The sequence below is a fragment of the Nitrospinota bacterium genome (assembly GCA_029881495.1).
Taxonomy (GTDB): domain Bacteria; phylum Nitrospinota_A; class UBA7883; order JACRGQ01; family JACRGQ01; genus JAOUMJ01.
Genome location: JAOUMJ010000001.1, coordinates 115,344 through 173,014, shown reverse-complemented (window position 1 = coordinate 173,014; position 57,671 = coordinate 115,344). Strand labels below are relative to the sequence as shown.

Below are 57,671 nucleotides of genomic sequence, written 5' to 3'. Positions count from 1 at the left end.
CAAGCGTAAGCACTTTGCCGATGATCATGTTGTAAACGAACTTGACCCCCATATCCTCAAGGAACTGGATATCGCTGTCGATGGTCTCAAGCGGAAGCCTGAACCTGGGGATACCGTAAACCAGAACGCCGCCCGCCCTGTGGAAAGCTTCGAAAACGACAACATTGTGGCCGCGTCTCCTCAACTCGTAGGCCGCTGTCAGCCCTGCTGGGCCGGAGCCAACGACCGCTACGTTCTTGCCGGTGTCCGGCGCTATGTCGGGGAGAACCCTCAGGTTGTGGTCCCTTTCGTAATCAGCAACAAACCTCTCAAGTGAACCTATTTCAACCGGAGCGTTTTTCTTTCCAACTATGCAGTCGAGCTGGCACTGTTTGTCCTGGGGACATACGCGTCCGCATATCGAAGGGAGGAAGTTTGTCTCCCTTATCTTCTTTACAGCCCCTGCATAGTCACCGTCCTCAATAAGCTGTATGAAGGCGGGGATGTCTATCCCTACCGGACAGCCTGGAATGCATCCTGGATTCTTGCACTGAATGCACCTGAGCGCTTCCTGCTTTGCCATCTCCGCCGTATAGCCAATCGGAACCTCGTCAAAGTTCTTGACTCTTTCTTCACCCGGATGAAGCGGCATCTCCTGCTTCGGTAGCGCCATTCTCTCTTTATTGCTTAATCCTGCCATCGCCCTCTCCTTTATTTGGAACAGGCCGCAAGGGCCTCTTTCTCTTTTTCAACAAACATTTTTTGACGCTTTATCAGCTCATCAAAATCAACCTTGTGCCCGTCAAAATCGGGACCGTGGAAACAGGCAAATTTCGTTTCACCGCCAACCGATACCCGGCAGGCTCCGCACATTCCGGTTCCGTCAACCATTATCGCGTTGAGGGAAACCCAAGTCTCTATTCCAAGCGGTTTGGTCATATTCGATACCGCGATCATCATCGGCACCGGCCCGACAGCCAATACCGAACTTACTTTTTCCCTGTCGACTATCTTCTGGAGCGCGTGGGTAACGAAACCTTCGATCCCCACCGAGCCGTCGTTGGTAGTAACCATTACCTCGTCACAAACTTCGCTCAACTCATCAACCATGATAAGCAGATCCTTGTTCCTGGCCCCGACAATGCCGATAACCTTGTTTCCCAACTCCTTCAGGTCCCTGGCGGTCGGAAGGATCGCCCCGGTGCCGTAACCGCCTCCGATTACCACGCAAGTACCATCATATTTAGATACATGGGAGCGCATCCCGAGCGGGCCGACTATGTCGATAAGACGGTCCCCCACCTTCATGTCGTTGATTATTCCGGAAGTTAAACCGGCTGACATCACTATAATGTTGATCGTCCCCTTCTCCCTATCCCAGCCACAAATCGAAAGCGGTATCCTCTCGCCTGCCTCGTTCGGTCTAACGATGATGAACTGCCCAGCCAGCATCTTGCGGGCTATAAAAGGGGCCTCCAGCTCGTACCAAAATGTATTGGTGCAAAGCTCCTTTTTTTTCAATATCTTGAAAGATTGCGCATACTTGCTATTGTTACTCAATTAAGAGCCCTCCTAACTATTCAAATATTTTTCCACATTCCTATGCATGGCGACTCTATCCCCCCCAAAGAAAAACGCCACTTCCAGCTGTCTGCTCCTGGAAAAAGGAAACGCTAGTATAGTCGATTTCATGGGAATGTATCAAGAAACGTGGCATGAAAATTAAACTGGGCAAAAAAGTGGATCATTTGCACATACCCCTGATTTAACAGCGAATAGAGGTTTCCGCAGAAAATCGGCAGTCCATGCCGGGATTGACACCATAAAATCATAGTGTTAACTTATGGAAGCCGTGAATGACGTTAAGTTTTCCGCGATTATATAGATTTAATAGTTGCCTCAATTTGCCGGATTTTAAATCCGCATGGAAATATTTGTATCTGTATAGTTACAGGATAAATTACCTGTTTCACGAGATATAATGAACTGACAATTTCATCGAAAGTAGAGGTCAAAATGCCGATTTATGAATTTAACTGCTCCGACTGTGATGCCAAATTTGAAGAGATGAGACTTTCCAGTGGCTCCTTTAAGGGGGTTGAGTGCCCCAAATGTGGGTCGAAAAAGGTAAAAAAAGCGTTCTCAACCTTTGCCCCTTCAATTGCCGGCAGTTCCTCCTCATCCGCCAAGGGGGGAGCATGTAACCTTGAATCAGGCGGCAGTCCATGCTCTTCCGGCATGTGCGGCTTTAACTGATCCCGCACGGAAAGGGACCAGTGAGGGGGACAAAACGATTCCGGACATCGGTCCGCCAAATGACGCTCCTCCTCCTTATAACAACGGGATGTAAAACGGCGGGAACTGACCTCACACTTCATGACGCCTCTGAAGGCTCGAAAGCCCATATTAAACGGATAGCATACGCCTCAACGGACAAAGGAACGGTAGTCAAGGTCTACAGCAACATCCCCCTGGAATACAGCACATATTCCCTTTCAGAGCCGACCAGGGTAGCGGTGGAAATACCAAACGTGGTGCTCGACTTCGAACCCCGTAAAACCGAAATAAACGATAAAACCGTATCCCATGTATCTGTTGTTGCGTTCCCCGAAATCGACTCTGTTCGGCTTGAATTGCAACTTTACCGGGAAACCCCTTTCAGTGTCGCCCTTAAGAAAGGGAGACTTGAAATACTCGTCTCCGACGATAGCTCCCTTTTTACGGCTCCAATGGAATACCGCGGCACAGATAAGAATGGATCAGACAAAATAAATCCCGCCATTGGCGCCGATTACGAAAACAGAACGAGACAGGAGCTTCTGGAAGAGATCAATATACTTAAAGCCAAAATCGCCGAAGAGAGGGAGAACAATATCAAGCTGGAGCTTGAGAACAGCCTTATGAGAAAACAGGCAAACGAAGCCCAAAAGCAGTTCGATGAGACGATGAGCCTTGCCGAAACGCTCCAGGCAAGGGTTGTTTTCATGGAAAAGCAGTTAAGCAACATTCAGACAAGACTTATCGGAGATAATGCCGGCGCCTCTGAAGGGGGGTTGTCCAAAGGCCCCATAGCCGCGCCGGATGACCCGGAGACAGCAATAAAAAAAATGATCGAGGCATGGATCAAAGCATGGAACATGGAAGATATTAAGAACTACTCGGAGCACTATTCTTCCGATTTCAAGTTCGGATATATGGATAAAAAGGAGTGGGTGGCCGATAAAGCCTTCAAGTTCAAAAGGCCTGGCGTACCCGAGATCGATTTTGAAGCGCTGGAGATATCGATCATCTCCAGCCGGGCGGCAAGGGCAACGTTCCACCAGCTGTACCGGTCAAACAGTTTCAACAGCCGGGGGGTTAAAACCCTCTCTTTGACAAAAGAATCCGGGAAGTGGAAAATATTAGATGAGAATTGGAGCAGGATCGATAATTAAAGGAGAGAGGGAAAACTTGGAGCACCGGAATGTTTGATAACCTGAAAAGGGATATCTTTGTACTCAGGACCAATGTAAGGGTCGCGTACACCAACTTTGCGTTAAAGCAGTCCTTCCGAACACGTCCTGTAATACCGAAAAAAGTGGTTACAGGCACCCTTTCGCTGTTGATTGTCGTTACACTGACCTTCTTTACATGGAGCAATCGCACATTGATTGGGAACTCCGCCGTATTTGTATGGGACACGGCAAAATCAACCGCTGTATTTACATTGGACACGGCAAAGACCACTGCCGTATTTGTATCGAACTCGGCGAAGTCAACTGCCGCCTATGTATCCGAAAAAAGCGCCCTCATATACGATACCGTAAAAAATACAGCTCAAAGCTCATACGAAACTACCGCCAACTTTGTAACAACCACAGATCTGTTCATCGGCGAATCGATGGCGTCGATCCAAGAATCGTTTGAATCAAAAAAACCCGTCGTCATTGAGAAACAGGAGACCGTTGCCAAGCCGGAGCCTGAAAAGGAACTGGAAAAACTGGCAATCGCTCCCGAGCCGCCGGCCGCTCCGCTACTGGAGAAGTACGCTGTTGCCGTAGATAAAAAGAACAGAAAACTCCACATCCTACGGGAGTTCCAGGAACATTTTGAGGTGGTGAACAGTTTTGATGTCTCCCTTGGCAAAAATACCGGCAGGAAAGAGACGCAGGGCGACTTAAAAACCCCTGTGGGCCTTTATCATGTGACGGAAATAATCACGAAAGACCTTGATAAGATTTACGGACCTCGAGCCTTCGTACTGAACTACCCTAACATGTACGACAGGAAGAAGGGGCGCACAGGAGGCGGTATATGGCTCCACGGCACTGGAATAGGCGAGCGTACACCAGATACAAGAGGGTGCGTGGAATTGACCGACAAAAACATAGTTGACCTTGATCAGTGGGTTTTTAAAGATACTACCGTAGCTATATTCCCGGAAGATATGGGCGTTCCATTTGAAAACGGAAGGTTGCAGAAACACTATCTGACGGAGACATTCTTCTACGAGGGGGATATGCCCGCATTCAAGCCTGTTGCATCCAAGACCGCCCCAAGTACCAGCCAGGTCAATTGAGCTTTTAAGCCTCTTTCTGTATTGGCTTTTGAGCCTTCACTAAACTATAATTTCCAGAAATTGATGGAAAATGAAATAATCAGGGCCGAGATTGCCGTTATCGGCGCAGGTCCCGGAGGCGGCATAGTCGCCGAAAAGACCGCCGGCAAAGGCCTGAAAACTTTCCTTATAGACAAGGGGAGTCTCGGAGGCTCCTGCCTGAACCGGGGCTGCGTTCCGTCGAAATCTTGGCTTGCCGCAGAACATCTTTACAGGCAGAAAGAATTCGCAAAAAAGATCGGCATAAACCTCACCGCTCCTGATTTCAGCGGCATCAAGGCGCACCATGAAGAAGTGGTTTCAGTAATGCAAAAAGGGCTGAACTCAACATACCAAAAAATGGGCATAACGATGCTTGCCGGAAACGCTGTTTTTACTTCAGAGAAAACCTTATCAATTAATAACGGGCAAACGATTCTTGAATTTGAAAACGCGGTTATCGCCACAGGGAGCAGACCGATAAATCCTTTCGGCAATGGAGACGGGATTTACACTTCCGATACCATCTTCACAATTGAAAAACTGCCGGAATCGATTGCCATCATCGGCGGCGGAGCCATTGGGATGGAGATGGCGACCTTCTTTTCCGGAGTCGGTACAAATGTCACGGTAATCGAAGCGCTTGAGGACATCCTGCCAACTGTTGACGGCGAAATAAGGGCGGTTGTCAAAAGGGAGCTTAAGAAAAAAGGGGTGACATTCTTAACTGCCACAAAAGCTTCTAAAGTTTCCCGCCACAGAGATTCCATGCGCATTGATCTGGAAAACGGTGAAACTGTCAATTCCGAAATTCTTCTGGTCGCAATTGGGAGAATACCGGAATCGGGGAGCCTTGGGCTTGAGAATACAGAAGTCTCCACAGACAAGGATGGGTATATCATTACCGACCAGGCAATGCGCACATCCCAAAAAGGGATCTACGCAATCGGCGATGTGGCAGGAAAAACCAACCTGGCATACATCGCCCATCACGAGGGGATTGTCGCCGCCCGCGACATACTCGGTAGCAGGGGGCTGGCAATAATGGACGCTAGACCGGTCAGGATAGATCACTTCACCCTTCCGATAATAATCTTTACGAATCCCGAAGTTGGATTTGTCGGGAAAACCGAAGAGGATTTAAAGAGGGAAGGAAATCCCTACAACAGAGGAGTTCATTTCATCCGCGCTCTTGCCCGAGCCCACGCTTCTGGGGAAATTGCCGGACTGGTAAAAATATTGACCGATGATTCGGGGAGAATAGTAGGAATTCATATGGCCGGCCCTGGTGCGACTGAGATCGTTCACACTGCCGCAGTGGCGATCAAAGCTGAAATGACGGCTGAGGCGATGGCAAACACGATTTTCGGACATCCGACGATAGCAGAGGCGATCCCACTTGCGGCGGCATCCCTTCTCGAAGCGAAAAAATAGAGGGCCGGTTCATCCCGGCAAACTGACAGCCGATAATCGGCCATTGAGGGGGAACAGATGATCCCCCATTTTCTTATCCCTGATCCAGACCGCGCCTTTTCTTTGTCTGTTCGGCATAGTGGCGCTGGTAGACGATGTCCCACTCTTCGGTACCTTCGCGGATATCCCTGCCGTATGATCCGATGGCTTTCCTTACCGCCTGATCGATCTCTTCCTCTACATTCAGCTCGTCGGTGAGGACCTTCACAATGCCGAGCCTCATATCGTTCTCATCTACAAAATATTCGATCCTTTCGTCCTTGAGCAGGGTCTGCAGAATCACCTTGGACAACTGGTTTATTTTTTCTCTTGTCAGATTCACAGTATCAATCCTCTCTCGCGCGCAAGCTTGTTTTTCACCATCTGAAATACCTTGCGGTAATTAATGTTGTTTTCGTCTATCTGGTTCTCCTGCTCGCGGAGAATCTCCTTCACCTCTTCGTTGAGCTTGTCCTCAACCATCAGATCGTTCACGATTGATGACTCGACTATCGAAACGGCGCTGTCAAAATCGCAATCGTATTCGATTATCTCCTTTTCCTCAAGATGCTCAATAATCTTCTTTGAAAGATAATGAACCACTTCCTTACGCAATTTCATCTCATTTCTCTCCTAATAACGAACCAAATCCCTGCCGGGATTCATTGATAAAAAATTATCAAGTTGCTCTTCATCCAGTCCAAACGACTTTATTTGCCTCTTTGAATTCTCGGTTCCGTGAAAGTCGCTGCCGCCGCAAATCCCAAGCGAGTACTTCGCCGCGATATCGAGACAGAACCGGACATTTTCCGCCGAATGCGAAGGGTGGTATACCTCAATACCGTTCAGCCCCTCTTCAACAAGCCTTGGTATATACATATGGGCGCTTCCGACGCAGGGGTGAGCAAGAAAAGCCAATCCGCCGCTGTTGTGGATCAGTTTTATAGCCTCGCCCGATGTAAAAAAATCAACAGCCTCGTAATAACTGCCGGATTCGCCAAGATAACGGGAGAAGCACTCATCAAGACTCATCGCGAAACCTTTTTTCAGAAAGAATCTGGCGAGATTCAAGCGGTTATATGAGCCGCTACCTATCTCAGCGATCACTTCATCCTTGTCGATATCAAAATCCGAATTCGCACTCAGCCTTTCAATAATGCTTAAAAGCCTTGATTTACGCTTTATAGCAATTTTATCAAGAACTTCCAGCAATTCCTTGTTGGCTGAATCGATAAAATATCCCAATATGTGTAATTCAGTCCCTTCAATGGTGGATGTCAATTCAATGCCGGGAATAAACTCTCCATTTGTGAACCTGTCGAAAGCCGAATGGCCCGCAACTGAATCGTGATCGGTCAAAGAAAATACCTTAACAGCCTTGTTTTCAACCAGTTCAGATATTTCCTCAGGTGTATTCAACCCATCGGAACAATTTGAGTGCAAATGCAAATCTGCAACGATTTTTGCCATACACCCTCCTGTCCAAGTTAAATTTTAAAAGGACTATACTACACCATTTCATGCCATTTATGGCAATTGAAATTTGAAAGAGATTGTTTTTTATGCCTAAACTCGCAAATTCAACTCTCCCTGCCTCATATGACGCTTTTTCTGGACTATCTATACGAATATACAAATCGAAAAAGTCACACATCCTATTCTGCAACTCCCGATCCCCCCTTTATTTCCAATAAATTATTTCATTTTCCGACTACGGCATGTTAAAAATGCAGAGGGGGAAATCTGAAAATATCCTGGATCGGCTTCACCAAATCTTCGGGAGGAAATTGATAGGTGGCGGTTTGGAAAAAAAAGAAACTGGGTGACATTCTCATGGAAACCGGCGCAATCTCACCCGAACAGAGGCACGCGATCCTTGAACGGCTGGAAAATTCAGGCGAAAGATTCGGTGAAGCGGTAATTTCCCTTGGCATCCTGACCGAAGAGGAGATCATCTCCACCCTGGCAAAACAGCTGGAAATTCGAGTGATCGACCTTGAAGGGGTTGAACCTGATAAAAAACTGTTAGACCTTCTGCCTGAAAGCCTTGCACGGAGGCACTCCGTTGTTCCTGTGAAGATGAATGGGAATTCCATTATCATCGCGATGTCGGATCCTTTAAATATCCCGGCGATCGACGAACTCTCCGCTAAACTCAATTCAAAAGTTTCCGTCTCCATTTCGCCCAAGAGCCAGATAGAAAGATTCATAACAAAAAATTACGGCATTTCCGGCACGGTCATGGATGCGATGCACTCGGTTGATCCTCTCCTGCCTGGCGAAATATCCCCGATATCGCAGGGAGAAACCTCCCAAAATAATGCTGCAGGAATGGCTCCGGTAGCCGCCCTGCTGGATGCCATTATCCGCCAAGCTGTCGATGAAAGGGCAAGCGATATCCATCTTGAGCCTGATGAAAATTCACTGAATATCCGAAACAGGATCGACGGTGTCCTTTTTCCAACAGGGGAGATCCCTAAAAAACTCCAATCTCTCCTGATAAGCCGGGTAAAGGTCGTGTCACGCCTTGATATTTCAGAATCGCGAATGCCTCAGGACGGCAGATTCATGGCTACTATTAATGGGAAAGATGTTGAATTCCGCGTTTCAACATTCCCGACAATATACGGTGAGAATGTGGTTATCCGAATTTTGCGCAAGGATGCAACACTGACCACGTTGATACAAACCGGGCTTACCGGTTCATCCCTTGAGAAAACATTAAAACTTACAGGGACACCGCACGGGATGGTAATAGTTACCGGGCCGACAGGTTCCGGCAAGACAACAACCTTGTACGCCATTCTGAATGAACTAAACGACATTAGCAGGAATATCGTCACTATCGAGGATCCTGTGGAGTACCGGCTCCCCGGCGTGCGCCAATCCCAGATCAATATCAAAGCAGGGCTTGATTTCGCCAACTCTCTCCGCTCAATACTTCGCCAGGACCCTGATATGATAATGGTCGGGGAAATACGAGATAGAAGCACGGCCGAGATCGCCGTTCAGGCGGCAATGACTGGTCATATGGTACTCACCACGCTCCACACGAACGATGCGGCAAGCGCGGTAGTGCGGCTGATCGACCTCGGCATTGAACCGTATCTGATCTCCTCCTCACTTGCCGGGGTAATTGGCCAGCGCCTTGTAAGGAAAATTTGCGAGAAATGTAAGATTAAAAAATCCTGCAAAAACGGTGAGGAGGCTTCGCCTGAGAATGAAAGCGCTCCCTCCTTTTATGGTCGCGGTTGCTTGGTTTGCAATAAAAGCGGATTCGCAGGGAGGACCGGGATATTCGAAATTCTGATGATGGACGATGGCTTGAGCGAAATCGTATCCCGGTGCGTTGGCGTGGCTGAGATAAGAAAATTCCTCTTCAATAACCAGCGGATGGAAACGATGAAAATGGACGGGATGCAGAAGGTAAACCGTGGCATTACGACTGAAGATGAGATCCTGCGGGTAACTTCCGATATCCAATGCGCAATTCGATAACCGCGCACTGTTTATGCGGAGGTAAACTCGTGTAGAATGCCCCGTAAATAGATTTTTCATCATGAAAGGATTTTTAGTAATGCCCCAGGACAAAGTTTTTTATGCCGGCGAGGCTGACAAGTGGTTCGAAAGGAACAAAAAGAGTCTTGCCGAGAAGGGGAAAGGGGCCGTAGACTTTCCGATCGAGATGATAAAAACTCACGGGTTAAAACCTGAGAACGTGCTGGAGATTGGATGCAGTAACGGGTGGAGACTTGGCAGAATACACGATGAGGTCGGCTCTCGCTGTGTCGGCATCGAACCTTCTGAAGCAGCTATTACCGATGGGAAAAAGAGCTTCCCCGCGGTGGAATTCAGAAGAGGCGTTATCTCGGAGCTACCCGTTAAGGAAGATGAAACCTTCGACCTTGTGATAGTGAATTATGTGCTTCACTGGGTATCAAGAGAATTCCTCATGAAAGCGCTTTACGAAATAGACAGGACAGTGAAAGATGGCGGTCGCCTGATAATCGGTGATTTCCTGCCAGACAGTTCCGTAAAAACTCCCTACCACCATCTGCCGAAAGAAAAAGTTTATACGTTTAAACTCGATTACCCCTCGATCTTTATTTCGACGGGCATGTACGAAGAAGTCGACAAGGTGATATATGCTCACGGAGAGGAATGCGGCCTGGGGATGGAAATCCCTTCCAATGTTCGCAGCAGCTGTTGCATGTTAAAAAAGTCACTCGGAGAGTTTTACAAGGAAATCGGCTTGAACTTTTGAAGATTGCCGGAATGAATAATGCCTGGGGAATTTTGTTATGCCATTGTTTACCTATAGAGCGAGATCCAGAGCTGGCGGCACGCTCATGAAGGGGGACATAAGCGCGACAAACATAAATTCCGCCGCCGACAAGTTGTTAAGGGAAGGTTTTATACCTTCCAGGATTGAAGCCAGAAAGAGATACCTTTTCGATTTTTTTGCCAAAAACTTCAAAAGTTTCGGGAGCCTTAGCCCGGAAAAACTGATCATTTTCACTACTCAGCTGGCGTCGCTTCTAAAAGCAGGCATACCGATAGTGCAGACCATTGATATCCTTTCCGAACAGGAGGACCACAGCTATTTCAGGCAGGTTCTATCCGATATCAAATCAAAAATTGAAGATGGAGCATCGCTTAACGAATCAATGCGGGAATACCCGCTGATCTTTCCTGAAACATATACCAGCATGGTTATTGCCGGCGAAATTTCCGGAACACTCGACCAGACGCTCGAAAGGCTTGTAAAACTTCTTGAACGCGAACTTGAAACGGCAAACAGAATACGCGAGGCGCTTAGATATCCCAAGATCGTAGCTGTTTCGATAATAACCGCAATTATTACGCTCATGACATTCGTAGTGCCAAAATTCTCGGCTATTTTTACCAATGCAAAAATAGAACTCCCCCTGGCAACAAAGACGCTCATAACTCTATACGACTTTTTTCACGGGAACTGGCTGGTGATTTTCGGCGCATCCGCCCTATCAATCATTATTTTCTATTGGTTGATCAAGAACGGACCCTGGAAGGGGAAATGGCACTACTTTATTTTAAAAGCGCCCGTTACCGGAGCGGTAATTACACGGATAAAGTTCGCCCAGTTCTGCGGCATTCTTTCATGCCTGGTGAAATCCGGAATACCGATACTGAAGGCTATCGACCTTTCATCAAACGCTACCGCGAATAAATATCTTGAAACCGTTTTCGTAGAGGTCGGCACATCGGTTCAGGAAGGGACGGGGATGGCCGAACCGTTGAGAAAAAGAGGGGGGCTGGTACCTCACGCGGTTATTCAGATGATCTCCGCTGGGGAGGCATCCGGAAAACTCGATGAGATGCTTGAACGGATCGCGGGCTTCTTCAACAAGGAAGCCGAAAGGGAAATCAAGAACCTCTCCGCATATATTGAGCCGGTAATGGTTTTTATTCTAGGGTCGATCATACTTTTTATCGCGCTCTCGATATTTCTCCCGATATGGGATCTGACAAAAATCGTACACCCCTGAGCACGGAAGGCCGTTTTGACTCAGTTTTTAAATAGGTAATAGATTGTCTTGTTAAGTTCGAGATAGATCAGCTTGGCGCTTTGCCTGTCTTTCCACCAGTCTTCAATTTTCACGATGGAATCAGCGGATGGATGCACATACATCCGCATCCCTTTCCCCTCTATCTGTTTTTCATAAACCATCCCCGCCCTGGAGGTATGGTAAGGGGAGGTGACAAGGATAAACGATTTAATTCCGTTCTCCTCCATAAGGCGCACGTTAACCATTGCCTCGCCGACGGTGCTGTGCTCCGCAAGCTTTTCCTCCGACCAGATCAAATCGGCTTCGGGGATCCCCCCCTCTTTAAGCTGTCTCATATAAAGCTCCGCCCATGTTATCTTCCAGTAAAGCTGCCCCCCCCAGAAAACTATCTTCTTCCCCATTCCGCTTTTGTATAGTTCAATCGCCGACATCATCCTCTCCCCCTGACCATCGCCGGCAAGGACTACGATCGCTTCTGCCGACTCTATTGCATCCGAGCGGACCAGCGATGAAGAAATGTAATTAAGTATCCGAGCGTGAAATATCAGCGAGAGCAAAAAGACGGCAAAAAACGCAACAAGTGAATTTCTGAAAATATTTCTTCGCCCCGTACCCATTCTCCCCCCTGTTTCCGCAATTGACACAAAATCTGTATGCATCGCCAAGACTTGCGTATATTATCATAATCATTTACAGGGAAATTTTTTTATGCCGATAGTTGAAGCAATAGGACTCAAGAGAACATTCAGCGGCCTTCAGGCTGTAAACGGCATTGACTTCGCCATTGCGTCGGGCGAATGCTACGGTTTCCTCGGCCCAAACGGAGCAGGCAAGACCACTACCGTCCGGATGATACAGGGGATGATTCCGCACAGCGGCGGAAAATTGCATGTCCTTGGAAGGGACATCGGAAAATACGCGGGGGTCGTGAAGGAGAGAATCGGCATTGTTTCGCAGGACGACAACCTGGACAGGGATCTGACAGTGATACAGAATCTGGTTACCTATGCGCGCTACTTCAACATCCCCCGGCACGACGCCATAGCCCGCGCCAGGGAGCTTCTCGCTTTTCTCCAGCTTGAAGAGAAGACAAATGTAAAAATCCCCGCCCTCTCCGGCGGAATGCAGAGAAGGCTGGCCATCGCAAGGGCGCTGATAAACCAGCCCCGCCTGCTGATCCTCGACGAGCCGACCACCGGCCTCGACCCGCAGGCAAGACTGCTGATATGGCAGAGGCTCTCCTCTTTAAAAAAAGACGGCCTGACAATAATCTTGACCACCCATTACATGGAAGAGGCGGAGCGACTGACTGACAGGATAGCTATCATGGATCATGGCACGATCCTGATGGAAGGGGTCCCTGCAGAACTTATAAAAAACGAGATAGGAAAAGACGTCATAGAAGTTACCGCTGAAACAGGGGACATGGAAAAGATTGTTTACCTCCTGAACCAGCTGGAAACTCATCATGAACAGCATGGAGAAACGGTATACGTCTACCCCGAAAACGCTTCTGACATCCTCTCGCGTATCATGGATCAGAGCCACAACAAGATACTGCACAGGCACGCGACATTGGAAGATCTCTTTCTGAGGCTTGCAGGAAGGAGCCTCCGCGAATGAGATTTCCAAACATGCGCCGCTCGCACCGGGTTTGGCAGAGAAACCTCGACGTTTTTAAAAGCCATTACCTTGCGACAATCGTCGGCAACATCGGCGAACCGATCCTCTATCTGTTCGGCATCGGGATAGGGCTTGGGGCCTTCGTAAGGGAGATTGACGGTCATCCGTACATAGAATTCTTCGCCCCAGGAATGCTCGCCGCAAGCGCCATGACAGCCGCGGCGTTCGAATGCACCTTCGGCTCATATACACGAATGACGGAACAGAAGGTTTATGAAGGGATACTCGCCACTCCTATCGAGATAGAGGATATCGTAATAGGAGAGATACTCTGGGGAGCGACAAAATCGTTTTTTTCCACCTTCGCCATGTTACTGGTGATGATGGCCGCCTCCATTTTTACCTCCTACGCGCAGATACCGATGATCCTGCTCAACATGTTTGTCCTTGGAGTTGCCTTTAGCGCATTGGCTCTCGCTGTTTCAGCAGTTGCGTGGAGTTACGAATTCTTTAATTTCTTTTTCACCCTCTTTCTCACGCCGCTTCTCCTTTTTTCCGGGATCTATTTCCCCACCAGCATGCTCCCTGAATGGTTTTCAGGGATATTCCTCATCTTTCCAACCCCTCATTCGGTGGAGATAAACCGGTTTCTCTTCTACGGCGGAGACGGTCCGCACCTGATCCTCTCGGCGTTTTATCTCGCTTTTTTTATACCTGTCGGCACCGGCATAGCCATCAGCCTCACCAGGCGCAGATTGATCCCCCGGCACTAGGGACAAGCCGACACTCCAAAGAAAGAACCCATTTTTTAAATTAGGTTTTAACCTTTTTAAAATTAATATAAAATCAGGATTCAAAAAAACAGACAACCGATTGAGAGGGAAATCAAAATGGACGTGGTGATACTGTTTGGCAGCGATTCCGACAGAGAGACGATGCAAAAGAGCGCCGACACTCTGGACCTTTTTGGGATTTCATATGAAATGCACGTTACCTCGGCGCACCGTTCGCCGGAGAGGACCAAACGGCTTATTTCTGAATCGGAAAAAGCCGGGGCAAAGATATTCATCGCGGCGGCCGGTTTGGCCGCGCACCTGGCGGGTGTAGTCGCCTCGCATACCGCAAAACCTGTTATCGGCGTCCCTATGGAAGGTGGACCGCTAAAAGGGCTGGACGCGCTTCTGGCAACTGTGCAAATGCCGAAAGGGGTTCCCGTCGCTACCATGGCAATAGGCTCTCATGGCGCGGTAAACGCCGGATTGACCGCGGTCAGGATACTTTCCCTTTCGGATAAAACAGTTGCAAAAAAATTGGATGACTACATAAAAAAGATGGCTGACGAAGTCGGGCGATAGGAAAGATCAGCGAGATCTGTTCAGTTGCGCTATCGGCTAGTACTTCCTGATGGACTGGAGCAGGGCCATTTTGTTTCCGAGAAGCCGTTTATCCCCTTCTTGCTGAAATCTGGCTTCCAGCATGGCTCTGTCGAAGCACAGCCGTGAAGGAAAATCGCAAGGAATAAAAGCGCCAGCGGCGCGCCGAAACCGGGCCTTCGGATGCTCGACCCATCCAGCCGATTTGCAAACATTCTATTTGGAACCTTGAGAAAACGACTCCCCATACTTTTTCTTGTAGTACGCAAGTCTTTCCTCTTGGTTCATCCCTTTTTTTACAGCACTTTTTTCGGGGATATGTTCACTTTTCCTTCCTCCCTCGGGATGTTTCCTCTGGAACGGTTTCTTCGCCCCCCCCTCTTTTGCCGTGCCATACTCCCTTTGGGGCGTTTTTCTGCCGCCGCCAGCGGAGCTGGATCTACCCCTTGGCGCGCCATGATATCCACCTTCAGACTTTCCGCCGAAACCCCCTCTTCTTCCAGGAGTCTTCGCGCGATAGTTGCCGAGCTTATCATCAACAAGTTCAAAATCTACATGCCCTATCTCTATTTTCTGTTCGATATATTTTTCAATCCCCTCCAGATGCTCAACAAGGTCCTCGCACGCGAGCGTATATGCTATCCCCTCCGCGCCTGCTCTCGCCGTTCTCCCTATCCTGTGTACATAGCTGGCCGCTTCCGACGGAAGGTCGAAGTTTATTACATGCGTTATCCCGTCAACATGAAGCCCGCGCGCCGCAACATCGGTAGCTACGAGTATATTGATCTTATTTTCCTTGAATTTTTCGACAAGCCTCAGCCTTTTCTGCTGAGCAACATCACCGGTCAGAGCTTCCGCTATATGCCCGTTTGAATTCAGTCTGCGCGAAACATCCTCGGCGGTACGCTTCATGTTCGTGAAGATCAGAAGCTTTTCCATCTGCTCTTTCTCTATCAAGGTGAGGAGAAGCCTCATTTTGTCTTCACGCCCGATATGAAAAAGGAGCTGTTTAACCTTGTCGACGGTGATTTGATCGGGCTCTACTTCGACTTCAACGGCATCTTTCATGAACTGTCCCGCGAGCCTCCTGATACGCGCATCAAGCGTGGCCGACAGGATCATCGCCTGCTTTTTCCCTATCTCGGGAGATTTTTTTACGATCCATCTGACATCCGGCATGAATCCCATGTCAAACATCCTGTCAGCCTCATCAACTACAAGGATGGAGGTCCTGGAAACATCGACCGTCCTGCTTTTAATGAAATCTATCAGTCTGCCAGGGGTGGCAACGGCGATCTCCGGATTTTTAAGGAGATCTTTTTGCTGTTTGTCATACCCTACCCCCCCGTACATGGATACCGTTTTGAAAGGGAGATGTTTACACAGAGCTATCGCCTGAGTCTCCACCTGGACGGCAAGCTCCCTGGTCGGCACAAGTATGAGGGCCCTTATTGCGTTGCCTTCATCTTTTGTCGGTCCCATCTCAATCAGCCTTTGAATTATCGTTATCAGGAACACGCCGGTTTTGCCTGTTCCGGTCTGAGCCTGAATACAAATATCCCTTCCCAAAAGGCTTTCGGGAAGCCCCTGTTCCTGTACAGGGGTGCATTTCTGATACCCCATTTCGGCAATCCCCTTCAGAAGCGAGGGATCAAGATTCAGCGAATCAAATTTCATATATCATTATCCGTTCATGTGAAATAGTTTTAGTTTGAAAGAAAACGTCAATAGGTTTGGAACATTTCCCCTGATGAATACAGGGAGTCAAAAAAGAATCCATACAGAGCTCCATCCAACCCTGAAGAAATCGGCCGGTTGGAAAAAACAGAGGAATCCGTCACATCAGGAGTTACCAAAATCTGCTAATGCATCCTCCTCGGTTGGAAATACATTTACTTTCTCGTTCAATTTCGTGAAATTGAACAGTTCTTCAAGATCATCCCCAAGATTGGAGACCTTCAGGGTTCCTTTAACCTCCCCCATCTTCCGTATTATCATGATCAGGCGCCCCAGCCCGGAGCTATTGATGAAGTTCACCCCTTCAAAGTTAAGCAGAAGTTTCCTGCACCCGTCTGAAATCACGCCGTCAACCGTATTGGAAAACGTTTCCAGATCCTCCATGGACTTTATATTTCCGTCCAACTCGAAAACTGTTACACCCTTTATCTCTTTGCTTGTAAGTTTCACTCTATCCTCTCACAAATGAAAATAAACCTTCTTGCAAAACAGCAATTCACAATATTAGCCGCTACCGTTTTTATTATAATCTACAACGAGCATTGTAACATCATCCGACAGTGTTGCACCACCGGTATGGGTTTCCAGCGTTTTAAGTATCTCTCCAATAATATCAGACGAACGCAAATTATACTTTCCGCTGACCAAACTGTTTACCCGCTCCAATCCGAACTCTTCGCCTTTGGCGCTGGCCGCCTCGATAAGACCATCTGTGTATAATAGCATTCTGGAGCCGCTTCCTATTATAACTTCCTTCTCCTCGAACAGGTTGCCCTCGAACGAGCCGACCATACCACCGCAAAGCTCCAGCTTTTCAAGGCTGTTGTCGGCGCTCCTGAAAACCACGGGGGAAGGGTGGCCGGCCAGCGTATAGGTCATTTTCCCTGTTTTTACTTCTATCACGCCGAGGAAAAGCGTTAAAAATACGTCATCGGGAGTATTCCTGTACATAAAGTCATTAATATTCTTCGTGACGTCAGCCGGAGAGAGGCTCTTGTTCCGGTCGGACATCAGCAGGGTTTTGACTATGGAAACAAGGAGCGCCGCGGATGAACCATGCCCGGTAGCATCGCCGATGAATATCCCGATATGCTCATTATCGATTTGATAAACATCGTAATAATCTCCGCCAACATACATGCATGGCAGACAGACCGCATGAAAACTATATCCCGGCACGTCAGGGAGCATGGTCGGCAGAAGTCCTTTCTGCACCCTCCCCGCGATCTTTAGATCATCCTCAATTACCCGGTTCTTTTCCCTTAGCTCTCTGGTTTTCTCCTGTACCGCTATCTCGAGCCTCTCTTTTTCGCTTGCCTGCTCAATGCGGTATTTCTCCACAGCAGATATGAAGCTGTTGAACGACATCGCCATCTCGCCTATCTCGTCTTTTGACCGCTCAGTAAGGCGCAAATCATACCTGTCGTGCGACACTACGGAATTTACCTGCTCAACAATATCGGCAATCGGATTTACTACCATCCCCCTGAACACAACAAACGAAATGCCCGACATCAGAATAATTACCAAAAACGCGTATTTGATGAAATCCACGTTATTGGCGGACACCTCTTTTTCTATCTTGTTCATGGAAAAACTGGCAAGAAGCAGACCCCTTATTTCGTGATCATCGCCATGACAGATGTGACACTCCGCCTCGTTTTTGATCGGGATCATCATTTTTACATATGAACCTTTATCCTTCTCCTTTTCTTCAATGATCACACTCTCCCCGGTAGAAAGAATTTTCATGAGATTTCTGTCGTTTTCCCGAATTACCTGCGACGGCTCACTGGAAAGATCTTTGAAAAACTTCTCCCACCCGACCCTTTCGTTTACTTCTTTCACTGTGGAATCGTCCATAAAGGCTTCCTTGCCATCCACCCTTACGACTAAAACCTTCTCCATGTTGGCGATATGCTTATAGCTCGCCAAAATGCTCGACATCACCTCAGCAGATCCGTTTATCATGACAGGATACAATGTACTGCTGACGAAGGTCTCGATTAGATCGACCTTTTCCTTTTCGAATTTCTGGACCATTTTCCTCTCAACGTGTACGAAGAAGTAGGCCAGAGAACTCAGGCCAAGAAGTGAAAGAAAAACCACAAACAGGGTAACTTTCACCTTGAGGCTCAGGTAGATCCCCTTGTTCATGTTCTCCTTAATACCTTTAAAAACCATAAAATTATTTTGCTATTCACAAACCTGCGTTAGCTACATTGATAATCCCGGCGTTTTGCATGCCTGTCAATTCTTAAATGATTTGATAAAATCATCCATCCCGTTCGGATTATCACCCGGTTCAATTTTGTTCTCCTTGACGTCGGTTGTAGCCTTGATGATCGGCTCTATCTCCTTCACCTTGAACTGCTTCCCATGTTCGCTTTCTGAGCCCCCTTTTTCATCTTTATTTACAGGCGATGATCTGTCTACTGTTGGCTCCCCACCTTCATTACCCGGTTCCAGGGGGGGCGAAACTTTCTCCCTGTCTACTGTCAGGAGGGGTATTTCAAAAACATTGCCTGGTTCCAGACCTGTCCCATCCGAAGCTGAAAACTGGGTCGTGGCCTTAAGTATAATCGACGCCATGAAGGAATTCTCCGAAAGATCCTTTTTCAATTCTGGAAAATGATTCAAAGGGGAGAGGAATATCGCCAGGAAAAATGCCCATTTGGCGAATCCCAATATTGCGCCTGCGCCGTGGTCAATTTCAGATGGTATATGCTGCAACCCAAGCTTTTTTTGCGACAGTACCCCTAGAAGACGCACAAATATGTACAGGAACGCGAAGAGGAGGAAAAAGGTGACCAGGTCGGCGATAAGTCCGGTTTTTATTACCTGTTTGGTATATGGGGTCGCGTATGGATGGATACTAATCGAACCAAAATATCCGATGACCCATGCAAGCATGGAAAAGAGATCCTTAACAAAACCGCGCAGACTGCTGTAGATTACACAGCCGAGCAGGAAGACCCCCGCGGCTATATCGAACCAGTGGAAAGACATTGTCACTCCCCTCGCAAATTCTTCCCTGAATTATTCATTAAGGACTAATTATACTGTTTTTTCAATGAATTATTGATGTTTTTTCAGTTCAGCAAAATCCTGAATTCACTGGATCTCCTGCATAAAACCGCCTCTGCAAAAAGATGGATTGTAAACAAATTTTACTATCAGGCGGCGAAAAAGGGATAAAATGAAAATACCGTAAATTTAGGAAGAAGTATCAAAATGAGCAATGGTGAAAAAAATTCGACATCCTACGCCGATATTGCCGACGATGAATTCGTAAAGGAACTGGAAAAACCGCCCACTCGCAAAAAGGGGAGCGCCCCCCCCTGGATCGTCACCTTTGCGGATCTCACTACCCTGATGCTCACCTTTTTCGTCCTCCTTCTCTCATTCGCGAATATTGAGATTATCGAATTTCAGAAAGCGCTCGGTAGCATGCAGGACTCATTCGGTTCACAAAAACTCGAAAAAGGGATCCATCAACTTGTAAAGGAAGAAGGTTCTCTTGCGGAAAAACTCGGTATTAAGAAAAATGCGCCGCCGGTAAATCCCGAAAGGCAGGAAAGAAACGCCCTTGCGTCACTGATAACCGATGTGGCAATTCGCGAGGGGATGTTAGATGATATAAAGATATTTATCGGGCAGGATGGAATAAGTGTGAGAATAGACGAATCGGCGCTGTTTGATTCCGGAAAAGCCGACATTAAAGAGAAAATCTTTCCTTTTCTGAACGGCATTTCAAAGATAATGCGTTCCTATAATTTTAATCTCCTTGTCGAAGGGCATACCGACGATATACCCATAAAATCAAAGATATTCCCCTCAAACTGGGAGCTTTCAACCGTCCGGGCGACCACTGTGCTCAGGAAACTCCTGGAATTCGGAGTCCCCAAGGAGAGGCTTGCCGCAGTAGGGTATGCCGACAGAAAACCAGCGCTTGAAAACAACTCGCCGCAAAACCGGAAAAAAAACCGCAGGGTAGAATTTAAATTTATAAAGGTGGAATAATGAGCAAAAACAATTTCATTATATTTGCGGCGCTGATCGCAATCTCGCTTGCCGGCTGCTCATCTGAGGAAAAAGCTGAGAAAAAGACCTCGCTCCCTGAGGAACTCGCTGCAAGAAAACTTTATGAAAAAGCCGCGTCGCTGGAGAAAAATGGAAATCAGGAAGAGGCCAACGCGATATACCTCGAACTCACAGAGAAATATTCCAAAACAAAAACGTTTGAAAACCTCAGAAATATTCTTGAGCAGAAAGGTGTAAGCATAGAAGATCCGCTGGTATCCAAAACCGCAAAACGGATGTTCGCCCTGCAGAATATCGTCGTGCGGTACAAGGAAAGAAACGGAGTTTACCCGAAAGTCTCCGCTCTGAAAACCGAAAATGACATGTGGGGAAGCCCGCTTGTACTGGAGATAGGAGCAAATAAAAAGGTCGATTGGGAATTCGTGATAATTTCGATGGGACCCGATGGAAGGTTAAAAACAAAAGACGACCTATACCTGGTCTATGCAGGAGAAAAATCGGAAACGGCTGTGATGGGGGACCTGAAGTCCAAACCAAAACGTCAAAGCATAAAATCCGGGATCTCCATTGACGAGCTTGGCAACCTTTCAACAGATGATTCAAGCATGAAAAAAGAGGCAAAAACAGATGAGAAAAGCCGTGCTCTCAATGCGATAAGTTCGGAAGGGGACAAGAAGAAAGACAACTCGCGCGGAAGGACTGGGAATATCGAACAGAGGAAAGGCCTGGACGATCTCTAGACCCCTCCCTGAGGCTGCTCAGCCGGAACCTTCTTCTCTTCATCCATTTTCTTCAGAATGAATTCGACCCGCCGGTTCCGGCTCCTCCCTTCGGGAGATTCATTGTCCATTACTGGATGGGTATCGGCCAGCCCGATCGCGCGCAACCGGTCTACATCGATCCCCTTTTTCACCAGGTAGCGCAGAATTGTCGTCGCCCTCACCCCTGAAAGCTCCCAATTCGAAGGGAACAATTCAGTTTTTATCGGCATATTGTCCGTGTGCCCTTCAACGGTCAGGTAGTAGGTCGACCGTTTTAGAATTTCCGCAAGGTTGTTTAACAGCTTGAATGCCGGCGGGCTTATCTCCGAAGTGCCGCTTTTAAAAAATACGCCTCCATCAACCCTTATGACAATCTCGTTCTTTTGAATGAAAATTGAGGTATTTTCCGCAAGCTGGCTATCCTTGATCAGAGTCTCCATACTCTGCGCGTCCGCCTGAAGCTCGGCCTTCTGTTCCGCGGAAATTTCCTTTTCCTTTTTTTTGCCAGACTGAAAACTCTCCTCGCCGGAGAGGTAGGGCACCACCTTACCGACACGCTCCTCGGTTACGCCAAAGGCGTCCTTTACAGAGCCAAGCATATCCTTGAATTTGATGATGTCGAAATTCGCGAATGAGAGGAGAAGTACAAAAAAGGTGAGCATGAGCGTCGAGAGGTCGGCAAAGGTAACGTACCACAACGGTACAATGTTCTGCTTTTTCTCAACTTTAGCCATACAAAGGAGGCTCTCCTACTTGTGCTGAAGTTTAGGATTGAGGAACGCGTTCAGTTTTGACTTCATTATGGACGGATTCTCCTTCTTGATAATGGAAATTACCCCTTCCATTATCAGCTCCAGGCTTATCGTCTCTTCCGCTGAGCGAATCTCGAGCTTTTTAGCTATCGGGATGCAGACCAGGTTGGCAAAGATCGCCCCGTAAAACGTTGTCAACAAAGCAACAGCCATGGCCGGTCCGATGGACGACGGATCGCTGAGATTCTGCAACATCTGCACAAGTCCCACGAGCGTTCCTATCATTCCAAATGCCGGCGCAAGGAGCCCTACCTGCTCGAAAAACTGCGCTCCGGTCATATGCCTGAAGCGGAGCTTCTCAATCTCGGTGGTGAGAACCTCGCGGATGACATTTTGATCCATCCCGTCCACGGTCATTTGCATCGCCTTGTTTAAAAAACGGTCGGTCGACTTGAAATTCTGCAAAGAGAGAAGGCCGTCCTTTCTAGCTTTTTTGGCGATCTCCATCATCTGCCTGATAATTCGCGCAGGGTCGTGACCGCTTACTTTCATGGCATTAAGGGCTACTTTTATGGAGCCAAGAACTTGGCTAAGCGGAAACATGACCATGGTGCCCGCCAAAGTACCGCCAAACACTATCATTATACTGGGAACGTCTATAAAGCCGCCGATGTCGCCACCGCTTATTATTGCCCCGAATATAAGACCGAGACCGAGTATCAGACCGAGTAATGTGCCAAAATCCACTTCAGATGTCACCCTTCAAAACGTTTATCATCTCATCGACCAAATTCTTATATTATTAAGCATTTCCGAAGGTTCTTATTATATCTAAGACCTGCTCCATGTAATATATAGCTACAAATTTCCGAAGTGTTAATAAATAAACCATATCAGGATTGAAGTAAATATTAAAAGCAGGAATAGTTTTAAATGCAAAACAGAGAGATAATCTTCTCGGCGCAAATCATTGAATTGTCTAAACCTCGTTGCATGCTGTAAAGTTACATACTATGGTGCAAAAAAATTCCGCCAAGATCAGCAGAATGTTTTCCGAGATTGCCTCAAGCTATGACCTCCTCAACCGGATACTTAGTGGAGGCATCGACAGATATTGGAGAAAGCTTGGAGCTAGGAAACTTGCCCCAAAAAACGGCCTTTATCTCGACCTTGCTTCGGGAACTTGCGACTTCTCTCTTGAGTTACGGAAACAGGACGGAACGTCGCCGATCGTTGCCGCAGATTTCAGCCAGGCAATGCTGGAAATAGCCAGAAAGAAAACCGCCGGGAAAAATATTAAAATTGTGCGGGGTGACGCACTCTCGCTGGGATTCAGGGACAATTCCTTTGCCGGGATCACTTGCGCTTTCGGAATCCGCAACTTTGAAAAGCTGGAAACGGGACTGAAAGAAATTCTGCGAGTGCTGAAACCGGGGGGCAGAACCGTTATCCTGGAATTCACCACCCCTGAAAACTCGATTATCAAGGCGGTATACCTCTTCTACTTCACAAGAATACTCCCTATTATCGGCAGACTTATTTCCGGCCATAGCGAGGCATACACTTACCTACCGCTTTCAGCGGTAAACTTTCCGAACAGGAAGATCCTCGCCGAGATATTTCAATCATCCGGATTCATCAACATATCGGTTACGCCCCTTACGTTCGGAATATGCGACCTTATTTACGCTGAGAAACCGGGGTAATGAAAATTTGCGCTTCTGTTGCATTCGCAACTGAATTTTTAAGGATGCCCATTTGAAAAATATCGCGAAATACATTGAACGGCTGAAACTCTCAAAATCCGGGCTTGAAAAAAAACATCTCCTTAATACCGGAAAATCCGGCGGATTCGAAACTTGCCAGGAACTCACTTCTATCACTGACGGGATAATCAGCGATCTTTTCATGGAAATCGACGGCAGTCCAAAGGGAGATAAAAGCATTACGGCCAACGGCTTTGCACTAGCCGCGCTTGGCGGATACGGCCGACAGGAACTCTGCCCAAAGTCCGACATTGATCTTCTCTTCCTCTATAAACCAGAACGTCTCCACCGGAAAAACACGGAACAAACCGGGATCATCCCCTACCTGTGGGACATCGGTTTCAAGGTCGGCCACTCCACCCGATCCACGGATGACTGCATAAAAATTGCCGAAAACGACCTGATTAGCAAAACGGCGATGATGGAAGCACGTTTCATCCTTGGCAATATCGACCTCTACAATTCATTTACAAGACAGTTCAGAAAAAAAACATTGTCCGCCAAACCGCACCAGTATGTCCGACTCAAACAGCAGGAGACCGAGTTGCGCCACAATACTTTTTACAACTCGATATTTCTTACGGAACCGGACCTTAAAAAATCCCCTGGAACGCTCAGGGATTATCACACCGCGCTCTGGGTTGCCTACGCGCAGTACGGAGTTAATACACTAAGCGCTATCAATTCACGCGGACTGGCCGGCAATTCCGAAACTGAAGAGGTTCGCCGCGCTGTCGATTTCCTCCTGAAGATAAGGTGCGACCTTCATTTCCAGCAGGATGTCCCGAACGATGTGCTCTCCTATTCAATGCAGCCCAAGGTAGCAAAAAGGCTTGGCTACGGAGACGACGACAAGGAATCGCCAAAGCAAATGATGCGCGATTACTACCGCGCAGCCGATGTCATATACAGATTCAGCAATTCCATCCTCGACCAGGCCAGGAGGTATCGCTCCGAAAGCTCAAGATTCTCATTCAAGCCAAGCCATAAAAAGATCGATAAAAATATTTTTGCCGGGCCTGAAGAGATATACCTGACGGATATAACTCCCAACCAGCTTGCCTCCTTGCCTGAAAAAATATTTCTGATACTGAGCCACATGGTCAGAAAAAGGCTCAAGCCTTCCACGGGGTTGCGAAAGATATTTCTTGAAGTGGGGAGAATATGGAAAAAGGAAAAACCGGACAGGGAAGAGATATCCAGGCACTTTCGCGACCTGCTGAAGGAAGACGACCCTTTCAGCGCGCTTAACGTCCTTCGCGACACAAAGATCCTGACTACCATTATCCCGGAACTGCGGGCAATACGATTCCTCACCCCGTTCGACCTCTACCATAAATTCACGGTGGACGACCATACATTCAGGGCGATATCGGAATTCGACAACCTGAAGCGAAACGAACTTGGGGAATGCAGCATCCTACGCTCCCTCTACGAAAAGGAAAACAGAAAAGACCTCGTAAGAGCGGCCATACTTTTCCACGACATGGGAAAAAGCTCAGGGGATCATGGTGAAGAAACGGAGATCGATGAAGAGTCTGTCAGAAATCTCGGCTATGAAGAAGATGAAATAGGCACGATCTGCAAACTTGTCCGCCACCATATCCTCATGAACATGGTTGCCCAGAGGAGGGATCTGCATGACGACAAGGTAGTAACCGATTTTTGCGAAAAGATCGGCGATACAACAACATTGAAGAGGCTCTATCTCCTAACCTTTGCCGATACCACCGCTGTTGGGCCCGGCATATGGAACTCGTGGAAAGGTTCGCTACTCAAGGAACTTTATCAAAAGGCCTTTGCCGTACTCGAAAAAGGGGAAACCGCCGAAAAGCCGGAAATGGTCAAGGAAGAATTTTATGCGAAACTTTCTCGAACCGCCGCGCGATTCGCGGCAGGAATGCCGGAAAGATACCTGCTTATTCGCGACCCACTACACGCTGAAGAAGACGCTGAAATCTTTCAGGCATACCTCGACTCGAACGAATCCGCCGCAACAGGCTATCGGCTTATCTCAAAGCACGAACCGGGGGAAATCACCATCGTCACAAAAAATTCTCTCGGCCTTCTTCAGAAACTTGTGGGAACACTAACATCAAAAAACTTCAACATACTCGACTCCCAGATATTCACCAGGGGTGACGGCATCGCGGTCGACATCTTCAGGATCAACGGCCTTGATGAAAAAACGGTTACCGACGAAGCCATGATCAACCGTGTAGAAAATGAAATTAAAAATGTCCTCTCCGGCTCTATTAATGTCGAGGATCTCCTTAGAAGCCGGAAAAAGATGATGACAATAGGCGACAGCCTTCCCTCAATAACGCCTGAAATAAACATAATGAACGACGTATCATTCGCGCATACGGTCATTGAGACTTATTCGCGCGACAGGCTTGGGCTTCTATACGAATCGACGCGCGTGTTAAGCGACCAGAAAGTGGATATCTTCTCAGCGCGGATAACTACAGAAGGGCACCGAGCGCTAAATGTCTTTTACGTCTCGGAGCCGGACGGAAAGAAGATCATTCACTCGGAACGGATGGACTCGATAAAAAAAAGCCTCCTGCAGATCCTGTAGCAACATCTTTAAACCAGCAATGGCAGCACCTCGCCGGACTTCCCCCTGATGCTGGCGTCCACCATCCCGGATACCGGCGTAGCTTCCGGATTGATCTCGATTACATACGCCCCCGATTCCTTGGCTATCCCGGCAAGCGATGCCGCTGGCTGAACGAGCGACGATGTCCCGGCAACAATGAAAACCTCGCAATCCCTCGCCGCGGAAAACGCCGCCTCTATCACCCCTGCATCAAGCGACTCCCCGAACCAGACAATATGGGGTCTCAACATACTCCCGCATTCGCACCTCGGCGGAAGCGTTTTCAATGGTGTCTCATGGTTGTCGCTAACCTTACCGTCCGCAAGGCACCTCACCTTCCAGATGTTGCCGTGGAGCTCCACCATTTTCCTGCTCCCTGCCTTTGCGTGAAGGCCGTCCACGTTCTGCGTGATGAGGAGGAAATTGTCGAATTTCTTTTCCATCCCGGCTATGGCGAAATGACCCGGGTTCGGTTTTAGCGGAGCGAGGATGCCGCGCCGCCAGTCATACCACTCCCAAACCAGCGAAGGATTTCTCTCAAAAGCATCCGGGGTTGCAAGCTCTTCCGCCCGGTAATTTCTCCAAAGCCCCCCCTCGCCCCTGAAGGTGGGCACACCGCTTTCGGCTGAAACTCCAGCGCCGGTCAGTATCGCGACGCTCCCAGCTTCGGCTAGCTTTTTCCTGGCTTTTTCCAGTTCCATTCCAACCCCCTTATCGGCCTGTTTTCATAGCTGTGTAATTTTATCACATGCGGAAATCGTCCTGTTTTGCCCATACTTTTTAAAATTGGATATTTTCTTTTTCGACCACTCTTTCCCCATTGTAAGAAACCTGTAAACCTGCTAATCTTACGCCCGAAACAATTAATTACCTTTTTAAAGGGGGTCCTGTGAGGCTCACAAAAGGAGGAACGAAATGACTGCGTTAAGCGCAATTGCACCAAAAAACTTCTGCACCATGGGATTCAGTTCATGAGTAACGCAAAAGAGCAGCTCCTGCTCGGCGAAGAAGAAATTTCTCGTACCCTTTCCCGCATCTCCCATGAGATCATAGAGAAAAATTTAGACCTTTCTTCCATCGTACTTGTCGGGATATTTACCCGGGGCGTACCGCTCTCAAAGCGGATAGCTGACAATATAAAAAACATTAAAGGAATTGATATACCGCTCGGCGAGATGGATATCACCTTCTACCGTGACGATGTTCACGAGGTTAGGCCGACAATGAACGTGGAAAAGACCCATATTCCTGAAAACCTTTCAGGGAAAACCATCGTCCTTGTGGACGACGTTCTCTTTACCGGCCGGTCGATAAGAGCAGCTGTCGACCACCTGATAGATTTCGGAAGACCGGCAAAGGTACAGCTCGCCGTTCTTCTCGACAGGGGGCATCGCGAACTCCCTATCCGCCCCGACTATGTCGGAAAAAACATACCAACCACGCGAGAGCAGCGAGTACAGGTAATGCTCAACGAAATCGACGGCAAGGACCAAGTAATCCTGAAGGACGGCAGCAATGACTGAAGCCGAAAGCCATTTCCTGGGGAAACATCTCCTTAACATCAATGACCTTACCAAGGACGAAATACTCGGCCTTATCAATACCGCGAAGCGGTTCAAGGAGATTTCCGAAAGAAAGATCAAAAAGGTGCCAACACTGCGGGGCAAAACAGTAGTAAACCTTTTTTTCGAGCCTTCCACAAGGACAAGGACCTCTTTTGAGATCGCTGGAAAGAGGCTCTCTGCCGATGTGATAAACATCTCTGTTAAAACATCTTCCCTCACGAAAGGGGAGAGTTTTAAGGACACGATACTGAACATCGCGGCGATGAAGCCGGACGCTATCGTGATAAGGCATTCATCCTCGGGCGCCCCTCTGTACGCTTCAAAGATCGCTGGATGCTCCGTTATCAACGCCGGGGACGGCGCCTCATCCCATCCGACGCAGGCACTCCTCGACTTGATGACCATCGCCGACAGCAATAAAAATTTCGAAAACCTGAACGTGAGCATAATCGGCGACATACTTCACTCCCGTGTAGCCCGCTCCAATATCGCCGCCCTTAACAAACTTGGCGCAAACATCACGCTCTGCGCCCCACCAACGCTTCTGCCGAGGGCCAAAAATATATTCAAGGCTAAGATCACGCACAAGATAAACGAGGCTGTGGAAAATGCTGATGTAATTATGATGCTCAGGATCCAATCGGAAAGAATGGAGCAGGGGCTTTTCCCTTCGCTGAGAGAGTATTCTAGCTACTACTGCCTGAATCCAAAGGTTATGAAAAACGCCAAGAAGGATGTGATCATCATGCATCCGGGCCCTATCAACAGAGGGGTGGAAATATCCGCCGAGGTCGCCGACGGCGAGTGGTCGGTAATCCTCTACCAGGTCACGCACGGTGTCGCCATGAGGATGGCTGTCCTTTACCTTCTTTGCGGGGGGAGCGAGTGATGAGCGACATCATTATTAAAAACGGGCGCGTCATAGATCCAGCCTCCGGCCTCGACGAGATCACCGACATATTAATATCGAAAGGGGTTATCGCCGGGATATCTAAGAACATGAAAGCCGACAAGGCGAAGATCGTCGACGCAAAAGGCTTTATCGTCGCCCCCGGTTTCATCGACCTTCATGTGCACTTCCGCGAACCCGGATTTGAATACAAGGAAACCATAGAGACCGGCGCGCGTTCCGCTGCCGCTGGCGGATTTACTTCCGTATGCTGCATGGCAAACACCAGCCCAGTTAACGATAACGGCACCGTCACCGCCTCAATTATCGAAAAAGGGGAGAGCGCCGGATCATGCCGCGTCTACCCCATTGGCGCGGTAACAAAAGGGCTTAACGGGAAGGAGCTTGCCGAAATTGGCGAGATGAAGGAAGCGGGGATCGTAGCCCTTTCCGACGACGGGAGATGCGTAACCAGCCCCACCATTATTCGAAACGCAATGGAATACGGCTCGATGTTCGGCCTTACGGTTGTTGAGCATTGCGAGGATTCCTCCGCAAAAGGTGGAATCATAAACGAGGGGGAAATTTCCGCCAGATTCGGCATCAAAGGGATTCCGTCCACCGCTGAATCTTCCGTCGCCGCAAGAAATATCCTGATATCGCAATACACCGGTGTCCCCGTTCACCTTGCCCACATATCGGTAAAGGAAACAGTGGAAGCGGTGCGAGACGCGAAAGCAAGCGGGATCAAGGTCACATGCGAAGTCGCTCCGCACCATTTCATCCTCACTGAAAAGGAGCTCGCCGGCCTGAATTCCAATTACAAGATGAATCCTCCGCTCAGAGCCGAAGAGGACCTTCAAGCGATTAGAAAAGGTATAGCGGACGGAACGATCGACTGCATAGCGACAGACCATGCGCCGCATGCCGAGTGGGAAAAAGAGACGGAGATAGATATCGCCCCGTTCGGCGTTGTAGGGCTTGAAACCGCGCTCCCGCTCGCGCTCAGGCTTGTTGATGATGGCCTTATCACCCTGACGCAAATGATCGCACTGTTTACAAACAGGCCTGCTTCGATATTCAATCTCCCGGGAGGGAGTCTCGCCAAAGGGGCACCGGCTGATATCTGCATTTTCGATGCTGAACGAGTTTGGAAGGTTCAGCCCGAGAAATTTTTCAGCAAAGGGCGAAATACCCCGTTCAAAGGAGCGGAGATGAAAGGGCAAAATCTGATTACGATTGTCGGCGGAAATATTGTGTATAATTCGGCAGATTTATGAAAGCAATACTGGTACTTGAGGACGGACGGCACTTTGAAGGGGAAGCCTTTGGCCTGGAAGGGCAGACATGGGGAGAGGTTGTTTTCAATACTTCGCTCAGCGGATACCAGGAGGTGCTCACCGACCCCTCATACCACGGGCAGATAGTTGTATTCACCAACCCCCTCATCGGCAACTACGGAATTACCTCCGAGGATGAAGAATCGGAGATGGTACATGCAAAGGGGATGGTAATAAAGGAACTGAGCCGAATTACAAGCAACTTCCGCTCCCAAAAAAGCCTCGACCAGTATCTGAAGGAGCAGGGCGTAATGGGAATTTCCGGAATAGATACAAGGGCGCTTACGAGGCATATCAGGGATAAAGGCTCCATGCGCGGAGTGGTTACAGTCATGTGCGAAAGCCCGAAGTGCACGGCGGAAAAAGCGTCGTCGCTCCCGCTTATGAAAGGTTCCAACCTGGTAAAGGAAGTAACCCGAAAAACAAAAACAGAACATACCGAAGGTCTTTGGAGGCTTGGAAACGGCTTCCGTGATACATCCTCCGATAAAGATGTTCTGCATGTTGCGGCTCTCGATCTCGGAATAAAAAGGAACATCCTCCGCCATCTCAGCGACGCAGGCTGCAGGGTAACGCTATTCCCGGCATCCACTCCCGCAAATGAGATCATGGCGGCAAAGCCGGACGGCCTATTTCTATCAAACGGACCGGGGGACCCGGAGCCTGTCACTGTCGTAAGGGATACTATACGGGAGTTGCTCGGCAAACTTCCGATATTCGGGATCTGCCTGGGACATCAGATTTTCTGTCTGGCAATGGGGGCGAAGACTTTCAAACTGAAATTCGGCCATCGAGGCATCAACCACCCTGTCATGGACATCGAGGCCGGAAAGGTGGTGCGGATTACATCTCAAAACCACGGATTCGCTGTGGTAAACGAAAATATGCCGGAAGATCTGGCAGTTACGCACTACTCTCTATATGATGGAACCATCGAAGGTGTTCGCCATAAAAAATATCCGGCGTTCTCCGTTCAATACCATCCCGAAGCGTCGCCCGGGCCGCATGACACTACAGGCCATTTCACGCAATTTATTAACTTGATGAGAGAATTCAGGAAAGCAGGATAAGAAACGTACATGGGAATATTTTTTGGAGAGAGTAAATGGAAGCCGGATATTGAAAGCGGCAAGGTAATAAGTGCAATACTCGACGAAGTTTTTACATTTGCATCAGAAAAACAAAACGCCTCGCATCTTGAGCGCGCAAAGACTCTTTATTACTCTAAAGTCGGCCAAACTTTCGAAGATGACCCCGATTTCATTCAGAGAATGGATTCATTTCTTGAGTGGTTCATTTTTGATTATATGCCGGAGGGGGGAGTCCCCGGAGGAATATACAAAAGCTATCTCGAGCAAAAACGGCATGCATCTACCACGGACGAACTTCTTGCAAGAATGGAATTAGCGAATAGTCATCAATCTATTTTTCTTGTCATTGAATACAAAAACGGAGTTGTAAAGGTAAAAGACCTGGTATTGAAAAAGAAATTCTACGTAACATGCGAGGACAACCTGGAAGAACAGGATATCCTCATGACCCGCATCGTGCATATGAAGGGAAAATGCCATTTTTCGCGTTCGCATTGCCTTCACCCGAAATCAGCCCTGAAATTCATAAAGAACGCCATAAGGAAAATCGGCAAAAACTCGATAACTCCCGACCTCTTCCTCGAACTGGGTGCTATGCAGCTACGATGGCGGCGCTCAAGACAAATCGACATAAAACACATTTACGCATTCCGGTAACAACTTGCCAAAAAGAAAAGATATAAAAAGCGTTTTGATAATCGGGGCAGGACCGATCGTCATTGGACAGGCTTGCGAATTCGATTACTCCGGAACGCAGGCGACCAAAGCTCTGAAGGAAGAAGGTATCCGCGTAATTCTCGCAAACTCGAATCCGGCCACCATCATGACCGATCCGGATTACGCTGATGCCACCTATATCGAACCGCTATCCGTGGAAATACTTTCAAAAATCATCGAGAAGGAAAAACCGGACGCCCTCCTCCCGACTGTAGGCGGTCAGACCGCCCTCAACCTTGCACTGGAACTCGACCGGTCGGGCGTGCTTGAAAGAAACGGCGTCGAAATGATCGGGGCAAATCCGGCAGCCATAAACAAGGCGGAAGACAGGGAGCTTTTCAAAAAAGCGATGGAAGAGATCGGCCTTTGCGTCCCGAAAAGCTCGTTCGCGAGATCCATTGCCGAAGCGAAGAAAGTCCTAAAAGAGATAGGCCTCCCTGTCATTATCAGACCGTCGTTCACCCTCGGAGGAACCGGCGGCGGCGTGGCAACTACCGACGAAGAGTTTGAACAGATAGCAAAGTGGGGTATTTCCCAAAGCCCGGTAAAACAGATAATGATCGAACAGTCGCTTCTTGGGTGGAAGGAATTCGAACTTGAGGTAATGCGCGACAATAAGGACAACGTTGTGATTATCTGCTCCATAGAAAACTTCGATCCAATGGGGGTGCACACCGGCGACAGTATAACCATTGCGCCAGCGCAGACCCTCACCGACAGGGAATACCAGATAATGCGCAACGCGGCCATAGCGATCATAAGGAAAATCGGAGTCGATACCGGCGGCTCAAACATACAGTTTGCAGTGAATCCTGAAAACGGAGACTTGATAATAATCGAAATGAATCCCCGCGTATCCAGATCTTCGGCCCTCGCCTCAAAAGCCACCGGATTTCCTATCGCCAAGATTGCGGCAAAACTCGCCATAGGTTACACGCTGGACGAAATTCCAAACGACATCACAAAGGCGACCCCGGCGTCTTTCGAGCCGACCATCGATTACTGCGTAGTGAAGATTCCCCGTTTCGCATTTGAAAAATTTCCTATCGCGGACGAGACATTAACCTCCCAGATGAAATCGGTCGGAGAAGTGATGGCTATCGGAAGGACTTTCAAGGAATCGTTTCAGAAAGCGTTGCGCTCCCTGGAAATAGGAGCGGACGGCCTTAATGAGGTCGATTTTTCCGAGACGGAACTGGAAGAGAAACTGAAACGCCCAACCCCCCAGAGGGTATGGCAGATAGGGCAGGCATTCAGGTTCGGATGGAGCGTGGAAAAGATAAATAAACTAACCCATATCGACCCGTGGTTTCTCGACAACATGCTCCAAATCATCGAAGCGGAAGAACTGGTAAGGAAAGGCGGATTTCCCGAAAGCAGGGAGAGCCTTTTACGATTAAAACAGATGGGATTTTCGGACAGAAGACTTGCGAGCATTACGGGTATGCGGGAATCGCAGGTGCGCGAAAAGAGGATCAAGCTCGGTGTTCGCCCCGTCTACAAGAGAATAGATACATGCGCCGCTGAATTCGAGGCGATCACTCCGTACATGTATTCGACATACGAAGAGGACTGCGAATCGGCGCCAACCGAAAACCGGAAAATAATCATTCTCGGCGGCGGGCCGAACAGGATAGGACAGGGAATAGAATTCGACTACTGTTGCGTTCACGGACTTTTCGCGCTCAAGGAAGCAGGTTATGAAACCATCATGGTGAACTGCAATCCCGAAACGGTAAGCACCGATTACGACTCCTCCGACCGCCTCTATTTCGAACCTCTTACCTTTGAAGACGTTATGGAAATTGTCGAAAAGGAGAAACCTTACGGCGTTATCGTTACTTTCGGTGGACAAACCCCGCTTAAACTCTGCGTTTCGCTGGAAAAGGCGGGGGTGCCGATTATAGGTACCAAACCTGACGCGATAGACCGCGCAGAAGACAGAAAGCGTTTTCAGGAGGTTCTGCATAAGCTGGGATTAAAACAGCCAGTGAACGACACAGCCATTTCCACGGAGCAGGCGCTGTCCATATGCAATAAGATCGGTTACCCGGTTGTGGTAAGACCCTCATACGTACTCGGCGGAAGGGCGATGGAGATCGTTCATAACGAAAAATCCATCCTCCACTACATGAAACATGCGGTCCAGGCATCGCCCGAACATCCGGTGCTGATAGACAGCTTTCTTGAGAACAGCACCGAGATAGACGTGGACGCCGTGAGCGACGGAAAGATCACGGTAATAGGCGGAGTCATGCAACATATAGAAGAAGCGGGCGTTCACTCTGGCGACTCGGCATGCTCTCTCCCGCCTCGCGACCTTTCTCAGGCGATGATAGACGACATTTGCGACCAGACAAAAAAGCTGGCGGCTGAACTTGAAGTAATCGGACTGCTGAATATTCAGTTCGCCATCAAGGAGGGAGAAATATTCGTTTTGGAGGTAAACCCGCGCGCATCCAGAACTGCCCCGTTCGTATCAAAGGCTATTGGAAGGCCCTTGGCAAAGATCGCGGCGCGCGTCATGGCTGGTGAATCACTCGAACAGCTCGGATTTACAAAACAGATAATCCCGAAATATGTTTCGGTAAAGGAATCGGTATTTCCGTTCATCAAATTCCCGGGTGTTGACCTCCTCCTCGGACCGGAGATGAAATCGACAGGGGAAGTGATGGGCATTGATACCGATTTTGGAAGCGCCTTCCTCCGGGCTACGCTCGCTTCGGGCACCAAACTCCCGACATCCGGGAAGGTACTTCTCTCTGTTGCCGATGGAGATAAAAAACACATTGTAAAAATCGCAAAGAATCTGGTCGAACTCGGATTTGAACTGGCAGCTACAAAAGGGACGGCCGACGCAATCTCCGAGGAAGGGGTAGCTGTGCAGACTGTAAACAAGGTCGCCCAGGGATCCCCTCATGTAGTGGACATGCTCGAAAATGGCGAGATCGTGCTGGTGATCAATACCACCCATGGAGAAAAGGCTATCAAGGATTCTTACAATATCCGCCGATCGGCATTACAGCTGTCCATCCCCTATACAACAACTATCGCCGGGGCAAGGGCAAACACCATGGCGATAAAAGCCATCAAGAACAGGGAGATGGATGCAACTCCAATCCAGAAGTACCATACCTGAGGTTTTTCCAAGAATAACGCTTTTATTCCTGACGCTTGTACTGGTTCCCTTCCACCTTTCCTTTGCCGAAGTCATCAGCGAAGAGTGGATGGAAATAAAAATGAATTCGTCCAAAATAGGATTCACCTATCAGAAAGTTGAAAGAACAGGCGAAGAATACAAGATCACATCCAAGTCGTTAATGAAGTTTGAAATTAACGGCATCACGCAGGAAGCTTCCACTAGCCATACATTTTTTCTCGACAGCGGGAAAAAACCGAAAAGCTTCACTTACATGCAAAAGATGCTGAACCACAGGCAGTTCTTCGACGGAATTATTTCTGGAAATACAGCAGACATAACCATAAGATCCGGCGGAAACGTCTCCAGGAAGAAAGTCCCTTTCCCCGACAATGCCAATCTCGCGGACGCAATCAGCTATCTCCTGGGCGACATGACTCTAGAGACCGGAGCAAAATATAAATTCCATGTTTTCGTGGAATCGCTCCTCGCAATAGAGGCGATTACCATCGAAGTCGGAAAAAAAACAACAATAGTTCATAACGGAAAAAAAGAAGAGGTTTTCGAGGTCCAATCAAAATTCCAGAATTTTACCGTTACTTCCTTTTTAACGCCTAACGGTCGAACCTTGAAGGAAATATCCCCTCTTGGTTTTACCAGCGAGTCCGTTGATGAAAAACAGGCCTTATCCTTCAAGGAAGGTGTAATGCCTTTTACCCAGATCCTTGCCTTCAGCCTCATCCCCGTCAAAATCGATATTGAGAAAAAAGAGGAAATAGCCGTAATGGTTCTCCATATGAGCGGTCTCGCATCAGAGGGCTTGATACCTTCGGATTCAAGACAAAAGGTAAAAACGGTCAAAGGGGGGAACGGAAATAAAGGCAAAACAATCATCCTTGAGATCGAAGTACGAAAGGAAAATGAAAAGGAGATCCCGAAGATTGCCATTTCTGAGTCCGGCAAAGGGATGGAGGAATATTTGAAATCTACTTTTGAGGCGCAATCCGACGACCCTGCGATTTTGAAAAGGGCGTCACGTATCGCCGGAAAAGAGAAAGATACATTCAAAAAGGCTCAGCTCATCAGCAGATGGGTTCACAAAAACGTAAAGAAAAGCTTTATTGACACCTTTTCCGCTGTTGAGACATTACGGTCGCTGGAAGGGGAGTGTCAGTCGCACACCAATCTTTTTGCCGCCCTTGCGAGAGCGGAAGGGATACCGGTGAGAACGGTCTCAGGAATAGTCTACTCGGAAGACTTCGAAGGATTTCTATACCACGCGTGGCCTGAGATATACGCTGGGAAATGGATCGCGATAGATCCCACTCTCGGCCAGGAGATCGCCGATGTCACGCACGTAAAATTAATCGAAGGCGAACTATCAAAACAGCTACAACTGTTTGAATTTATCGGTAAAATAGGGATCGAAATAAAATCAATAGAGCGGAGCAGATGATAGTAAAGATCACCGGAAAGAGAACGATCGCCGATAACCTGCATGAACTGCAATTTGACTGGCCCTTCGGCAAAACCAAAGCGGGACAGTTCGTAATGATAAGGGTACATATCGGCCTCGTCCCCCTGTTGCGAAGACCGATGAGCATCGCGGGCGAGGATGGCGGCACCGCTTCAATAATTTTCAAGAACGTCGGCGAAGGGACAGGGATACTCTCTTCAAAATCTGTCGGGGAGGAGATAGATGTCCTCGGCCCCCTTGGTAATCCCTTTTCCACACCGAAAGAAGCCAGAGTTATCATGGCAGGCGGAGGTGTCGGCATACCACCCCTCCTTTTTTTCGCCCGGCAAAACAGACATCTCAATATTTCCGCCGTAATCGGGGGGGCAACAAAAAGGGATATCTTCGGCGTCGAAGAACTTAAACGCTATTGCAAAGATGTCACGGTGACCACCGATGACGGTTCGTCCGGTATCAAAGGGCTAGTTACCGCTCCGCTTCCAGGATTGATAAAAGACAAAAGCGACTTCATAATTGCATGCGGCCCCAAGGGGATGCTGAAAGCGATCGATAACCTCTGCAAGGAACATGGAATAGACGGTCAGATATCAACCGAAGAGAAGATGGCGTGCGGTTTTGGAGTCTGCCTGGGGTGTATCGTAAAAACCGTAAACGGCAACAGACGGACATGCATGAGCGGTCCAGTATTCAATACTGGAGTGATCGAATGGGCGTAAACATGGAGACATCGATTGGCCGTCTCAAGCTGAAAAATCCTATAATGACCGCTTCTGGCACCTTCGGATATGGATTGAAATTCCATAAGATGTTCGACATCTCCACCCTTGGCGCCATATGCACAAAGGGGCTTTCGCTGAAACCGAGGGAAGGAAATCCGATGCCGAGGATTTGCGAAACTCCGGCGGGAATGCTCAATTCAATTGGCCTTGAAAATATCGGCATCGAAAAATTCAGGGACGAAACCCTCCCAAAGCTTGCCGGTACCGGCGCAACAGTGATAGTGAACTTCTTTGGCGAGAGTGAAGATGAATACGTCGAAACTGCGAAAACCCTTGACGGTATGGATGGAGTTCACGGGCTTGAGATGAACGTCTCATGTCCGAATGTAAGCAAAGGTGGAATTCAATTCGGCACCGATATAAAAGTGCTCGAAAAACTTACGCTGGCAGTCCGAAAGGCCACCTCGCTTCCTCTGATAGTAAAGCTCTCTCCAAACGTGGGGGACATAAAGCCCTTCGCTGTAGCTGTCGAGAACGGCGGGGCGGACGCGATAAGCGCCATCAATACGCTCCTCGGAATGAGCATCGATATAAAAACCGGCAGACCGAAATTGGCGAGGGTCTTCGGCGGTCTCTCCGGCCCTGCGATCAAGCCTGTTGCCGTCAGGATGGTCTACGAATGCGCCAATAGCGTTAAGATCCCTATCATCGGCATTGGCGGCATAACGTCCGTTGAAGATGTAGTCGAATTTCTCCTTGCCGGCGCGTCCGCCGTACAGGTGGGGACATTTAATTTTGTAGACCCGGAATCGTCAAACAGATTCGTAGCGGAGCTGGAAAAATACTGCACTGATAACCGGATTGACGGTTTAAACGATATTATCGGAAAAGTGAAGATCGGCTAGGCCCGGAAGTGATCAAAGGTCTAAAAGACACTCTTTGCTGCCTGTACAGCGGAGTAATACTTCCCTGCCGTTAGAGAGTGAAAGACTGCTTTCGAAAAGCTGTTTCTTACCGCTCTTTACTTCAAAGTGATAGACCTTGCCGGCCTTCAGTTCCATGAGAAGATTTGTATTTGTCTTCGCATGCAGTTTACGGTCAATATATACCTCAACTTCAGCTTTTCTCCCTTCACCCGTATCGAGAAACAGCAAAGGGGGCTGCGCCTCCTCTTTCCCATATATCCATGCATCCGCATTCGGCACATCGATAACTGAGATAAAGAGCAACGGAAATACTAGAAGCGCAAGTACCACGCGTTTTAATCGTTCAATAGGCCCCATTAGTGATTCTCCAATATTGCATCCCAAAGTGTGGCTCCCCTAAGCCCGGACAAGCCTGCCGGTCAACCACTTGTCAAGATGTTACACTAATCCGTCCAAAACTTCAAGCATTGCTCTAAGCTCTTAATTTTCAGTCAATAACCATTTTTATTATTGTCACTATTTATTACAGCGCAAAGGGATCTTTTACTTTGAAAAATACTGAAAAACAGAGAGATATTCGAACGATTTTTCCCATTGCGGCTATTACAGGTTTGCACGATTTCATCCGATATATACTGATGAACTGAAATTTCGATATATGATTTACTTTTTGATCTCATAAGGAAGGTGCAGAATTACAACTGGAAACAGGAAGATCCTGATAACGGGTGGAGCGGGATTCATAGGGACGAACTTCGCGCGCCACTTCGGGAAAAATAACCGTATTGTAATTCTGGACAACCTTTCGCGAAAAGGTACCGACATTAACCTGCAGTTTGTACATAAAAACCTGAATGCTGAATTTATCAATGCCGACATATCCGATGCATCGGTAAAATATTTGCTTCTTGAAAAACATCCGGATGTGGATGTTATCATTCACCTCGCTTCACAGGTAGCAGTAACCACATCGGTAATCGACCCACAGAACGATTTCAACGTAAACCTCATAGGGACATTCAACATGCTCGAATACGCAAGGGGACTCACAAAAAAACCGGTATTCCTCTTTTCATCGACCAACAAAGTGTATGGCGCACTGGAGGCAAACAAAACTTCCGAGAAAGAACTCCGATACGAATTCATCGATAGCCCAGAAGGGGTCGATGAATCGGCACCGCTCGATTTTCACTCACCCTACGGCTGCTCCAAAGGGGGAGCGGATCAGTATGTGAGGGATTATCACAGGATTTACGGCATCCCTACTGTAGTCTTTCGCCAATCGTGCATCTATGGCGAGAACCAGTATGGAGTGGAAGATCAGGGCTGGCTCGCGTGGTTCCTTATAGCGGGTATTCTAGGAAAAGACGTTTACCTATACGGCAACGGAAAGCAGGTGCGTGACGTCCTCCATGTCACGGACCTGGCGGATGCCTTTGACCGGGCCATCGAAAATATCGATCGCGTGAAAGGCGAGATATTCAATATCGGCGGCGGCCCGAAAAATTCCGTTTCCATTCTGGAGCTTCTCCTCTTTATGGAAAATAAACTCCGCATCAGCATCAAGCCAGGCAAACGGGAAATACGCGCTGGGGATCAGAAAATCTTTATTTCGGATAACGCAAAGATCTCCCGCATCCTCGGATGGAAACCCACCACGGATTTTGAGACGGGAATAGTTCAGCTTCACTCATGGCTTCTGGAAAACATGGAGACGGTGAAAAGAATAATCTCCTGAATGTTAAGCGCAGAACTCTACCCGCCTCTTTCGCGCCCGGATTATTTTAAATTCTACTTGGGAACCTTTTCCCAATCTTTCAGGAACCTCTCAATACCGATATCGGTCAACGGATGTTTCACCAGCTGCTGAATGACCCCAAGCGGGATCGTGCATACATCGGCGCCTACGAGCGCGGCGTTTACAAAATGCATCGGATTTCTGATAGAGGCGACGATAACTTCAGTTTCGTATCCGTAGTTGTTGTAAATGTCGACAATGTCTTCGACTATCTGCATTCCGTTCTCGGAAATATCGTCGAGCCTCCCCACGAACGGGGAGACATATGTAGCCCCTGCCTTTGCCGCAAGGAGCGCCTGTGACGGCTGGAAAATAAGGGTTACGTTTGTTTTAATCCCCTCATTCGTCAGTTTTTTCGTAGCCTTCAAGCCGTCTACCGTCATCGGGATCTTTACCACGATATTCTCATGTATCTTGGCAAGCTCTATCCCTTCCTTTACCATTCCATCAGCTTCAAGCGATATCACTTCCGCGCTTATCGGGCCGTCCACTTCCTGCACAATCTCATTTATTACCGTTTTGAAATCCTTCCCTGTCTTTGCCACAAGAGAAGGGTTGGTCGTCACTCCGTCAAGAATTCCGATGGAATTTGCTTCCCTTATTTCATTTATATCGGCGGTATCAACAAATATTTTCATGGGTGGAATCCTTTATTCTTCTAATATTTTAAATGCGCCTGTCAAATCCGGAAATCCGCCTGACCGCAAAAAGCCAGCAATCAGACAACCGGTATCGAAGATTAAAGTGATTATTGAACAACACTCTTGTATATATCAAGGACTTTTTTGGCTATGTTTCCCCATACGAATACCTTGGCGCGCTCCAGGCCTTTCTCTATCAGCCGCTTCCTTTCGCTTTCATTGGTCAAGCTCCTCATAGCGGATTCAATATCCTCAACGCTTAGCGGATCCACCAATAACGCCGCGTCCCCTGCTACTTCAGGCATTGATGTGATATTTGAGGTGATCACCGGGCACCCGCACGCAAACGCTTCCACGATAGGAAGCCCGAACCCTTCGAACAGAGAGGGAAAGCAGAGCATCATGGCGCCGTTGTAAAGGGCGACCAGGTCGTCATTCGCCATGTATTGCAGAATTACCACTTTTTCCTCAAGCCCAAGCTCCGCTATCTTTTTCGGTATTCTGTCGAAGGCATAGGTCGGTTTCCCGCACAAGACCAGTTTCGTATTGGCGTCTCCACCGGCGTTCATGTATCGCCCGAACGCCTCAATTATGCGGAGTATGTTTTTCCTCTCCTGTAGCGCGCCGACATTGAGAATATATGGCTTGGTCAATCCATGTCTCCCCAGAACTTCGTTAATGGTATCTTCCGGCAGAGGGCGGAATTTTTCGCTTATCCCCTGATAGGTTACATCCACAAGAGATGGGGCAAGCTTGTAGTACTCGCACAGATCCCTCTTCGTATTTTCTGAAACAGTGATTATTCTGTCAGCCGTTTTTACCAGCCGCCCGTATCGGTCCTTTATCATTTCCCTGAAATCATCCGTCATGAAATCGCCGCCGAGCACCGCTGCCATATCGTGGATGGTAACTATTTTCTTTGGTCTCCTGTAATTCGGCAGACGCTCTGAACCGTGGAAGATATCGAGCTTGCGTTCAAAAAGGAAATTTAAAGGTTCCTGGATGATCTTAAAGTGAAAGTTGCTCTGGTTTACAGGATTGGCGAGCCATTTTTTCTTCAGCCTGGAAAGCCTGTAACAGAGATAATAATCGTTATCGCTGTCTATCTTCGCCAGGCTTTTTATCAGATTTTCAGTATAAACACCTACGCCGGTATAGTTCGGCTCCCCCATCGGAGAGATATCTATTCCTATCTTCACGCTTCCGCCATTAAAATAAGACTTGGAAAAGGAATAGTCATTAAATCACCCCCGCGTCAGGATGCGGCTATCCTGGCCGATTTTTCATCCAGCATACCGCTGATTGCGCGTTTTACATTTTCAGTTTTTATTTTTGTCATGCAGTGCTCCGGCACAAACTTGCACCCTTTCTGATCGCACGGCATGCATTCCATGGCTGGAGCCTGCACGATTTTGCTCCTTACCTTCCAGGGACCCCATATCGCCGGGTCACTCGGCCCGAAAAACGCTATTACCGGAACGTTAAGCGCCGCCGCCATGTGCATCGGCCCGCTGTCGTTGCCGATAAAAAGAACGCACGAGTTTATCAACGCTGATAACTGCCCAATGGAAAGGTTTGTAGCAACCTTACACTTGTGCCCAGCCGCCTTCGCGATATCTGAAAGCGCGGTCAGATCGGCGTCGCTCCCCGCAAGGATCACTTTCACGCCATACTTCTGCCTCATCCACGCGATCGCCTCACCCATTACTTCCGGCGGAAGGCGTTTGAAATCGACTCGCGCCCCAGGATGCACCATCACAAGCCTGTCACTATCGGATATCCCAAGCTTTGACAGAAACGATCTTATGTATTCCATATCTGTGTCGCTCGCCGAGAGAAAGAGCCTTTTGCTCTCTTCAATATGCGGTTCGAGAGGTGCGAGCATCGAAAGCATATTTTCCACTGAATGGGGCTTGTCGCCTGGAGGAGGGAAAATGTTGTAGCAGATCGAATTTCTCAGCCTGTGCCTGTTGCCAAGCCGATACCGGGCAAGCGAAAAAAGGGTAAGAAGCGCGCTCCTCGGTCCGCAATGGAGATCCACCACAAGATTGTACCTTCGCCTCAGGATGCTCCAGTTGAATTTGATATCCTCCATCGCGGATTCGAATTTTCCTATCCCCTTCCGCTTCCGCCTGTTGCAGATCACTTCATTGATCATCGGCCAGCCGTAGCAGAGATCCTTGAATACGTCGTCCACGACGATGTCTATCGTCGCGTTAGGAAAAGTGAGCTTCAGGTTCTCCAATACCGGATAGCATAGGACTATATCCCCGATGGAACGGTACCGGAGGACAAGTATCCGCTTCACCGATTCCTTATTAATGTTCATACAGGCATATTTTACCCTACAAAATGTAATTATCGACCGACCCAACAATGTATACTACTTCATGTGAAAATCCTTCAAGTATGTTTTTCTAGCGGTTGGGGAGGCCTGGAAAAATATTCCGTCTGGCTCGCAAGCGCGCTTAAAAAGCGGGGACACGACATCCATTATCTCGCAAGGAGTGGCGCTACAATAGAAAAGGAAGCGCTTAAAGATCGGCTAACCGTTCATTCAGTCCGGGAATGCTTCAGCTACTACCTCGATTTCCCGCTGATGTTCCAGATACGAAAGATCATCTCTTCCGGCGGTTTCGACGCGGTGCATATACATATGTCAAAGGACTTGGGCCTGGCTGTTCCCGCTCTTTGGGGGATGGATGACGTCAAACTCTTCTTCTCTCTGCATATGATAGTCCCGGCGCCGAAAAAGGATATCTACCACCGGATGCAGTATGCAAGAGTGAAAAAGATCTTCGCACTTGGCGAAGAAGGGGAACGCTCCGCTGTTGAGAATCTTCCGATAGCAAAGGAGAGAGTGATGGAGCTTCCATACGGACTTGAGGTCGACAGATACAGGCCTGTTCGTTCCGCTTCTCTTCGAAAGGAACTCGGTATGGGTGAGAATACGATTGTTCTCGGGATGCTCTCGCGCATCGAACCGCTTAAAGGGCAGATGGAGGCGATACGGGCGATGCCTCTCGTGCTGAAACAGTTTCCAGATGCGCTTCTGCTACTTGTTGGAGATGAGACCGAGCATATGAGAGGGAAGATAAAACCTGGTCTTGAGGAAGAGATAAGAAAGCTCGCTCTCGGATCAAATGTAAAATTCCTCGGATACCGAAGCGACATACCGGAAGTGATGGGACTTTTCGATCTATTCCTTCTACCGTCGCATTTTGAATCGTATTCAATAAGCGTGATAGAGGCGAAACTCTGCGGAGTCCCTGTTGTCGCCGCGTCGTCCGGCGGCGTGCCGCAAAATCTCGGTCATGGAGAGTACGGAATTCTTGTAGAGCCGAAAAGCCACATGTCGCTCGCCGAAGGGATCATCAAAACCTTAGGCGATCCGTCAGCCGCCAAAGCGCGCGCGGATAAAGCGAGAGAGTCGGCCCTTGTCCGCTACGATAACAACCGCATCCTCGATATCATCGAAAAAGAGTACTCAAAATAAAAGCAAACTATCCCTTCCGCACAACCGGGAGTAACTGACAAAAGACTTCCTTGAGAGATTGAATCTTTATTTCCCGCCTTGAAACAGATTCAGCGCTTCAGAATAGACTTCGTGGAACGAAGTGCCATTCTTTTGAGAGATGGCGCTTACATCGTCGAATTCCGGCTTCGCGCGGCTCTTTCCTGACGGAGTTTTAACAATCTTCACGCGCACCTTGCCATATTTTGTGTTTACCTCAACCACCTCTCGCGGTAACTCGTATCTATCGACCTCGTAACGGCGGACACCGATAGTCGGCGTCTCTTCAAGGAGGAGGTTCATCAGTTTCTCCGCTTCCACCGGCTCGGATAGAACCGAAATGGTGAACGCCTGCCTCCCCTTCTTCATCATCACCGGCGTCACCCAGACGTCCAGCGCGCCCGAGGCAAAAAGTTTCGTTACCGCGTGGCTCGTCTCCTCTGGTGTCGCGTCGTCGATATTCGTTTCCATTATCACCAGTCGCGTGGAAAAAACAGTTTTCCCAATCTCCTCCCCTACGACAAGGCGAAAGAGATTCGGCATTCCGTCTCCCCTTTTGGCGCTCCCCGCGCCATAGCCGGTTACCTCCGGTTTCATGGACGGCATACCGCTGAAATTCTCGCAAAGCGCAGTCGCAATCGCCGCGCCGGTAGGGGTGGTCAGCTCCATCGACGGGCCGCCGCCGACCACGGGAACGCCCTTTAATATAAGAAGCGTCGCCGGCGCGGGTACGGGCATTATTCCGTGAGATGTTTTCACGCTCCCGCTCCCGAGCGGAATGGGGGACGATACGAACTTCCCGATGCCGAGCTTTTCAAAGCCTATGGAGGCGCCGACGATATCGATTATCGAATCTATCGCCCCTACTTCGTGAAAGTGCACCTTGTCCAGCGGTTCGCCATGAACCTCAGCCTCCGCTTCGGCAATTTTTAAAAACATCTTCAGCGAATTACTCTTCACCGTTTCGCTCAACGTGGAATCCTGAATGATCTTTTTAATCTCAGCATGGTTCCTGCTCTTCTGCTTTTCCGTGACTTCGACCTTGAAAGATATCGCTGTTATGGAATTCAGTTTCACCTTCTCCGCTTTAAGCGTGTAGCCGGAGAGGCCGAGTTTTTTCAACTCCGTTTCAAGATAGTCAAGCGATACACCCGCGCCGATGATGGAGCCTATCACCATGTCCCCCGCTATGCCGGAGAAGGGATCAAACCACGCTGTTTTCATATTTATTTACCCCTTTCCCCGCCGGAGTATTTCTGCGAGACGATCTTGTGCGCCAGCGCTCCGGCGCCGAAACCGTTGTCGATATTCACGACCGCAACCCCCGACGCGCATGAATTCAGCATCGCCAGGAGCGCGGAGAGTCCGCCAAAGGAGGCGCCGTAGCCGACCGAGCTCGGCACCGCAATAACAGGGACCGCTACCATCCCGCCGACTACCGAAGCGAGCGCCCCGTCCATCCCCGCGACCACGATAATGCAGTCAGCTTTGGCGAGATGTTCCTGCTGGTCGAGGAGACGGTGTATCCCCGCGACGCCGACGTCGTATATCGCCTTTGCCGCCGTCCCCATGATGTCGGCGGTAACGACCGCTTCTTCTGCTATCGGGATGTCGGTTGTACCGGCGGTAATGACGAGGAGGTTTCCTTTCCGCTCTCTCTTCTTCTTTTCGACCGTTATCGCGCCGCTTGCCTCGTGAAACTTCGCTTTCGGCGAGATCTTTTTAATGGACGAGTATATTTTCCTGTCGCCACGGGTTGCGAGGAGATGATCGGACCTGGCGAGAAGTTTTTTCGCGATGCCGGATATCTGCGCCGATGTTTTTCCGGGACAGTATATTACCTCGCAGAAACCCTGCCGCTTCTCTCTGTGATGGTCGACTTTCGCGTAAAGAATATCTTCATAGCTCTCCCCCTCAAGGCTTTCCATGGCGCGGCTGATGCTCACATCGCCGGTTTTTACAGATTCGAGAAGTTTTTTAAGCTTGAGCTTATCCATGAAACTCGTCTTTAAGGCTCCTGCCAAAGAGATCGGCGAGCGCCTCGCGCGGATCTTTCCCTTCGTGGCAGACGAAGTAGACCTCATCGCAAAGCGGCATATCTACTTTCAGTTTCTCCGAGAGCCTGTGAATGGAGAGACTTGTACGCACCCCTTCAGCTACCATCTTCATCCCCGATACAATATCTTCAAGCTTCTCACCAGCACCGAGACGCATACCGACCGTGCGGTTCCGGCTCAAATCACCGCTCGCGGTGAGCACCAGATCGCCGATCCCTGAAAGCCCCCTGAATGTTTTCTCCTTTGCACCCATTTTTTTACCGAGCCTGATAGTCTCCTCAAGACCGCGGGTGATGATGGCGGCCCTGGCGTTATGACCAAGACCCATTCCGTCGGAAATTCCCGCGGCTATGGCGACAACGTTTTTAACCACACCCCCCAGCTCCACGCCGATCTTGTCGTCGTTGGTGTATACCCTCATTTTCCCGACGCTCAACAGTTTCTGCACCGTCTTCGCGGACGATGGATCAAGCGATGCGGCAGTTATGGCGGTGGGGAGACCGGAAACGACCTCCTTGGCAAATGAGGGGCCGGAGAAGCAGACCAGCTTTTTTGATATCTCCTTCGGAAGAAGCTCTTCGAATATCTGGGAAGGCAACCGGAGTTTTTCGTTTTCAATACCCTTGGTGACTGAAACAATGACTGCGTCCGGCTTTACGAATTTGGCCATCTGCCGGACTATCCCCTCCATGACGTGTGAAGGGGCGGCAAATATCAGGATGTTCCCCTTGCTAGCCTCTTCGATGCTGTTTGTAGCTGTGATGTTTGGGCTGAGATCTATATCCTTCAGGAAAACGGAATTTTGGTGGCGCGCATTAATGTCGTCGGCGACTTCCTTCTCATATGCCCAGATAATAACCTTGTTGCCGTTTACTGCCAGATGGTTGGCAAGGGCAGTGCCCCACGCCCCACCACCTATTACGGAAATTCCTGAAATCTTCATGCAGGCATATTAGAAACGAATGGTAGAAGGGGGTCAACAAACTTTATCGGCTTGTACTGCTCTGGAGGGGCACCTGGCTATCCAAGTGCCCGCCAAACAGTTTCTATTTTAAAAAGAGTAGCTGTTCAGCCTGTTTTGGCTAAAACGTGGTGTTGCGCGGATACATCACAATCCTTGCATGAGTGATCCACGTCCCTGCCGCACATTAGGCAGGAGAGTGATCCGCGGTAAAATCTCAATGTACCGCCGCAATGATTGCAGACCCTTACAGCCGCTCTTTTCGATTCCCTTGGTTCTATTGTTTTTGCTCTCATTACTATGTCTCCTTGCTCATTCTAGTGTGCAAGGTAGGTGCCAAAAGGGGGGGCATAGGCACTTTGCCCTATTTATTCAAACAGTTACAATTATGCTTTTGTTTTTCCTGCTTTTTTAAGACTACAAATACGGTTTTTATTTCTAAAAAAGTGCACGTTTTTAAAAAAAATGTGCGGTAATTCTTAACACTCTCCACCCTGTATCATTTTTAGATTTTAATATTTCTCAAACCATACCCCCAGACTGTAAGTATCTGTATATTCGCCTTTTACATAATAGTTTTTTAGCCATTTTTATTTCCCTCCAATTTTCTGTGGCGCAACACACCTGCCAAAAGTCCTGAAAAAGCTCCCCTCGCAATTTTGGTGATACGAAAACGACTCAATACCCAATAAGTGAGTCTATAATTGGCTGACAGGATATTCCTGTTGTTTTCCTGTTAATCATGATTTATTTTTGAAACCTGTCATAAGAAAAGGTATCTAAGTGGATAACGCACCGGTAATAAATAGGCGGTGGCGGTTTGAAATTATGGAGAACAAATGAAGAATAAAAAGTTAGTGATAGGAGTAATTACAATTATGTTTGCTATGAGCGCTGTATACGATCTGTTTGCATCCAACGATACTTTCAAATCGGTTTCCCCCCAGGAAGCGGTTCAGGCGATAAAGAGCGGCAACGGCAGCCTCGTTCTTGACGTAAGGACTCCTCAGGAGTTTCACGGCCCTCTTGGTCATATAAAAGGAGCCAAGCTGATCCCGGTACAGGATCTTGCCTCAAGGGTAAGTGAGCTTGAGAGCTACCGCGAAAAAACGATCTATGTAGTCTGCCGCTCAGGAATGAGGAGCAGGTCCGCCGCGCGGTTCCTTACGGAAAACGGTTTTACGAGTGTCATAAACGTTGAATCCGGCATGACTGGCGTAAACCATGTTCAGGGCGCGCCGATAGAAAAGTAATTTCCAGGATAATCGTTTGCGACGGGTACGGATTCACACTCTGTACCCTTTTTTTTCAGTAACAATTAACCCCCTATCGGGTTTTATATAGCCACCACTTCAGATAATCCCCTTCGGGGAAGGTTCTTGAAACGGTGTGATCCTTTGGCAATCCCCCGCTCTTTTCAATCGTAATATTCGCCTCCATGGACTTGAGGCTTTTTTCGCACATCTCCCTTGTCATGAACGACGAACAGTTGATAAGGAGGAGGTGACCACCAGGCTTTACGAGAGGGAGCGCGGAAGACGCCAGCTTTTGCCACCCTTTCAACGCGGGCTTGAGAGACGAGGCTTTTGTGCACATATTGGGGGGATCCAGGATCACCAGACCATATCGCTCCGGCAGAAGTTTCGCCTCGACCAGATATTCAAATACATTGTCCTTGATAAACTCATTCTCCGTTGGCGGCATATTGTTCTGCTTTAGCTGACCTTCCAGCTGTTCCCTGCATTTTGAATCGCTGTCTACCGAGATGACCGTGCTCGCCCCATTTGCCTTGGCAATTATGGAGAAAGCGCCCGAACTTGAGAAACAGTTCAACACACTATTACCCGCGGTCAGGATATCGGGAAGAAATTTCCTTACCTCCCTCAGATCGAGAAAAAAACCGGTCTTCTGCCCTGTATAGGGGAAAGAATGAAATTCAATCCCTCCCTCACTGAAAACGATCGGCTCCTTAACTTCACCGGCAAGAGTGCGGCAGGGGTTCTCCTCATTGCGATGCGCGGGATACTTCAGCAAGTGGCCGCTTGTGCCGAGTATCGGATCGACCTCGCCGGTAAAATGCGGAATTATCGCATCCCAGAAAGAAAGGTATGGCTGCCATATTACCGAATCCGAGTAGACATCGCAGGCAAGACCGGGAAATCCGTCCGCCTCTCCGTTTAAAAGCCGATACGCGCTCCTTTCGCCGCCGAAAAGCCCCTTCTTCCGGTTTGAGACTTCGCGCAGACGATCCAGGAGAGAATCGAAACCGAATTTCTCGTCGCGGGAGAGGATGCTTAAGCCGACTATACCGCGCGTTTCATTAATGCCATACGCGATGAATTTGTTGCCCCCGTCGACGATCTTCACAAAACTTCCAGGCGGGATCGCATCAATCGCCGAACTCAATCGGCTCCTGTATACCCACGGATGTCCGCTGAAGATAGCCTGTGCTATCTTTTTCGAAGCCTGGTATCTGCAGGGTGTTAATTCCATCTGTGCCCAAACTATAAACCAGATTCGTGCGATTGAGACTAAAGGTATTTTGTTAAATCACTTTTCCACAATTTAAAGCTCTCGAGTATTCATGTCATTTCCTGGAAAACGCCAATTTCCTGATTCACCCAGGAAAATCTTGGACAAACCTATTTACCGCAACAGATAAATACATGAGGTATTTTAGCAACATCATTTCTCCTCAATAGTAGGTGTATTGGGCATATTTACCGCACAATAGAAGCACATGAGGTTCTTTTGACGCATATTTTAATTCAGGCGTAAAGCTATCATATTGTTTATACTACCTATTTTGTTTGGCATGATTCATGCTCTATTTATAGTCATATTAGAGGTAACCCCTCCTCGAATGATATACCTCCCCGGTGTGGGCAGATTCCCCCTTCTGCCCACACCACCCCCTTTTTAAAAAACCTGAGAATCTGTTTAATTGTCTATTTTGTCTTTTGCGGAAAACGAGATCATGCGCTTTTATCGGCGATGCAATAATCGTTAGCCAGGTTCGGTTAGCTATAGATCATCCAGGCGACAGCGAGGGACCAGAGAAAAATATTGACGAGAATAGGCGGATCGGAGAGGAGCGTGTTCGCGGGGCTCCCCCCGCCATCCCTTTCATAAACAAGATAGAGGTATCTGAATACTCCGTATCCAACGAAGAGCGAGGTATAGATCACGTTTCCCGTTCCAAACTGAGATACCGTGTGCGGGTCAATTGTGTACAGCATATAGGAGAGCAGCGCCCCGGTAGTTACTACTGATATCATCTGGTCAAGAAACTTTAAACTGTAGCTTTTCAGGACATCCCTGTGACTTTCCGCTTTTTCATCCAATATGACCAGTTCATGCCTCCTTTTGCAGAACGCGAGAAAGAGCGCGAGGAGGAATGAACAAATCAAAAGCCATTGCGAGGCTGGCACATTGACCGCCGAGGCTCCCGCAAGGAGCCTTATGACAAAACCGGACGCGACAATAAACACATCCAGAATAACCACCCTTTTCAGCCGGTACGAATAGGCAATATTCAATAGAGCATAGAAAACCGCAAAAAGGAAAAACCCTAATCCGATGGTCAAAGAGGATAAAAGCGAGAGCGCCAAAAAGAGGAGAAAGACCGACCATGCGTATTGGGTGCCTACCATCCCTGAAGGAATCGGTCGGTTCCTCTTTTCAGGATGGTTTTTATCTTCCTCAATATCGGCAAGGTCATTGAAGACATAGATAGCGCTCGAGAGAAAACAGAATATCCAGAATGCCTGAAACGCAAGCAACCCTTTTTGTATATCAAGCATGTTCCCAGAGAAAACAAGCGGGACGAAAATGAAAGTGTTCTTCAGCCAGTCTTTGGCCCTGATAAGCGATATGAAATTTTTCAGTTCATTTCCCACGGGTACCGATTTTACCAACTTTCAGGCCAAATACCACGGCTATATTACTTATTTAGCTACTTCTCTTTCATTCAAGCCGTTCAGACACCTCCATGACTATGGCATTTAGTTCTTCTTTTGAATCTGAAAAGAACACCGCGTCAATTTTCCCGGTTACCCTGCTTGAAGCGAAATGATAAGGGATAAGCCCCCGCGCCGATTTGATATCAAACAGGTTTTCTTTTCCTATCAACCCTGCGAACTCATTGAACCCTGTCCCTCCTGGTGTATCCAAGCTCATCACCCGGAAGAAAAGGTTTTCACCCACTCCATTGCGGGCTAACCTTTCATATAGACAGAGCGCTGGCGTGGATGTATTTCTCCTCGCGTTTATCTCCGCCGGAAAGAGCTTGCCGTCCGCCGACATGACATCAATACCAATCAGCCCCTTCGCTCCCATCGAGCCCAGCCTGTCGGCGATTTTTGTGCAAAGCTTTAAAACTTCGTCCGGCAGAGCATTACCCGCCCCCCCTTCGTTGCCTACATGGGCAGTTCCGCCGGAAACTATCTGTCTGCTTGATCCGTAAAAAGTATATCCACTGTCATCAAACAGAAATTGGACGTTCCAGCTCGTATCGACATTCATATACCTGGAGACGAAATATCTGGTTATCTTCACGTTCCGTGATATCGCATCCGCTATCCTACGCAGGTTTGCTTCATCGTCGATCGCAAAGGCATGCATCCCGCCAACAGATTCGTTACCGCGCACGAATATCTTCCCCCATTCTTCCAGAAGCCTCCTTGCCGACTTCAGGAACCTTCCGGAACGCAACTGTACGCTCTCATTCAATTCAATATCTAGATCCTCGCAAATCCGTATAAGGAAATAGTAGCGGTTGAACATCCTGGTCAACGCTGGATGCATAATTTCCTCCTTGCGCGCGAGTTTTTCCGCTATCTCGTTCTCTTCTTCAAGATGAATATAGAAAGAAAGCCCTGTGCATTTTTCCGATGCCTTTTCAATTTGCGAAAAGACTTCCTTATCAGCCAGAATATCCCCCGCAATGTTGCTCTCCCTGCCGGGGCACAGAATAATATTTTGTGTCCCCATCCCGGCAGACAACAGGAAATCGAGATATGCCTCTTCCGGCATTGCGGCAAGCGCAATGAAATCTTCCGGCGTCGATTCCAGAAGGCTCCGCTCGCCATAACCCTTTAGAACCTTCTTATAATCCGACGGTGTGTACGGCAACATGCGGAAAAGGTCCCGTCCGTTCGGCAGGTGAATTGCCGGAATAAAGAGTTTTGTCATTTATAACCCTTTTTATCCAGACCGTACTGTTTCATCTTCCTGTAGAGCGTCTTTCGGTCAAGACCGCATCTCTTGCAGACTTTTTGGAGCGAGCCTTTTTCCAGAGCGAGGAGCCTGTCAAGATACTCCTTCTCATACGCTTCGAGTACGGAGTTTTTCATATCAGCAAACTCCTTTGCCAGCAGCCCGTCCATCACCGGAGGATTCCATCTGTCCATCATCGATCTTCCGCCGAACTCAATGTCATCTATAACATCGCCGTGCGTTCGTAAAACCGCTTGTTCAACGGCGTGCATAAGTTCTCTCACATTTCCGGGGAAGGTATATTCGTTGATCATCGTTACCACTTTTTCAGATAGGGCGACGATACTCTTCCCGTATCTTTTCGAATATCTGTCGAGGAATATTCTCGCAAGAAACTCCTTGTCCCCCCCGCGGCTTCGAAGTGAAGGAACCTTCAAAGCGAGGACGTTCAGCCTGTAAAGAAGATCCCTCCTGAATTCCCCCTTTTGGGCCATATCGAAGATATCCCTGTTTGTCGCACATACTACGCGCACATCCACGTTCACCGAGAGCTCTCCTCCTACCCTGTAGAAATTCCCCTGCTCCAGCACCCTGAGGAGTTTTTGCTGAAGCGCCTTCGACATTTCGCCAACCTCGTCTAGGAATAACGTCCCCCCATCCGACAGTTCGAACTTACCCATATGTTTTTTAACTGCTCCAGTGAACGCTCCCCTTTCATGTCCGAACAGTTCCGTTTCAAGAAGTCCTTCGGCAAACGCGCCGCAATTCACAGCCACGAAAGGGCCTTTCGATCTTTTACTCATCCGGTGGATCGCCGAAGCCACCAGCTCTTTTCCCGTTCCTGTCTCCCCCAGGATGAGGATCGTGCTGTCCGACCTCGCCGCCAGCACAAGCATTTCCTTCATGCTTTTTATCTGCGGGGAATTCCCGATTATTTCAGGAAACAAATCCGATTCGACTGTTTCGGTCGCACCGCTGGTAGACCAGGACTGTTCAACCTTTTCGGCGACGGCGCCTACTATCGGGAGGACTTCGCCTGCATTATAGGGATGGGTTACGCAGGGGGCATTGTACTGCTTGGCAAGCTTTTCCACACTGTCGAAAAATGCGGGGGGAGCGGAGATGATCTTGTCCATCCCGTCGAAAAACTGCGGTAAAGGGAAGAGGTCAAACGAGGCGATAATGATATCGAAACCTTTGCCCCCCCCTTCAGCTTCATTTCTGGAAAAAACCGAGCGGGTTACATATCCCCCGCTTTCAAGAATTCTGCATAGTCTTGAGGCCCTGTGATAGTCGGTTTCATAAACAAGTACTTTTGGGAGATTCACTCGCCGTTAAATTCCAGCGATATGTTGTTTTTATCGAGGAGAGTCCCCGTCGCCAGCTCCATGTGCGAAAGAGCCTTGATATGATCTATTACCGCCTTTATCGCCTTTGTCTTTTCCGCGGCAAGATCCTTCTGGTATTCCAGAACCGCAAAACTTGTGGAGGAGCCTACTTCATACTTCTTCACTTCCGCTTCCAGCTTCTTTTCCGCAAGCTTTAACGACAGTTTGCTGGCCGATATCCGCTTCTCCGCCGTTTCAACCTCCCTTACGACCTTGTGAATTCCGACATCTATCGCCTGCCTGGCATTTAATAGGGAGTTCTCCGCCATCTCGGTTTCAAGCCTTGATTTTGCCGCCCGGTGCCTCCCCGGCCTGTTGAACAGCGGCATTTCAGCCACTACGCCGACGGAGTAATCGTAGTAATCCCCTTTTTTCATATCCTCAAGAGAATCGGATTGTGTCCCGGCGAAATTGCTGACCACCGGTTTACCGTCAAGCCCCACAACCTCCTGCCCTTCACCGCGGACACCCTTCAGCCTCACCGAGCCCTGCAAATCAACTGTCGGAAGGAGCTGATTTTTGTTGTACTTCAACTCTCTTCTTCTCATATCCACTAGAAGCTGAGCCTTTTTGAAATCGGGTCTGTTCTCGTAGGCTGTTTTCTTCAGCGACTCGACATCCGCCTTTACAGCCTTGAAGAGAGGTTCGTCCTTCGGAACGATCCTGACAGGCGAACCGGGTCTCGCCTCCCGCATATTCAGCATCGCCTTGAGCGCGTCCTGGTTATTCTGGATCATTTCGTCAATATCTATCAGCGCTTCTTCCCGAAGCGCAACCGATGCTTCAGCCGCTACGATATCTATGGGAGCCAGCGCGCCGACTTTTACCTGCAACTTTATTCTTTCCCGGAAATCTATCGCCAAGGCGAGCGACTCTTTTTGAACCTCCAGCTCCTTGCTAAGGTAAACCGTGTCCCAGTATGTATCCCTCACCTTTGAGAGAACGTCCATTACCCTCATCCGGTATTCGTTCTCGTCAATCTTCATGCTGTTTTTGGCGATGTAGACGTTTGTGTTATTCACGTCGAGGCCCATCCCTTTCATCAAAGGCTGATTGATGGACAATTTGAGATAGTTGTCAAACTGCGGATTCACCCCAGAGAAAGTGGAATTTGTCTCTGTGGTCGATTTTTCGTATGCAAGCTCCACCCTGGTTCCCGGTTTCAGCTTCTGCCTTACACCGACAGAATATGTCTCCTTGAACTGTTCGCCAACCTCCGGATTTGCGAATACTGATGTGGAGGGGGTAATGCTATTTGTGCGGTTCACTGATCCATAGAGGGAAAGGTCGAATTCCGATTCTGCCAGCCCGAGATTTCTTTCCCCTATCTGAGGAACGGACCGGGTAATTAAGATATCAAAATTGTTTTTCAGGGCTATGAGGAGAGCTTCCTTCTCGCCAATGACGATATCGGAACCGTTTTCACCGGCAGGCTTTTGCGAATAGGCGATATCGGCGGTTTCGCATAAAACGCATATGACGCACAGGAGAAAGAAAATATATTTTTTTGCCATAACAACCGTGAAAGAACGAAACAGAATTATTATTTTTCCAAAAGCCTCGCAAGGAGCCTGTCAGCTTCGGTAAGTCTGCCTATCAGTGATTTAACTATCCTAAGCGAGATATCAGGATGGTTCGCGAGGGTCTCTTCAAGTTTTTCTCCTGGAAATACCTTTACAACGCTCTTTCCTTTGGATTTGATGGTCGCTACTCTCGGCTGATTCAACAATGCGGACATTTCGCCAAAATACTCCTCAGGCTGGGTTATCTCTCCCACAACCCTGCCATTTTTGATTATTACCAGCGCGCCCTGCAACAGCTGATAGAAGTTCTTGTCCGTGTTCCCTTCCCGGATAATGAGATCTCCATCCTCGAAAACAAGCTCATCCGGAGTAAGCAGGTACGCGGGGAGTGCCTCCTTCTGAAGAACAGTTTTTGCCAACACCTCGTCGATAGTAGTAATCCCTTCCGCAACCTTGTCCAGACCGTCCCGGCGAAGTGTCTTCATCCCCTCCTTGATGGCGATTTTTCTCAGCTGATCTTCCGGGACCTGCGCGGTTATCGCAGTCTTCAACTCTTCGTTTACTTCCATGATCTCGAAACAGCCGAGACGTCCCTTGTATCCGCCGTTGCATTTCGGGCACCCGGTACCCTGATATATTTTCAAGCTCGCAAGCTCTTCCTTGTGGAATCCCATGTCCAACAGCTGTTGCGGAGAATATTTGTTCACTTCTTCCTTGCACTCCGGGCACATCTTCCTCAAAAGCCTCTGAGCAACAACCATAACAAGGGAAGATGAGATCATGAAGCCGGGGATGCCTATATCAAGGAGCCTTCCTATCGTCGAAGGACAATCGTTGGTATGAAGCGTGCTGAAGACCAGATGCCCGGTCATGGCGGCCTTGATGGCTATCTCCGCAGTTTCAATATCTCTTATTTCTCCCACCAGGATTATTTCCGGATCCTGCCTCAGGAACGCCTTCAGGGCGGCGGCGAACGTCATCCCGACTTCATTTCGCACCTGCACCTGGTTAATCCCCTCAAAGTTGAACTCGACAGGATCTTCCGCTGTAAGTATCTTGACGTCTTCCTTATTCAATGCGTTTATCGCGGAGTAAAGCGTATTCGTTTTACCCGAACCGGTAGGGCCTGTTACCAGTACCATCCCCTGTGGCGCCTCGATCGCCCTGTTGAACTTTGCCAATCCTACTTCCGAGAATCCGAGCCTCGTCATATCTACCTGGAGCTTGCTCTGATCGAGGAGTCGCATAACGACCGACTCTCCGAAGAGAGTAGGGAGTACGGAAACGCGGAAATCGACCACCTTCCCGCCGCCTATCCTGATTTTTATTCGCCCATCCTGGGGGACCCGTTTTTCGGCGATATTCAGGTTTGCCATGATCTTTATTCTTGATATGAGCGCGTTCTTCATTTGCAGAGGGAGCTGCATGTCTTCGCTCAATTTTCCGTCGCCGCGATACCGTACGCGAAGTTTCTTCTCATAAGGCTCTATGTGGATATCAGAACTCCCCTTTTTCACCGAGTTGATCAGGATACCGTTGACAAGCTTGACGATCGCCGCATCGCCGGCGGTTATCTCATCTGGACCTATATCCTCGTCACCGGCAATTTCGAGCTCTTCCTCAGCGCTGGTTATTATCTCGCCAAGATCGAAAGAGACTTCTGAAGTAGCTTCTTCCTGCTGTTTATCCTCATCCTCTTTCTTTTTGGGGAACAGCGTCTTGTATTCTTCATCTGATATCTTGTAATTGGCCTTATAGGCGTCCGCGAGATCCTGCAATCTTATGACTTTTGTTTTTACTGACAGCTTGGTAGATCCCGCGACAAATTCGATCGCCTTGAAATTGGTAGGATCCCGCATGGCCAGAATCAGGCTCTTCCCGTCGGTCTCGACAGGGATAAGCATATTGTCCTTGGCGGTTTTGTACTCAACAAGTTTTACGGCCGCAGGGGAGACGGAGTCATTTTTTGCGTCGAATACTGCTACCGTAAGATTTTTCGAGATAAAGTTGACAAGCGCGTCCTCGGTAATGAAACCGAGCTGTATTAATATATTTCCTATCCAGTCGCTCTTCTTTTTTTGAACTTCCTCGGCCAGTTTCAGCTGGCGCCCGGTAATTCGCCCATCCTTCCTGAGCATGTCACCAAGCTTTTCATGCCTGGTTTCATCCTGGATGGTCTTTTTAAAGCTGGACTGACCTTTCGTAACCGCCATCTATTCTATCTTCCCAACCATAAGCATGTTTTTCAAAACGTTATATAATCATGTAATTTTATCATTGGTATACATTTGACTACAATCTTTATGATATCCCCCGGAAACAAATATCTGACGGTCGAACAGAGCGGTGAACATTTGAAAAATTTGCTTTTAGACCGACGGCTCTCTGCCAAGACCAAGGTGAATGGGAAAGAATATTCCTGATGTCACAGAGATACCTGTCAACAGAAGGGTGAAACAGGGGGTATACAGAAGCAGACGTCGCTAGTTCCGAAT

At 48.5% G+C, this 57,671-nt stretch carries 54 protein-coding genes (2 of these 54 cut by a window edge); 26 read left to right on the top strand and 28 right to left on the bottom strand.

All coding sequences use genetic code 11. The features are described from left to right. Together gltA and OEY64_00795 are read right to left on the bottom strand one after the other, a co-directional pair. Positions 1–679, bottom strand: the start of a protein-coding gene (gltA, locus tag OEY64_00800; protein ID MDH5541478.1) for an NADPH-dependent glutamate synthase. Its footprint begins 845 nt before the window's first position; only the first 679 of its 1,524 coding nucleotides appear in the window; the start codon lies at positions 677–679; the stop codon falls past the left edge of the window. 11 nt (positions 680–690) lie between these two features. Then, a complete protein-coding gene (locus tag OEY64_00795; protein ID MDH5541477.1) occupies positions 691–1,539 on the bottom strand; it encodes a sulfide/dihydroorotate dehydrogenase-like FAD/NAD-binding protein in 849 nt (282 codons plus the stop codon). A 456-nt stretch (positions 1,540–1,995) separates the two neighbouring features. Between OEY64_00795 and OEY64_00790 the strand changes: the two genes are divergently transcribed. The 4 genes from OEY64_00790 to lpdA all read left to right on the top strand — a co-directional run bounded on the left by OEY64_00790 (position 1,996) and on the right by lpdA (position 5,989). Then, positions 1,996–2,235, top strand: a complete 240-nt coding sequence (locus OEY64_00790) for a zinc ribbon domain-containing protein (GenBank protein MDH5541476.1) — start codon at positions 1,996–1,998, stop codon at positions 2,233–2,235. A 20-nt stretch (positions 2,236–2,255) separates the two neighbouring features. Beyond that, on the top strand, positions 2,256–3,413 hold the full coding sequence (locus tag OEY64_00785) for an AMIN domain-containing protein (protein ID MDH5541475.1): 1,158 nt from the start codon (positions 2,256–2,258) through the stop codon (positions 3,411–3,413). 29 nt (positions 3,414–3,442) lie between these two features. Beyond that, a complete protein-coding gene (locus OEY64_00780; GenBank protein ID MDH5541474.1) occupies positions 3,443–4,537 on the top strand; it encodes a L,D-transpeptidase family protein in 1,095 nt (364 codons plus the stop codon). Between the two features lie 63 nt (positions 4,538–4,600). Continuing rightward, a complete protein-coding gene (lpdA, locus tag OEY64_00775) occupies positions 4,601–5,989 on the top strand; it encodes a dihydrolipoyl dehydrogenase (GenBank protein ID MDH5541473.1) in 1,389 nt (462 codons plus the stop codon). Between the two features lie 73 nt (positions 5,990–6,062). Here lpdA and OEY64_00770 read toward each other — a convergent pair whose 3' ends face one another. Genes OEY64_00770 through OEY64_00760 form a run of 3 tightly spaced genes read right to left on the bottom strand, consistent with a single transcriptional unit; the run spans position 6,063 to position 7,477 of the window. Beyond that, positions 6,063–6,350 carry a DUF507 family protein gene (locus tag OEY64_00770; protein ID MDH5541472.1) on the bottom strand — a complete coding sequence of 96 codons (288 nt, stop codon included), beginning with the start codon at positions 6,348–6,350 and terminating at the stop codon, positions 6,063–6,065. Further along, the gene (locus tag OEY64_00765) at positions 6,347–6,628 is read right to left on the bottom strand and encodes a DUF507 family protein (protein MDH5541471.1); all 282 of its coding nucleotides are present in this window, start codon (positions 6,626–6,628) and stop codon (positions 6,347–6,349) included. The genes OEY64_00770 and OEY64_00765 overlap by 4 nt, the downstream gene beginning before the upstream one ends. Before the next feature lie 12 nt (positions 6,629–6,640). After that, positions 6,641–7,477, bottom strand: coding sequence for a PHP domain-containing protein (locus tag OEY64_00760; protein MDH5541470.1), 837 nt, complete (start codon positions 7,475–7,477; stop codon positions 6,641–6,643). Between the two features lie 324 nt (positions 7,478–7,801). On the opposite strand from OEY64_00760, the gene OEY64_00755 reads away from it, so the two are divergent. The 3 genes from OEY64_00755 (at position 7,802) to OEY64_00745 (ending at position 11,535) form a co-directional block, all read left to right on the top strand. Continuing rightward, complete coding sequence (locus OEY64_00755; GenBank protein ID MDH5541469.1) at positions 7,802–9,505, top strand: ATPase, T2SS/T4P/T4SS family; 1,704 nt, start codon at positions 7,802–7,804, stop codon at positions 9,503–9,505. 79 nt (positions 9,506–9,584) lie between these two features. Continuing rightward, entirely contained in the window at positions 9,585–10,271 is a 687-nt protein-coding gene (locus OEY64_00750) for a class I SAM-dependent methyltransferase (GenBank protein MDH5541468.1), read from the top strand. A 37-nt stretch (positions 10,272–10,308) separates the two neighbouring features. Then, positions 10,309–11,535 carry a type II secretion system F family protein gene (locus OEY64_00745; GenBank protein ID MDH5541467.1) on the top strand — a complete coding sequence of 409 codons (1,227 nt, stop codon included), beginning with the start codon at positions 10,309–10,311 and terminating at the stop codon, positions 11,533–11,535. Between the two features lie 20 nt (positions 11,536–11,555). Here OEY64_00745 and OEY64_00740 read toward each other — a convergent pair whose 3' ends face one another. Continuing rightward, positions 11,556–12,200, bottom strand: a complete 645-nt coding sequence (locus OEY64_00740; protein MDH5541466.1) for a YdcF family protein — start codon at positions 12,198–12,200, stop codon at positions 11,556–11,558. 64 nt (positions 12,201–12,264) lie between these two features. On the opposite strand from OEY64_00740, the gene OEY64_00735 reads away from it, so the two are divergent. The 3 genes from OEY64_00735 (at position 12,265) to purE (ending at position 14,534) form a co-directional block, all read left to right on the top strand. Further along, on the top strand, positions 12,265–13,179 hold the full coding sequence (locus tag OEY64_00735; GenBank protein ID MDH5541465.1) for an ATP-binding cassette domain-containing protein: 915 nt from the start codon (positions 12,265–12,267) through the stop codon (positions 13,177–13,179). Further along, positions 13,176–13,952, top strand: coding sequence for an ABC transporter permease (locus OEY64_00730; GenBank protein ID MDH5541464.1), 777 nt, complete (start codon positions 13,176–13,178; stop codon positions 13,950–13,952). Before OEY64_00735 ends, OEY64_00730 begins: the two co-directional genes overlap by 4 nt. A gap of 117 nt (positions 13,953–14,069) precedes the next feature. Beyond that, positions 14,070–14,534, top strand: a complete 465-nt coding sequence (gene purE, locus OEY64_00725) for a 5-(carboxyamino)imidazole ribonucleotide mutase (protein MDH5541463.1) — start codon at positions 14,070–14,072, stop codon at positions 14,532–14,534. 234 nt (positions 14,535–14,768) lie between these two features. Here purE and OEY64_00720 read toward each other — a convergent pair whose 3' ends face one another. The 4 genes from OEY64_00720 to OEY64_00705 all read right to left on the bottom strand — a co-directional run bounded on the left by OEY64_00720 (position 14,769) and on the right by OEY64_00705 (position 19,298). Then, entirely contained in the window at positions 14,769–16,229 is a 1,461-nt protein-coding gene (locus tag OEY64_00720) for a DEAD/DEAH box helicase (GenBank protein ID MDH5541462.1), read from the bottom strand. Positions 16,230–16,394: 165 nt separating this feature from the next. Further along, entirely contained in the window at positions 16,395–16,739 is a 345-nt protein-coding gene (locus OEY64_00715; protein ID MDH5541461.1) for an STAS domain-containing protein, read from the bottom strand. A gap of 54 nt (positions 16,740–16,793) precedes the next feature. Continuing rightward, positions 16,794–18,473 (bottom strand): SpoIIE family protein phosphatase, encoded by a 1,680-nt coding sequence (locus OEY64_00710; protein ID MDH5541460.1) that lies wholly within the window; start codon positions 18,471–18,473, stop codon positions 16,794–16,796. Positions 18,474–18,539: 66 nt separating this feature from the next. Continuing rightward, positions 18,540–19,298 (bottom strand): CvpA family protein, encoded by a 759-nt coding sequence (locus OEY64_00705; protein MDH5541459.1) that lies wholly within the window; start codon positions 19,296–19,298, stop codon positions 18,540–18,542. 225 nt (positions 19,299–19,523) lie between these two features. Between OEY64_00705 and OEY64_00700 the strand changes: the two genes are divergently transcribed. Together OEY64_00700 and OEY64_00695 are read left to right on the top strand one after the other, a co-directional pair. After that, on the top strand, positions 19,524–20,312 hold the full coding sequence (locus tag OEY64_00700) for a flagellar motor protein MotB (GenBank protein MDH5541458.1): 789 nt from the start codon (positions 19,524–19,526) through the stop codon (positions 20,310–20,312). After that, positions 20,312–21,073 carry a hypothetical protein gene (locus OEY64_00695; GenBank protein ID MDH5541457.1) on the top strand — a complete coding sequence of 254 codons (762 nt, stop codon included), beginning with the start codon at positions 20,312–20,314 and terminating at the stop codon, positions 21,071–21,073. Before OEY64_00700 ends, OEY64_00695 begins: the two co-directional genes overlap by 1 nt. Here OEY64_00695 and OEY64_00690 read toward each other — a convergent pair. Then, entirely contained in the window at positions 21,070–21,828 is a 759-nt protein-coding gene (locus OEY64_00690) for an OmpA family protein (GenBank protein ID MDH5541456.1), read from the bottom strand. The genes OEY64_00695 and OEY64_00690 overlap by 4 nt on opposite strands. 15 nt (positions 21,829–21,843) lie before the next feature. Beyond that, positions 21,844–22,593, bottom strand: coding sequence for a MotA/TolQ/ExbB proton channel family protein (locus OEY64_00685; protein MDH5541455.1), 750 nt, complete (start codon positions 22,591–22,593; stop codon positions 21,844–21,846). Between the two features lie 266 nt (positions 22,594–22,859). On the opposite strand from OEY64_00685, the gene ubiE reads away from it, so the two are divergent. Together ubiE and glnD are read left to right on the top strand one after the other, a co-directional pair. After that, positions 22,860–23,552 carry a bifunctional demethylmenaquinone methyltransferase/2-methoxy-6-polyprenyl-1,4-benzoquinol methylase UbiE gene (gene ubiE, locus OEY64_00680; protein ID MDH5541454.1) on the top strand — a complete coding sequence of 231 codons (693 nt, stop codon included), beginning with the start codon at positions 22,860–22,862 and terminating at the stop codon, positions 23,550–23,552. Between the two features lie 52 nt (positions 23,553–23,604). Next, positions 23,605–26,193: a [protein-PII] uridylyltransferase gene (gene glnD / locus OEY64_00675; protein MDH5541453.1), complete on the top strand. Its 2,589-nt coding sequence runs from the start codon at positions 23,605–23,607 to the stop codon at positions 26,191–26,193. Positions 26,194–26,201: 8 nt separating this feature from the next. On the opposite strand, the gene OEY64_00670 is transcribed toward glnD, so the two are convergent. Beyond that, positions 26,202–26,915 carry an NAD-dependent deacylase gene (locus OEY64_00670; protein ID MDH5541452.1) on the bottom strand — a complete coding sequence of 238 codons (714 nt, stop codon included), beginning with the start codon at positions 26,913–26,915 and terminating at the stop codon, positions 26,202–26,204. A 270-nt stretch (positions 26,916–27,185) separates the two neighbouring features. Here OEY64_00670 and pyrR point away from each other — a divergent pair, with 270 nt between their 5' ends. The 9 genes from pyrR to OEY64_00625 are packed head-to-tail and all read left to right on the top strand — an operon-like array spanning position 27,186 to position 38,056. After that, positions 27,186–27,737: a bifunctional pyr operon transcriptional regulator/uracil phosphoribosyltransferase PyrR gene (pyrR, locus tag OEY64_00665; protein MDH5541451.1), complete on the top strand. Its 552-nt coding sequence runs from the start codon at positions 27,186–27,188 to the stop codon at positions 27,735–27,737. Further along, positions 27,730–28,668 (top strand): aspartate carbamoyltransferase catalytic subunit, encoded by a 939-nt coding sequence (locus OEY64_00660; protein MDH5541450.1) that lies wholly within the window; start codon positions 27,730–27,732, stop codon positions 28,666–28,668. The genes pyrR and OEY64_00660 overlap by 8 nt, the downstream gene beginning before the upstream one ends. Then, a complete protein-coding gene (locus OEY64_00655; GenBank protein MDH5541449.1) occupies positions 28,668–29,948 on the top strand; it encodes a dihydroorotase in 1,281 nt (426 codons plus the stop codon). Before OEY64_00660 ends, OEY64_00655 begins: the two co-directional genes overlap by 1 nt. Further along, the gene (gene carA, locus OEY64_00650; protein ID MDH5541448.1) at positions 29,945–31,078 is read left to right on the top strand and encodes a glutamine-hydrolyzing carbamoyl-phosphate synthase small subunit; all 1,134 of its coding nucleotides are present in this window, start codon (positions 29,945–29,947) and stop codon (positions 31,076–31,078) included. Before OEY64_00655 ends, carA begins: the two co-directional genes overlap by 4 nt. Before the next feature lie 9 nt (positions 31,079–31,087). After that, on the top strand, positions 31,088–31,756 hold the full coding sequence (locus OEY64_00645; protein ID MDH5541447.1) for a hypothetical protein: 669 nt from the start codon (positions 31,088–31,090) through the stop codon (positions 31,754–31,756). A 4-nt stretch (positions 31,757–31,760) separates the two neighbouring features. Further along, complete coding sequence (carB, locus tag OEY64_00640; GenBank protein ID MDH5541446.1) at positions 31,761–34,955, top strand: carbamoyl-phosphate synthase large subunit; 3,195 nt, start codon at positions 31,761–31,763, stop codon at positions 34,953–34,955. Further along, the gene (locus tag OEY64_00635) at positions 34,924–36,411 is read left to right on the top strand and encodes a transglutaminase-like domain-containing protein (protein ID MDH5541445.1); all 1,488 of its coding nucleotides are present in this window, start codon (positions 34,924–34,926) and stop codon (positions 36,409–36,411) included. Before carB ends, OEY64_00635 begins: the two co-directional genes overlap by 32 nt. Beyond that, positions 36,408–37,148 carry a dihydroorotate dehydrogenase electron transfer subunit gene (locus OEY64_00630; protein ID MDH5541444.1) on the top strand — a complete coding sequence of 247 codons (741 nt, stop codon included), beginning with the start codon at positions 36,408–36,410 and terminating at the stop codon, positions 37,146–37,148. The genes OEY64_00635 and OEY64_00630 overlap by 4 nt, the downstream gene beginning before the upstream one ends. Beyond that, positions 37,139–38,056, top strand: a complete 918-nt coding sequence (locus OEY64_00625; protein MDH5541443.1) for a dihydroorotate dehydrogenase — start codon at positions 37,139–37,141, stop codon at positions 38,054–38,056. The genes OEY64_00630 and OEY64_00625 overlap by 10 nt, the downstream gene beginning before the upstream one ends. Before the next feature lie 12 nt (positions 38,057–38,068). On the opposite strand, the gene OEY64_00620 is transcribed toward OEY64_00625, so the two are convergent. Continuing rightward, positions 38,069–38,434, bottom strand: a complete 366-nt coding sequence (locus tag OEY64_00620) for a hypothetical protein (GenBank protein MDH5541442.1) — start codon at positions 38,432–38,434, stop codon at positions 38,069–38,071. Positions 38,435–38,771: 337 nt separating this feature from the next. On the opposite strand from OEY64_00620, the gene OEY64_00615 reads away from it, so the two are divergent. Beyond that, positions 38,772–39,815, top strand: coding sequence for a GDP-mannose 4,6-dehydratase (locus OEY64_00615; GenBank protein MDH5541441.1), 1,044 nt, complete (start codon positions 38,772–38,774; stop codon positions 39,813–39,815). Between the two features lie 53 nt (positions 39,816–39,868). Here the strand turns inward: OEY64_00615 and fsa are convergent, their stop codons facing one another. The 3 genes from fsa to OEY64_00600 all read right to left on the bottom strand — a co-directional run bounded on the left by fsa (position 39,869) and on the right by OEY64_00600 (position 42,845). Then, entirely contained in the window at positions 39,869–40,513 is a 645-nt protein-coding gene (fsa, locus tag OEY64_00610; protein ID MDH5541440.1) for a fructose-6-phosphate aldolase, read from the bottom strand. Between the two features lie 110 nt (positions 40,514–40,623). Beyond that, a complete protein-coding gene (locus OEY64_00605) occupies positions 40,624–41,715 on the bottom strand; it encodes a glycosyltransferase family 4 protein (protein ID MDH5541439.1) in 1,092 nt (363 codons plus the stop codon). A gap of 56 nt (positions 41,716–41,771) precedes the next feature. Further along, positions 41,772–42,845, bottom strand: a complete 1,074-nt coding sequence (locus tag OEY64_00600) for a glycosyltransferase family 9 protein (protein ID MDH5541438.1) — start codon at positions 42,843–42,845, stop codon at positions 41,772–41,774. Between the two features lie 63 nt (positions 42,846–42,908). Here OEY64_00600 and OEY64_00595 point away from each other — a divergent pair, with 63 nt between their 5' ends. Then, positions 42,909–44,012 (top strand): glycosyltransferase family 4 protein, encoded by a 1,104-nt coding sequence (locus OEY64_00595; GenBank protein MDH5541437.1) that lies wholly within the window; start codon positions 42,909–42,911, stop codon positions 44,010–44,012. A gap of 66 nt (positions 44,013–44,078) precedes the next feature. Here the strand turns inward: OEY64_00595 and larC are convergent, their stop codons facing one another. The 4 genes from larC to OEY64_00575 form a co-directional block, all read right to left on the bottom strand. Beyond that, entirely contained in the window at positions 44,079–45,254 is a 1,176-nt protein-coding gene (larC, locus tag OEY64_00590) for a nickel pincer cofactor biosynthesis protein LarC (GenBank protein MDH5541436.1), read from the bottom strand. Between the two features lie 2 nt (positions 45,255–45,256). Continuing rightward, positions 45,257–46,027 carry a nickel pincer cofactor biosynthesis protein LarB gene (larB, locus tag OEY64_00585; protein MDH5541435.1) on the bottom strand — a complete coding sequence of 257 codons (771 nt, stop codon included), beginning with the start codon at positions 46,025–46,027 and terminating at the stop codon, positions 45,257–45,259. Beyond that, positions 46,020–47,030, bottom strand: coding sequence for an NAD(P)-dependent glycerol-3-phosphate dehydrogenase (locus tag OEY64_00580; GenBank protein MDH5541434.1), 1,011 nt, complete (start codon positions 47,028–47,030; stop codon positions 46,020–46,022). Before OEY64_00580 ends, larB begins: the two co-directional genes overlap by 8 nt. Positions 47,031–47,155: 125 nt before the next feature. Further along, positions 47,156–47,344, bottom strand: a complete 189-nt coding sequence (locus tag OEY64_00575; protein ID MDH5541433.1) for a hypothetical protein — start codon at positions 47,342–47,344, stop codon at positions 47,156–47,158. 543 nt (positions 47,345–47,887) lie between these two features. Between OEY64_00575 and OEY64_00570 the strand changes: the two genes are divergently transcribed. After that, positions 47,888–48,301: a rhodanese-like domain-containing protein gene (locus OEY64_00570; protein ID MDH5541432.1), complete on the top strand. Its 414-nt coding sequence runs from the start codon at positions 47,888–47,890 to the stop codon at positions 48,299–48,301. Between the two features lie 73 nt (positions 48,302–48,374). Here the strand turns inward: OEY64_00570 and OEY64_00565 are convergent, their stop codons facing one another. The 7 genes from OEY64_00565 to OEY64_00535 form a co-directional block, all read right to left on the bottom strand. Next, complete coding sequence (locus OEY64_00565) at positions 48,375–49,541, bottom strand: class I SAM-dependent methyltransferase (GenBank protein ID MDH5541431.1); 1,167 nt, start codon at positions 49,539–49,541, stop codon at positions 48,375–48,377. Between the two features lie 527 nt (positions 49,542–50,068). Further along, positions 50,069–50,965 carry a decaprenyl-phosphate phosphoribosyltransferase gene (locus tag OEY64_00560; protein ID MDH5541430.1) on the bottom strand — a complete coding sequence of 299 codons (897 nt, stop codon included), beginning with the start codon at positions 50,963–50,965 and terminating at the stop codon, positions 50,069–50,071. A gap of 49 nt (positions 50,966–51,014) precedes the next feature. Beyond that, complete coding sequence (locus tag OEY64_00555; GenBank protein ID MDH5541429.1) at positions 51,015–52,241, bottom strand: hypothetical protein; 1,227 nt, start codon at positions 52,239–52,241, stop codon at positions 51,015–51,017. Continuing rightward, positions 52,238–53,593 (bottom strand): sigma-54 dependent transcriptional regulator, encoded by a 1,356-nt coding sequence (locus OEY64_00550; protein ID MDH5541428.1) that lies wholly within the window; start codon positions 53,591–53,593, stop codon positions 52,238–52,240. Before OEY64_00550 ends, OEY64_00555 begins: the two co-directional genes overlap by 4 nt. Next, positions 53,590–55,167 (bottom strand): TolC family protein, encoded by a 1,578-nt coding sequence (locus OEY64_00545; protein ID MDH5541427.1) that lies wholly within the window; start codon positions 55,165–55,167, stop codon positions 53,590–53,592. The genes OEY64_00550 and OEY64_00545 overlap by 4 nt, the downstream gene beginning before the upstream one ends. Positions 55,168–55,196: 29 nt before the next feature. Next, complete coding sequence (gene pilB / locus OEY64_00540; protein MDH5541426.1) at positions 55,197–57,389, bottom strand: type IV-A pilus assembly ATPase PilB; 2,193 nt, start codon at positions 57,387–57,389, stop codon at positions 55,197–55,199. A gap of 270 nt (positions 57,390–57,659) precedes the next feature. Then, positions 57,660–57,671: the end of a response regulator gene (locus tag OEY64_00535; protein MDH5541425.1), read on the bottom strand. It continues 633 nt past the right edge of the window; 12 of the gene's 645 nt are visible here — the last part of the coding sequence; its start codon lies beyond the right edge, outside the window; its stop codon occupies positions 57,660–57,662.

Bases quoted from the DNA above. Each gene is read 5' to 3' on its own strand.
- OEY64_00790 (MDH5541476.1), top strand. From the start codon at position 1,996: ATGCCGATTTATGAATTTAACTGCTCCGACTGTGATGCCAAATTTGAA.
- OEY64_00780 (MDH5541474.1), top strand. From the start codon at position 3,443: ATGTTTGATAACCTGAAAAGGGATATCTTTGTACTCAGGACCAATGTA.
- lpdA (MDH5541473.1), top strand. From the start codon at position 4,601: ATGGAAAATGAAATAATCAGGGCCGAGATTGCCGTTATCGGCGCAGGT.
- OEY64_00765 (MDH5541471.1), bottom strand. From the start codon at position 6,628: ATGAAATTGCGTAAGGAAGTGGTTCATTATCTTTCAAAGAAGATTATT.
- OEY64_00760 (MDH5541470.1), bottom strand. From the start codon at position 7,477: ATGGCAAAAATCGTTGCAGATTTGCATTTGCACTCAAATTGTTCCGAT.
- OEY64_00750 (MDH5541468.1), top strand. From the start codon at position 9,585: ATGCCCCAGGACAAAGTTTTTTATGCCGGCGAGGCTGACAAGTGGTTC.
- OEY64_00745 (MDH5541467.1), top strand. From the start codon at position 10,309: ATGCCATTGTTTACCTATAGAGCGAGATCCAGAGCTGGCGGCACGCTC.
- OEY64_00735 (MDH5541465.1), top strand. From the start codon at position 12,265: ATGCCGATAGTTGAAGCAATAGGACTCAAGAGAACATTCAGCGGCCTT.
- OEY64_00730 (MDH5541464.1), top strand. From the start codon at position 13,176: ATGAGATTTCCAAACATGCGCCGCTCGCACCGGGTTTGGCAGAGAAAC.
- purE (MDH5541463.1), top strand. From the start codon at position 14,070: ATGGACGTGGTGATACTGTTTGGCAGCGATTCCGACAGAGAGACGATG.
- OEY64_00720 (MDH5541462.1), bottom strand. From the start codon at position 16,229: ATGAAATTTGATTCGCTGAATCTTGATCCCTCGCTTCTGAAGGGGATT.
- OEY64_00710 (MDH5541460.1), bottom strand. From the start codon at position 18,473: ATGGTTTTTAAAGGTATTAAGGAGAACATGAACAAGGGGATCTACCTG.
- OEY64_00705 (MDH5541459.1), bottom strand. From the start codon at position 19,298: ATGTCTTTCCACTGGTTCGATATAGCCGCGGGGGTCTTCCTGCTCGGC.
- OEY64_00700 (MDH5541458.1), top strand. From the start codon at position 19,524: ATGAGCAATGGTGAAAAAAATTCGACATCCTACGCCGATATTGCCGAC.
- OEY64_00695 (MDH5541457.1), top strand. From the start codon at position 20,312: ATGAGCAAAAACAATTTCATTATATTTGCGGCGCTGATCGCAATCTCG.
- OEY64_00690 (MDH5541456.1), bottom strand. From the start codon at position 21,828: ATGGCTAAAGTTGAGAAAAAGCAGAACATTGTACCGTTGTGGTACGTT.
- ubiE (MDH5541454.1), top strand. From the start codon at position 22,860: ATGGTGCAAAAAAATTCCGCCAAGATCAGCAGAATGTTTTCCGAGATT.
- OEY64_00670 (MDH5541452.1), bottom strand. From the start codon at position 26,915: ATGGAACTGGAAAAAGCCAGGAAAAAGCTAGCCGAAGCTGGGAGCGTC.
- pyrR (MDH5541451.1), top strand. From the start codon at position 27,186: ATGAGTAACGCAAAAGAGCAGCTCCTGCTCGGCGAAGAAGAAATTTCT.
- OEY64_00660 (MDH5541450.1), top strand. From the start codon at position 27,730: ATGACTGAAGCCGAAAGCCATTTCCTGGGGAAACATCTCCTTAACATC.
- OEY64_00655 (MDH5541449.1), top strand. From the start codon at position 28,668: ATGAGCGACATCATTATTAAAAACGGGCGCGTCATAGATCCAGCCTCC.
- carA (MDH5541448.1), top strand. From the start codon at position 29,945: ATGAAAGCAATACTGGTACTTGAGGACGGACGGCACTTTGAAGGGGAA.
- OEY64_00645 (MDH5541447.1), top strand. From the start codon at position 31,088: ATGGGAATATTTTTTGGAGAGAGTAAATGGAAGCCGGATATTGAAAGC.
- OEY64_00635 (MDH5541445.1), top strand. From the start codon at position 34,924: ATGCAACTCCAATCCAGAAGTACCATACCTGAGGTTTTTCCAAGAATA.
- OEY64_00630 (MDH5541444.1), top strand. From the start codon at position 36,408: ATGATAGTAAAGATCACCGGAAAGAGAACGATCGCCGATAACCTGCAT.
- OEY64_00625 (MDH5541443.1), top strand. From the start codon at position 37,139: ATGGGCGTAAACATGGAGACATCGATTGGCCGTCTCAAGCTGAAAAAT.
- OEY64_00620 (MDH5541442.1), bottom strand. From the start codon at position 38,434: ATGGGGCCTATTGAACGATTAAAACGCGTGGTACTTGCGCTTCTAGTA.
- fsa (MDH5541440.1), bottom strand. From the start codon at position 40,513: ATGAAAATATTTGTTGATACCGCCGATATAAATGAAATAAGGGAAGCA.
- OEY64_00600 (MDH5541438.1), bottom strand. From the start codon at position 42,845: ATGAACATTAATAAGGAATCGGTGAAGCGGATACTTGTCCTCCGGTAC.
- larC (MDH5541436.1), bottom strand. From the start codon at position 45,254: ATGAAAACAGCGTGGTTTGATCCCTTCTCCGGCATAGCGGGGGACATG.
- larB (MDH5541435.1), bottom strand. From the start codon at position 46,027: ATGGATAAGCTCAAGCTTAAAAAACTTCTCGAATCTGTAAAAACCGGC.
- OEY64_00580 (MDH5541434.1), bottom strand. From the start codon at position 47,030: ATGAAGATTTCAGGAATTTCCGTAATAGGTGGTGGGGCGTGGGGCACT.
- OEY64_00575 (MDH5541433.1), bottom strand. From the start codon at position 47,344: ATGAGAGCAAAAACAATAGAACCAAGGGAATCGAAAAGAGCGGCTGTA.
- OEY64_00570 (MDH5541432.1), top strand. From the start codon at position 47,888: ATGAAGAATAAAAAGTTAGTGATAGGAGTAATTACAATTATGTTTGCT.
- OEY64_00565 (MDH5541431.1), bottom strand. From the start codon at position 49,541: ATGGAATTAACACCCTGCAGATACCAGGCTTCGAAAAAGATAGCACAG.
- OEY64_00555 (MDH5541429.1), bottom strand. From the start codon at position 52,241: ATGACAAAACTCTTTATTCCGGCAATTCACCTGCCGAACGGACGGGAC.
- OEY64_00545 (MDH5541427.1), bottom strand. From the start codon at position 55,167: ATGGCAAAAAAATATATTTTCTTTCTCCTGTGCGTCATATGCGTTTTA.
- pilB (MDH5541426.1), bottom strand. From the start codon at position 57,389: ATGGCGGTTACGAAAGGTCAGTCCAGCTTTAAAAAGACCATCCAGGAT.